This is a genomic window from Cellulomonas endometrii (assembly GCF_949769265.1).
Lineage (GTDB): Bacteria > Actinomycetota > Actinomycetes > Actinomycetales > Cellulomonadaceae > Cellulomonas > Cellulomonas endometrii.
On the sequence record NZ_CATKPC010000001.1, the window covers coordinates 173,015 to 230,281 of the forward strand.

A 57,267-nucleotide genomic window follows, 5' to 3' on the forward strand; every position below is an offset into this window, starting at 1 on the left:
GCGGTGCTGCAGGTCAGCCCCGCGGGCGGCCTGGGCACCGACTACACCGCGCGGGTGACCGACCCCGGGTACGTCGACATCTCCGGTGCTGCCAGCACGAGCAAGGCCGTGGGCAAGGTCGCCCAGGGTCAGCTCAACAACAACGTGCTGTTCCAGATCGACCGCGCGGCGACCGCGAACCTCCGGTTGGTCGACGAGGCCGGCGCACCACTGGCCGTCTCCGCCGCGACAGGCGCGCAGATCACGCTGGTCGCCTCCGAGTCCTCCGGCTCCACCAGCTCTCGGACCATCACGGCCACCGGGCCGGTCACCACGGTCTCGGGACTGTGGCCAACGAGCTACGGCGCCTATTTCGGCACGACCGCCCCGGCCGGCGGGTTCACCACGCAGAAGGCCGAGCCCGGCTCGACGATCACCATGGACGTCGTGTTCGCCGCCGCGCGACTGCGGCTGAGCGCCCTCCCTGCCGGGACGGCGACGGTGTACGCGGCACCGGTCGCGACGACCAGCTGCACCGCTGCCGGGGTGCGGACGGTCGACCCGAATGCGGTGTCCCTGCTGCCCGGCACCTGGAGCTTCTTCGCCTCCGGACCCACGTTCGTCTGCTCGCCGGGGCCGGCCTCGGTCGCGCTCGCCTCGGGGGACAACGGCGAGCGGGTCTGGGGCGAGACCACGCTGAAGGTCGACAACGCGCCGGCCGGGGTGCTCTGGGCGGTGAACCGGGCACGCCTCGGCGCGACGATCACCTCCTGCCCGGGTGTCGCCGGCGCTCCCGTCGCGATCAACATCGACGGTGCCCGGACGGCCCCGATCGTGATCCCGGCAGGCGACTGGTACGTGTACGTCACCGACGGCGCGGCGGCGGGTGCCTGCCGCGGCGTGCCGAGCGGCCAGTACTCCAAGGTGCTGACCTATGACGTCGACAACGTCCTGACCTGGACGAGCCTGAGCTCGCGGGTGACGATGGGCGGGAGCATCTCGTCCCTGAACACCCGGCCGGTCTACGCCTGGACCGGCGCGACGACGATGGCCTGCACCGCGACCGGCGGCGCGGCCGGGTCGACGCCACTCACCCGGTCCAACGGCGGCACATGGTCGGGCACGTTCGCCCCGGGCACCTGGCGGTTCTTCCAGAAGAACAACAGCGGCACCGGGTGCACGTACGGCGGCACGGTGATCGTCGACGGCAGTGGCGTCGCCTACACGCTCCAGTTCAACACCACCAACCCTCCGTCGGGGCAGTGATGGGCGCGCGGATCAAGCGGGCGCAGGCTCGTCGGGACGCCGGCATGACCCTGACGGAGATGCTGGTCGTCATGCTGATCTTCGGCATCGTCGTCGCGGCGACGGCGTCGGTCACCATCAGCATGAGCCGGACCACGGGGCAGAACATGGCACGGCAGGACCTGGTGGACGAGGCCCGGACCGCGGTGGAGCGGGTCAGCAAGACCACCCGTACCGCGGTGAAGCCGAGCCAGCTCCTCTCGAGCTGCTCCGTGGCGTGCGCGGAGGTGGACGCGTTCCTGCAGGGCACCGCCTCCTCCATGAAGTTCTACGCCAACCTCGACAATCCGGGGAACTCGGTCGGACCCAGCCAGGTCACCTACACGATCCCGTCCAGCGGCGCGGATGCCGGCGTGCTCATCGAGAAGGTGCAGCGGCCGGACTCGAACGTCCCGGGGACCAGCGGCTACGCGTACTGCAACGCGGAGGCGGCGGGCGCAACTGCTGCTTGCCGTGCACGTCTCAGCGTCCGCCGGGTGGCCGAGGGCGTCACCACGTCCTCGGACGTGTTCCGGTACTACGGCGCCGACGGCAGCCGGCTGGTCCCGGCAGCGTCGGGGCTGACGGCCTCGGACCTCGAGAAGGTGCTCGGGATCGAGGTCACCCTGACGGTGAGCAGCGACAGCACGACCGCGCCGCAGCCGGTTACGTACATCCAGCGCATCACGCTGCCGAACGCCCAGGCGGTCATGCAGCAGGGAGAGGACGCTCCATGAGCCGACGCAGAGGGCCGAGCGGGGTGCTGCGCCGCCTGCGCGGCGGTGACGAGGGCGCCGCCCTGGTCGTGGTCGTCGGTTCCATGCTCGTCCTGGCGATGCTGGCCATGACGGCGCTGGCGTACTCGCTCAGCGGTCAGCGGTTCGCACGGTACGACCAGGACTACTCCGCGGCGATGTCTGCCGCGCAGTCCGGGATCGACGACTTCATCAGCCGGATGGACCGGCAGGCGACGTACGGCGAGACGCTCGACTGCACCAACGACGCCTGGCGTGGTCCCACGACCGTCGCGAACACCTGCGGCTGGACGTCGGCCACGGAGCCCGGGTGGCTCCCCGTCGAGCCCGGCGCGACCGGCGAGCGCGACGCGTACTTCCACTACGCCGTCGACGCCACCAACAAGCGCACGCAGGGCACGGTCGTGCTCACCGTCACCGGCCGGGTCAACGGCGTCTCCCGGACCGTCCAGGCGACGATCGGCAAGGGCGGCTCCACCGACTACGTCTACTACACCGACTTCGAGTCGGCGGACCCCTCCAACGTGCAGGCGTACCCGCCCAGCGGGGCCACGACGCCGGCGTGCGGGTCTGGCGGCTACTCCAACGCGAAGTACTGGCACAACGGGCGCAACGGCGCGGGGTGCGAGGAGATCACGTTCATCTCCGGCGACCGTCTCGACGGCGCGGTGTTCACCAACGACACGATTTTCTCCTCCGGCGCGACGTTCCTGAAGGGCGTGGAGACGGCCACCCCCGGTTGCGCCAGTGCGGGGACGACCACGTCGTCGTGGAACACCTACTGCCTGCGCTCCGGCAGCACGGCGAACTTCAACGGGATCAAACCCCTGTACGCCCAGCCGAAGTACCTGGACGACAACTCTGCCGCCTTCGCGACGAACCCGGGCTGCCACTACTACGGCTCGACCCGGGTGATCTTCGACGCCAACGGTGACATGACCGTCTGGAACCCGCGGTCGGTGAACGGCGACCGGGCTCCGGTGTCCATCCCCGCGCCCGGGGGCACCCCACCGGCCTGCGGTTCGCTCGACGCGCTCAACTCGCTGGAAGGGGCCAAGGTGGCCGTGCCCGACGAGATGGTCGTCTACGCGGCGAACTCCGGGACGGCCAACCGGCAGTGCTACGGCGGCGAGATCGGCGGCACGGCGGGGATGAAGCTGCCGATCGGCAACTTCGCCGCGTCGCACGCCGCCACGCCGACGAGTGCAGGGCAGTCGTACTCCTACGACACGAACATGACGGAGACGACGAAGTACTGCGGCCAGGGCAACCTCTACGCCGAGGGGATCCTGGACGGTCGCGTCACGATCTCCGCTGAGCAGTCCGTGGTCGTGACCGGAGACCTGGTGCTGGCCGGCGGGCTCAACGGCGACGACATGCTGGGTCTCGTGGCCACCAACTCGGTGGAGGTGTTCCACCCGCGCGAGGTGACCGTCACCTCGCAGGAGGTGTGCACCGCGACGGATCGCAACGGCCGCTGCACCGCTCGGTACTACCGCTGGTCCAGCCCGTCCGGTGAGACCGAGCCGACCGCGTGGCCGAAGCGGTACAAGGAGCCGGCAGCGAGCGGGTACACCCCCGCCAGCGGGATCCAGATCGCGGGGTCGATCCAGACGCTGCAGCACTCGTTCCTGGTGCAGAAGTACGCGGTGGGCGGCAACGCCGGCACCCTCCTGGTCAACGGGTCCATCGCCCAGCGGTGGCGTGGCATCGTCGGCAAGGGGTCGGGGGCGAGCATGAACGGGTACACGAAGCTGTACCAGTACGACACCCGCCTGCAGTACAGCCGGCCCCCGTACTTCCCCACCTGGGCGAACTCCCAGTGGTCCCTGCGCTACAGCGGCGAGATCAACACGCCCGGCGCGGTGCGAGGCTGACCCGGTGCTGCCTCTCGTCCTCGTCCTGTCCACCGTCACGGGGATCGCGGTCGGCTCGTTCCTGAACGTCGTCGTGTGGCGCGTGCCGCGCGGGGAGTCCGTGGTGCGGCCGGCCAGCGCGTGCCCCCGGTGCGGGCACCCCATCCGGGGGCGCGACAACGTGCCGGTGCTCTCCTGGCTGCTGCTGCGGGGGCGCTGCCGGGACTGCGGCGAACCGATCGCGGTCCGGTACCCCCTGGTGGAGGCGGCGACCGGGATCCTGTTCGCCGCAGCGGCGTGGTGGTGCTGGACGCAGGACCAGCCCTGGTTCCTGCCCGCGCTGGCGTACCTCGCAGCCGTCTCGGTCGCACTGGCGCTCATCGACCTCGACGTGCACCGTCTGCCCGATGTCATCGTCCTCCCGTCGTACCCGGTGGCCGCGGTGCTGCTCGCCCTCGCGAGCTGGAATCCGGGCCAGGTAGCGGACTGGGGCGCCCTGGGTCGGGCCTTCCTCGCGGGTGCTGCGCTGCTGGTCTTCTACCTGGTGGTGCTCGTCGTCTACCCGAAGGGCATGGGCCTGGGGGACGTGAAGCTCGCCGGCGTGCTCGGCATGTACCTGGGCTGGGTCGGATGGGGTGCGGTGCTCGTCGGCTGGTTCGCGACCTTCCTGCTCGGGGGGCTGTTCGCCGTGTCGCTGCTCGTCTCCGGCCGTGCTCAGAAGGGGTCCGGCATCCCGTTCGGGCCGTGGATGCTCCTCGGTGCCTCTGTCGGCATCTGCCTGGGGGAGCCGCTGTGGGACGCCTATCTGGGTGTCTTCGCCTGAGCTACCCGTGCCCCACCTCAAGATCCGCCCCGCAGGACCGATAGACCACTCAGCGTGCCGACGGCACGGCAGGACGACCCACGAGGAGACAGCCAGGTGGCAAAGACCCGGGTGATCGGGCTCGACATCGGCACCACCGGTGTCCGGGCGGTCGAGCTCGAGTTCGACGGCGGCGGTGCCGTCAAGGGCGCGCCGGGACGTGTGCTCCGCGCGGGCTTCGTCCCCCTCCCGTGGGGCGCCGTGCACGACGGCGAGGTCGCTGAGCCGGCGACCGTGTCGTCGGCGATCAAGCGACTGTGGGCCGAGCGCAAGTTCAGCAGCAAGGAGGTGGTGGTCGGGGTCGGCAACCAGCGCGTGCTCGTACGCGAGCTCGACATGCCCGCCCTCCCGCCGAGCCAGCTGCGCGCCGCGCTGCCGTTCCAGGTCGAGGGCCTGCTGCCCGTCGCGGCGAGCGACGCGCTGCTGGACTTCTACCCGATCAGCCAGAGCACCGGTTCAGAGGGTCCGCAGCTCCACGGGCTGCTGGTCGCCGCCACCGCGGAGACCGTGCTCGCGAACACGCGCGCCGTCGAGCAGGCAGGGCTCCGGCCGACCATGGTGGACCTGAACGCCTTCGCTGTCGCGCGGGTGCAGGCACGGTCCGGTTTTGCCACGGGCGTCATCGCCTTCGTCGACATCGGCGCGCGGGTCACCAACGTGTCGATCGTCGTGGACGGTCACCCCCGGTTCGTGCGGATCCTGCCGTCCGGCGGGCACGACGTCACCGAGGCGCTCTCGAGCACCCTCGACATCCCGCCGCAGGAGGCGGAGCGGATGAAGCGAGAGGTCGGCATCGGGCTGGAGACGGCCGCGGACGACCTCGCAGCGAAACAGCTCGTCTCCGAGGTCACCACCGGCCTCGTGGACGCGCTCCGCAACACCCTCGTGTACTACGCGAGCAGCAACCCAGGAGGAGCCGTGCACCAGATCGTCCTGTCGGGCGGGGGCGCGTTCCTGCCCGGACTGGGCCAGTACCTGGCGAGCGCCGCTCGCGTGCAGGTCGTCATGGGAGACCCGCTGTCGTCGCTGCCGCTCGCCAAGGGCGTAGACCCGCGGTCGTTCGGTGCCGACCCCGCCACGTACGTCGTACCGCTCGGGCTCGCGATGGGGGTGGCGGCATGAGCGTCGTGAGCTCGACGAGGCGTGCGGACGCCGTGCCGGTCGTGACGTGGCCGCAGGTGAACCTGCTGCCGGCGGAGGTGACCCAGGGCCGACGCCTCAAGTCGATCAAGCGCCTTCTTCTGCTGGCGCTGCTGGTGGTGCTGCTCCTCGCCACGCTCGCGTACACGGGCGCTGTGTACGTCGCGGGCCAGGCGGCGGACGACCTCGCCGCAGCTCAGGCGGAGACCGCCCGCCTGCAGGAGGAGAAGGCGGCGTTCGCGGAGGTGCCCGCCATCCTGTCGTCGATCTCGCAGGCAGAGTCGGCGCGGCAGCAGGGGATGTCGTCGGAGATCCTCTGGGGCGGCTACCTCGAGTCGCTGCGGGCCACCGCCCCGTCCGGTGTGTCCTTCGACGCACTCACGGTGAACGTGGGGACGCCCAGCCAGCCGTACGTCGGCAGCACCGATCCGCTCGCCACCTCCGGCAGCATCGGGCAGATCTCCTTCACCGCGCGGTCCGCCACGCTGCCCGACACGGGCGCGTGGATCGACGGCATCAACACGGTCAAGGGGCTCGACAACGCGTCGTTCTCGGCGGCGTCGCTGACCGAGGACGAGGGTGCCGTCTTCTACCAGGTGGAGGCAACCGTGGACATCCTGCCGTCGGCCCTCTCGGGACGCTTCGAGCCGGAGGCCCAGCAGTGATGCGCCAGGCGAGTGCGAAGATGTGGGTGATCGGCACGGTCGTCCTGTCGGTCCTGCTGCTGGCAGCCGCGTGGCTGCTCGCGGTTGAACCCGTCATGGCCCGGGCGGCGGAAGACGCCGTCCAGGCGCAGCAGAGCCGCGACCAGAACGCGCTGCTCGAGCTCGAGATCGCCAAGCTCACAGAGCAGCAGACACACCTCCCGGAGTACCAGGCTCAGCTCGCCGCGCTGCGGCTGCAGATCCCCTCGGGGACCGACCCGGCGGGGATCAGCCGCGAGCTGCCCGCTCTCGCGACGGCCGCGGGTCTCACGATCGTCGCGGTCCAGCCGAGCGTGCCGGAGTCCTTCGTGCCTCCCGCCGCGCCGGCGGTCAACACGGACTCCGCCACGGCCGAGGCCGTGGAGGGGACCGACGACGCCTCGGCTGCCGGGACGACCGAGGTGGTCCCGGGCTTCTACCAGGTCCCCGTGACGATCACGTCGCTCGGCACCTACGAGGCCTCGGTGGCGTTCCTCCGCGGTGTGCAGGAGAGCGCGAGCCGGCTGTATCTGGTGTCGGCGATCAACGCCACCACGCAAGATGCCGAGGGAGCGAGCGCGGGGCGGCCGGCCACGGCCGCGGGTGACATCGAGCTCGCCATGACCGGGTACGTGTTCGTGCTGGCCGACTCCGCCGCCGACGCCGCGCGGCAGGCGGCGAACGCCGCCGAGACGGTGCCGGTGCCAGGCGCGCAGACCAATCCGTTCCTGCCTGGCCGCTGAGCCGCCGCAGCCCCACCCCGGCTCGACCAGCACCACCCCGCGCCCCGGCCCACGACGTGGACCGGGGCGCGGTCGTGCGCCCGCGACATGGGAGGATCCCGGACATGCTCCGTTGGTTGACGTCCGGTGAGTCGCACGGTCCCGCCCTGGTGGGCGTCCTGGAGGGCCTCCCCGCGGGAGTCGAGGTCGAGTCGGCCCACATCCGGGACGCGCTGGCGCGCCGGCGGCTGGGCTACGGCCGCGGCGCGCGGATGAAGTTCGAGCAGGACGAGGTGCGCATCCTCGGCGGCGTGCGCCTGGGCGAGTCCCAGGGCGGCCCGGTGGCGATCGAGATCGGCAACACCGAGTGGCCGAAGTGGGTCGACGTGATGTCGTCCGACCCGGTGGACGACCCCGAGAAGCTGAACCGCGCCCGCAACGCCCCGCTGACGCGCCCCCGCCCGGGGCACGCGGACCTGGTGGGCATGCGCAAGTACGCGTTCGACGACGCGCGCCCGGTGCTGGAGCGGGCCTCGGCGCGGGAGACCGCGGCCCGGGTCGCGCTGGGCACGGTCGCGGCGCGGTTCCTGGAGCAGGCGGCGGGTGTGCGGCTGGTGTCGCACGTCGTCGGCATCGGCCCGGTGAGCGCCCCCGACGACGCGGCGCTGCCGGCCCCCGACGACGTGGCGGCGCTGGACGCCGACCCGGTGCGCTGCTTCGACGCGGCGACGTCGGCGGCGATGGTCGCGGAGATCGACCAGTGCCACAAGGACGGCGACACGCTCGGCGGCGTGGTCGAGGTGCTCGTGTACGGGCTGCCGTCGGGCCTGGGCTCGTACGTGCACGCCGACCGGCGCCTCGACGCGCGGCTCGCGGGCGCGCTCATGGGCATCCAGGCGATCAAGGGCGTCGAGGTCGGCGACGGGTTCCGCACGGCGGCGCGCCGGGGCTCGCAGGCGCACGACGAGATGGAGCGCGACGCCGACGGCCTGATCCGGCGCCGCACCAACCGCGCGGGCGGCATCGAGGGCGGCATGACCAACGGCGAGGTCCTGCGGGTCCGCGCCGCGATGAAGCCGATCTCGACGGTGCCGCGCGCGCTGGCGACGGTCGACACCGCGACGGGCGAGCCGGCCCAGGCGCAGCACCAGCGCTCCGACGTGTGCGCGGTCCCGCCGGCGGCCGTGGTGGCCGAGGCGATGGTCGCGCTCGTGGTCGCGGACGCGCTGCTGGAGAAGACCGGCGGCGACTCGGTCGGCGAGGTGCGCCGCAACCTCGAGGCGTACGTCGCGTCGATCCCCGACCTGCTGCGATGACCTCCGCCAGCACCGGAGCCAGCACCGGCGCCCGTCCGCGCGTCGTCCTGGTCGGCCCGCCCGGCTCGGGCAAGTCGACGGTCGCCCAGGCGCTCGCGCGGCGGTGGCAGCTCGCACCGCGGGACACCGACGCCGACGTCGAGTCGGCGGCCGGCAAGCCGGTGGCGGACATCTTCGTGGACGACGGCGAGCCGCGGTTCCGCGAGCTCGAGCACGAGGCGGTGCGGGTCGCCCTGGCCGAGCACGACGGGGTGCTGGCGCTCGGCGGCGGAGCTGTGCTCCACCCGGCGACGCAGGACGCCCTGGCGGCGTACCGGGAGGCGGGCGGCGTGGTGGTGTTCCTCGACGTGACGCTGCGGCACGCCGCGCCGCGGGTGGGGTTCAACCAGTCCCGTCCGCTGCTGCTCGGCAACCCGCGGGCCCGGTGGCAGGCGCTGATGGACGAGCGGCGGCCGGTGTACCAGCGGGTCGCGACGCTCGTCGTGTCGACGGACGGCATCACCCCCGCCCAGGTGGCGGAGCGGATCGAGGAGGCGCTGGCGGACCAGCGCGGCGGGAGCGAGGGCGGACGATGAGCGGCACGCGCACGGTCGAGGTCAGCGGCGAGCGGCCGTACGAGGTGGTGATCGGCCGGCACCTGCTGGGCGAGCTGCCGCGCCTGCTCGGCGACGGCGTCCGCAAGGTCCTGGTCATCCACCCCGCGGCGCTGGCGACGACCGCCGACGCCGTGCGCGACGACCTGACCGCCCACGGCTACGAGGCGCTGCTCGCCGAGGTGCCGGACGCGGAGCCCGCCAAGTCGGCGCAGGTGGCCGCGTTCTGCTGGCAGGTGCTCGGGCAGGCGGACTTCACGCGCAGCGACGCGATCATCGGGCTCGGCGGCGGCGCGACGACGGACCTCGCGGGGTTCGTCGCGTCCACCTGGCTGCGCGGCGTCAAGGTCGTGCACGTGCCGACGACCCTCCTGGCGATGGTCGACGCGGCGGTGGGCGGCAAGACCGGGATCAACACGGTCGAGGGCAAGAACCTGGTGGGGACGTTCCACGCCCCGGCCGGGGTGCTGTGCGACCTGGCGTCGCTGGAGAGCATGCCGAAGCACGACTACGTGGCCGGGCTCGCCGAGGTGGTGAAGTGCGGGTTCATCGCGGACCCGCGCATCCTCGAGCTGGTCGAGCAGCACGGGCCGGAGATCACCGACCCGGTGCGGGCCGCGGGCTCCGAGGTGCTGGCCGAGCTGGTCGAGCGCGCCGTGGCCGTGAAGGCCCGGGTCGTGGGGGAGGACCTCCGGGAGGCAGGGCTGCGGGAGATCCTCAACTACGGGCACACCCTGGGGCACGCGATCGAGCACGTCGAGCGGTACTCGTGGCGGCACGGCGCGGCGGTGTCCGTCGGCATGGTCTACGCGGCGGAGCTCGCGCGCCTGGCCGGCCGGCTGGACGACGCGGTCGTGGCGCGGCACCGGTCGATCCTCACGGGCCTCGGCCTGCCGACCACGTACCGCGGCGACCGGTGGGACCAGCTGCACGCGGCGATGCGGCGGGACAAGAAGACCCGCGGGGACCTGCTGCGGTTCGTGGTGCTGGAGGACGTCGCGCGGCCGGCGCGGCTCGAGGGCCCGGACCCGACGCTGCTGGTCGCGGCGTACGCGGAGGTCTCGGAGGGCGCGAGCACCCCGCGCGGGCTCTCGCTCGGCTGAGCACCCACGAGGCGGAGCCCTTGTCCGTGCACCGCACAAGCCCAGAGCCTTGTACCGCGTCGTACAAGGTCCACGCCTTGTAAGCGCACGTACAAGGCTCTAGCCTTGTCCGCATGTGGGTGCTGACGATCGACCAAGAGGGCAGCCGGACCGTCGGCGACCGGGTGTCCGACCTGCTCGCGGGCCTCGCCGCTGACTCCCCGCTGACCCGCGCCGCGCGGGACGCGGTCGTCCTGCCGTTCGAGCGCACGGTCGGCGACGAGGTCCAGGGCGTGCTCGCCGACCCCGGCCTGGTCGTCGCCCTCACGCTGCACCTGGTCCGGGCCGGCGGCTGGAGCGTCGGCATCGGCGCGGGCCCCGTCGACCGGCCGCTCCCGGCGTCGTCGCGCGAGGCGTCCGGCGCCGCGTTCATCCACGCCCGCGAGGCCGTCGACGCGGCGAAGTCCCGCGCGCGCACCGTCCCGGTGGCCGTGCGCGGCGCGCGGGCGGACGTGGCGGCCGAGGCGGAGGCGGTGCTCACCCTGCTCGGCGCGGTCGTCGCCCGCCGGACCGCCGCCGGCTGGTCCGTGGCCGACCGGATGAGCGCGGAGCCCGGGGGAGCGGCCCCGCGCCAGGAGGACGTCGCCGCGGCGCTCGGCATCAGCCAGCAGGCCGTGAGCGAGCGGCTGCGCACCGCCCTGTGGTTCGAGGAGGTCGCCGCCCGGCCGGCCGCGGCGCGCCTGCTCCGGCTCGCCGCCGGGACCGATGACGATGGGCACCCGGGCCGGACCGAGGAGGACGCGTGACACCGCTGTGGGGCGCCGTCGTCGTCGTGGCCGCGCTGGCGGTCAGCGCGGGGCTCGGGTGGGTCGCCGCCGCCGGCGTACTGGTGCTGGCCGACCGGACGGGCGGTGGTCGCAGGCGGGCCCCGCGGGGGTCGCGTCGCCGCCCGCGCGCCGCGGACGACCAGCCCGCCCGCGCCGACGACGGGCCCGACGGCGACCGCGCCCGGGCGAAGCTGCGCGGCGGCACCTGGATCGGCGTCCTGGAGCGGCTCGCCGTCACCGGCACGCTGCTCGCCGGCGAGCCCGGCGGCGTCGCGGTCGTCGTGGCGATCAAGGGCCTCGGCCGCTACCCGGAGCTGCGCACCGGCGACGACCCGGCCGTGTCCGAGCGGTTCGTCATCGGGACGCTGGCGTCCCTGGTGTGGGCGGCGGGGCTCGGCGTGCTGGGCCGCTGGCTGCTGACGCGGTGAGGCACACGCCTGCGACGTCGTGCTCGTCACGGGGACGTGCGCGACGGGTCGTCAGATGACCGTCGCGCCACCCTCGGCGTGGACGCGGAGTTTTCTCACAGCCGTGCTGACGCCCGTCCACGTCGGCGGCTCCCGCCCGCGCGGAGCAGACGGCCGACTGCGGGTGGCGTGGCTGCAAGCGGCGTCGTTCGTGGAGCAGAGCTGGGGCGAGCGGCCGGCCCCGGAGCGCCGCCTGGCTCACCGCAAGATGCTCCAGGCGGCATGCCTCCTCGACTTCGTCGCGATGGCAGTACCCGGGCTGGTGCTCTATGTCGGGGGCATGGTCGTCGAGGTCGACGGGCTGCGGTGGCTTGGTGCGGTGCTGGTGTCCACGGGATCGTGCTTCGTGGCGTTCGACCTGGCGCTGATCGTGCGGCAGCACGGGACGAGTCTCGACTTCCACGAGTGGGACCGGGCGGGACGACCCGGCGAGTGGCGGTATCGGCAGTGGTCCCAGCCCCGCACAAGCGACCTCGCCGTCGCCGGGCTGCTGGCGGCTGCCAGCTTCATCTTCTTCATGCTGCTGTGCCTCGGGTAGGGCGCGCAGCGGTCGTGCGCGACTGCACGGTACGATGGTCGGCGGCCCAGCCCCGTCCCGCCTCGCGGACGCCCGTGGCGGCCGACCGACGCACCCCAGGACAGGAAGCAGCGACACGTGGCGACGACGAACGACCTGAAGAACGGCACCGTGCTGAAGATCGACGGCCAGCTCTGGACGGTCATCGAGTTCCAGCACGTGAAGCCCGGCAAGGGCGGTGCGTTCGTCCGGACCAAGCTCAAGAACGTGCTGTCGGGCAAGGTCGTCGACCGCACGTTCAACGCCGGCCTGAAGATCGAGACCGCGAACGTCGACAAGCGCGACATGCAGTACCTGTACAAGGACGGCGACGACTTCGTGTTCATGGACACGGACACCTACGACCAGATCACCGTCCCGGCGGCGACCGTGGGCGACGCCGCGAACTTCATGCTCGAGAGCACGAACGCGATGGTCGCGACCAACGAGGGCGTGCCGCTCTACGTCGAGCTGCCGCCGTCGGTCACGCTCATGGTCACGTACACCGAGCCGGGCCTGCAGGGCGACCGCTCCTCGGCCGGCACGAAGCCCGCGACGCTGGAGACCGGCTACCAGATCCAGGTCCCGCTGTTCCTGGAGTCGGACACCAAGGTCAAGGTCGACACCCGTGACGGCAGCTACCTGGGTCGCGTGAACGACTGACGTGGGTGCACGCACCAAGGCCCGCAAGCGGGCCCTCGACGTCCTCTTCGAGGCGGAGCAGCGCCGGCTCGACCCGCTGACCCTGCTCGCGGACCGGATCGCCCAGCCCGGCACCGAGGCGGCGCTGCCGCAGTACTCGGTCGAGCTGGTCGAGGGCGTGCAGGCGCAGCGGGCGCGGATCGACGAGGTCATCGCCACGCACTCGCACGGCTGGACGATCGAGCGCATGCCGGCCGTCGACCGGGAGCTCCTGCGGATCGGCGCCTGGGAGATCCTGTTCAACGACGACGTGCCCGACGCGGTCGCCGTGGACGAGGCCGTCGAGCTCGCGCGCAGCCTGTCGACGGACGAGAGCCCGGGCTTCGTGAACGGCCTCCTGGGCCGCCTGGTCGACCTCAAGCCGACCCTGCTGGCCTGACGCCCCTCGAGCACGACCGCCCCCGACCGCTCTCTTCCAGGCGGTCGGGGGCTTTTGCCTGCCCGGATCGCGCGCACGTAGGAGGGTGGCCGACGCGCGTCTCGCATCACACCCGCGCTTGCCCGCGCGGGAGCCAGCGCGGCTGTGATGCGTCTCGCGAGTTCCGATTCCCAATCCTGTCAGTGCGCTCCAGTAGCCTGCGGCCATGACCTCAACCCCCGTCGGTAGGACGGACGCGCGCCCCGTCGTCGGCACCGAGACGCCGACGCGTGAGATCTCGGTCGGTGACAACCTCGATCTGCTGGGGAGGCTTCCCACGGGCTCGATCGGCCTCGTCTACATGGATCCGCCGTTCAACACGGGCCGAATCTTCCAGGCCCGCGCGACGCGCGCGGCGGTCAGTGAGGCTGCGTTCGACGACACGTGGGTATGGGGGCCAGCGACGGAGCGGGCTGCGCGCGACCTCGGGCAGCACCTAGGGCGAGGCGTCGCTATGGTCCGGGCGCTGGTTGCGCAGTTGGGACCGACTCCGATCGCTTCCTACCTCGTCGCGATGGCGTCGCGAATCGGCGAGGCGCACCGGGTGCTGCACGAACGCGGAAGCCTCTACGTTCACGTGGACCCGACGGCGAGCCACTACTTGAAGGTCGTCCTCGACGCTGTTTTCGGTCCCGAGAACTTCCGGAACGAGATCGCATGGCGTCGCACCCACGCGCACTCCGGTGCCCGCCGGTTCGGTCCAGTGCATGACTCGATCCTGTTCTACTCGCGCGGGAAGTCGTATGTGTGGAATCAGCAGTACACGCCCTATGACGAGCGTTACGTGAGCGAGTACTTCCGAGGGCAGGACGAGCGCGGTCGTTACCAGGCAATCACCTGCACAGGGCCGGGCGACCGCCAGGGCACGCTTGCCCACTACCCGTGGAGGGGAAAGTTCCCCCCGTCAGGGCGGCACTGGGCGTGGACCGAAGCCGAGATGAAGCGGCTTGAGTCCGAGGGTCGGCTCATCTACTCCAAGAACGGCGTCCCTCGGCTGAAGCGCTATGTGGACGATGCTCCGGGCGTTCGCCTCCAGGACGTGTGGACTGATATCGCTCCCCTGTCTGCTCACGCGTCCGAGCGGGTGGGCTACGACACCCAGAAGCCGATTGCGCTGCTCGAGCGCATCATCCGATCCAGCAGCAATCCTGGCGACGTTGTGCTCGACCCGTTCGCAGGTACGGGCACGACCGCCGTGGCTGCCGAGCGCGCGGGACGTTCGTGGATCGTTATCGACAAGAGCCTGTACGCGGCCTCGCTCGCCCTCGCCCGCACGCGCAAGGATGTCCGCGGCGCGGCCATCAAGTTGACGGGGATGCCCAGTTCCGTGCATGCCGCGACGGCGCTGCGAGATGCGGACCCGCGTGGCTACGCGGGCTGGGCAACCGCGTTGCTCGCGACCGAGATCGACCGATCGACGGATCACGCCGAGGTCGCGGTGGGCGTGCGGCGATGGGGTGCAGGCGCTGCGGGCTACGTGCCCTTGTCTCGACCGACCACGACCTGGCTGACGCCGAGCGACCACGCCGCCAGGCCGGTGAGCTTTGTAGTTGACGGTCCTGGAAGTGTCGAGATCACCCGCGCGCTGGCCGTCTCGAAGCACGAGGTGAGCCGCGTCCCGGTAGAGGCGCTCGTCGGTAGCGGCGTGTCCAGCTCCGGGAGGGCGGACATCGACTTGAGAATGAGCGAGTGAGAACGCACAAGGTCCACGACCATGTCTCCGGCAAGCTCAGCGACCTCGACCGGGTGGTCGTACAGAGCGTCCCGGCAGGTGGGAACTGGCGCGACCTTCCCGAGGACTTTCCGTCGGCGCGGGTCCGCCAGATCCGGGAAAGCGCTGCCCGCGGCGAGGGCAGCCGCAGCACGTACTACGGCCGCTTGTCGTGGGACCGCCCGTCGTACACGATCTCGACCTACCTCACGCGGCCGGGGAACGGCACGTTCATTCACCCGGAGCTTGACCGGCTGATCACCGTGCGAGAGGCGGCGAGGCTCCAGGGCTTCCCGGACCGAGTCCGGTTCCAGGGCAGCATGCGGCAGCGTTGTATGCAGGTGGGCAACGCCGTGCCGCCGCCTCTCGCGTACCAGCTTGGTTCGACGATCAGCGCTACCACCGTCGTGGACCTGTTCGCCGGCGCTGGGGGCGTGGGCCTGGGGCTTGAGATGGCTGGGCACACGGTGCTCGTCAGCGCCGACAACAACCCGGACGCCGTGCGGACGATCGCAAGCGCGGCTGGGCCTGACCACGACGTGCAGCTTCGCGACCTCTCGCGCGAGGACGAGCTGGAGGCGCTCGTCGCAAGCACGGTGGAGCGCTTGGAGGGGAAGTCGCTCGGACTCCTCGCGGGTGGCCCGCCATGCCAAGGATTTTCGACCGCTGGGCCGTGCCGGGTTGATGATCCCCGAAACGAGCTGGTGCTCCGGTACCTGCGGGCGGTCGAGCTGCTCCGACCCCGCGAGGTTCTCTTCGAGAACGTCGTCGCGCTGAAGTGGCGTGGGCGCCCGTTCCTCGACGAACTCATCGAGCGCCTTGCGGTCCTGGGCTACCACGTTGAGGCTCGGATCCTCCACACCGAGGCGTATGGCGTCCCGCAGCTCAGACGACGTTTGGTGCTGCGGGCGAGTAGGGTGTCGTCCAGGATCGCCTGGCCGGCCCCGACTCGCGCAGTTCTCACGCCCAGCTTCCTCGGCGAGCAGCCGGGCCCGCTCCTCGACGAGCCGGGCCCGTTCACGGTCCGCGACGCGATTGCCGACCTTGCGGTCGACGAGTCGAGCGGCCTCGACGTACCGGTCGAGGCCCGACCTGCGACATCGCGCTATGCGCGATGGGCCCAAGGGCTCATTCCGCCCGAACATGTGTTCGGTAAGGTCACAGCGGAGCTGGACGAGAGGGTCACCGCGTGACGACGACAATCATCTACGACGCGACCCCAACGGATCTGCGCGATGCGGTACGCGGTATCCGGGAGCGTGTCGCAGGTCTGCCCGAACCGCGTCTGTACCAGTCCGCGGTCGTTCTCGCCGTGTTGCTGAAGGCGCGTGCCGCGGTTCGATGGGTGCGATGGGAGGACCCCGCTCCCCGCACAGGCCTGCCACTTGGCAAGGCAGAGTTCGTGGGTGCGATGAACGAGCTGTTCGGTGGGGAGCGCGGGCGGCTTGTCTGCACGGACGAGGCGCCCTTGCCGGGCGCGCATCGCCTCTTGCTCGACGTCTTCTACGACGCTAAGAGGGCTCCGCTCACCTTGGTCGATCCGGTGACCAAGAACTCAGTGAAACTCGATTTCGATTCGCCCGCCTGGATCTGGAACAGCAGCGGCGTGCCGCCCGCGACATCGACGCCGATGCTCGAATACAACCCGATCAACACGATGAATGCGCAGAACGGCATCTACTGCAGTCTCTCGCTGTCCAGCGCCGTGCGTCGCGGCGATGCCGGGACGGTGTACGCGACCGACCGGTCCCGGTGCGAACACCGCGTCCGGCTTGACGGGGGCGACTCGGTCTGCGAGTTGAGCAACAAGAGGTGCGGGTCCATGGGGAGCGGAGTCGACCGACAGGCGACGAAGCCCCGACTCATCGCTCCGGTGAGGGCAGAGGGTGGAAGGGACGTGGCTCTGCTGCCTGGGGCGATGGAGTCGCTCGTTGAGCGCGCGACCGGTGGCGGGGCCCACCCGCTGCCACGGGCCCAGGACCTGTCGCTCGTCGTCGCGTGGTGCCACGCCGCCGGACGATCGATCCGTCTCGACCACGGTCGGATCAACCGGCTGCTGGGATCAGGTATCTCCCTGCTCACGACCGAGGACTGATGAACGACGACGCCTTTGCGGGGCTGCCGCGAGCCTTTGCTGATTTCCTCGACGACCGCGGGCTGGTCTACGACCCGCTCACGCAGGTCGACCTGCTCGCCAGCGCGCTCGGTTCGCAGTTCGTCGTGTTCGCTGGTCCGAGCGGGACCGGGAAATCTACGGCCGCGCGGGTCCTGGCAGATTTTTTCGCCTCCCCCTCGAGTGTGATCGACGTACGCCCCGGGTGGGCATCCGTCGAGGACTTGGTCGGGCAGTACAGCGTCTTTGCCCGAGAGTTCCTCCCTGGCGCTGGTCACGCCGCGTTGGAGCGGCTGTCTCGACAGAACTCGGAGGCCGCGCCTGTGTTGATCCTCGAGGAGGCGAACCTCAGTCCTCTCGAGTCGTATCTCGGGCCGCTCGTCACGGCGGCGAGTGGCCTCGCTTTCGAGAGCTTCGCCGTCGACAGTTCGACTAGTCCCTCCGGGTTCGGACGGATCGAGATCGGGGGATGGCCGCGATTCTTCGCGACGGTGAACATCGACAGCACCGCGCCCGCCCCCGCGCCGAAGGTGAGCGGTCGCGCGTGCGTTGTGCTGCTGGAGCCGCCAGGGGTAGAGCTCCTGCTTCAGGCGGCACAGGACGCGGACGATCTGGCGGGTGCGCCACAGCACCGGGAGAGTGGAGGGATCCTGCTCGGGGACCCGCGTGCCGGCATCGACGCCGCGAGGGTCGCCGGTGGCCGGGACCTCCGGTGGGTCACTGAGGCACTCCGCCCGCTCGTGGAGTTGCTCGCGGAGCATGCGGGTAGCGGCATGAACGTAGTGAGCCCGCGCGATGTCCTTCGTGCGCGGTCCTACATGGAGTGGCACAGGGCCCTGTCGTCGGGGGCCGCGAGAGACGGTCACCTGCTGGGCTACTCCGAGGCGGAGTCGGCGGAAAACGCGCTGCTGCATTTCGTGCTCCCGGGCCTCACCGCCGAGCAGTTTGGACGAGCCGCCGCGCCCCTTGCTGCCAGCGCGACCGAGGATGGCCTCCTTCGTGGCCGGCTCGACAAGCTGTTGAACGGTGCGGACAACTTGTTCGGGGTCACGCCGGACTTCTGGGCGAGTTTGTCGTGAGACGCGACGCCAGCGGCGTCGAGGTGCGTTACGAGCGCGCGGGCCGCGTCGTCGCGCGGGTCCACGTTCCTGGCGCCCCGTTCGAGCTCGCCGTGCCGGACGCGGTGTCGGTGCAGAACGACCGCGCTCAAGCCGTCATCCGGCTGGTCGAGAGCACCGACGCGTTCCGCGAGTGCGTGGGTATCCTGTCGATCCCGTACCTGGGGCCGTCGGGGCCAGGCGTCGCGGTCCTCGATGTCCCACCTCCGTCGCCGTTCAGCCGGTCAGATATCGCCGTGATGTGGGCCGCACGCAACGAGCTCGACATTCCTCGTCGGGTCGCCCGCGGCGCGAACGCAGCCTGGTCGCGGATCCGGCTCACGCGATCGGACGGGATCGATCTCGTCGCTCTCGCACGGGCGATCGGCGAGGCCAATCGACTGCTCCAAGCGTGGCCTCGACGAGACACGACGCAGCTCACGTGGCTGCCGGTCGCGCGCGCGGGTGGGCGGCTTCGCGTGCGGGTGACTGAGCGGCACTCGCGCATATTCGAGCAGCACGGGGACCGAACGGTGCCGCGCTTGTCGGCGCGATCGGTGGGGGGCGTCGAGGATCACACCCTCCGCTCGTTGTCGGTCGTCTCTGGGCTGGTTGCCCGGCGGATTCGTCAAGCCCCGCTCCGCGTCGGAGACCAGGATGTCCGTAGGGAGGTCGCACGGTTGTTCGACCGAGTCGCTGAACGCGCGCGCCCGACCCGCACGGTCCTCGACGGCCCGGCAGCCTCGTGGCCGCAGTCCTTCCGCGGCGCGTACAGGGCGCTCCAGGCCGCGCTGTCCGAACTCGAAGTGTTGGGTGTGGGCGACCAGAGAGCTCCCTTGTCTGAAGTTTGGGAGCTGTACGAGGTCTGGGCGCTGCAGCGCGTCGTGGCGGGCCTATCGTCAACGTGGGGCGTGCCGACAGCACCGACGGGCGGCCTCCTGTCCTGGCGCTGGGTCGCGGCCGGCGTCGACGTGGAAGTTCGCTACCAGACGACTGTGCCGGCGTGGCCGCTTGAGGTCGATGTGTCCGGCACCGCGCTGACGGCGATCGTCGGAGAGCTGCGTCCCGACATCCTGCTCACCGTCGGCCGAGGTGCGAATGCCCGGTACGCGATACTCGATCCGAAGAAGCGGGCGGCGCCGATGAAGCAGGACGACGTGACTGCGCAGGCTTCAAAGTACCTCTGGGGCGTCCGGGCCGTGCGGTCCGGGGAGATCGCGCCGGAGGTACTCCTGCACTCGGTGACCCTGCTCGCGCCGCGTGGTGGTCCCAGCGCAGTGCACGCCTCAGGGCGGGTGCGGGTGGTGAGCGCCGCGCCCTCGGTAGGTTCTGACCAGCTTGACGAGCGGATGTCTGAGCTCGTGACCGCGCTGTCGCGGGTGGAGGACCGTGCGGCCGCCGAGCCCGACGCCATCTAATCGCAAGCTCTGACGGTGGCCCACCGAGGTGGCGCGGGGTAGCACCGCCGGCGGCGTGGACAGCGCGGGCCCCGGCCGGGCGCGGTGTGTAAGGTGCCCGGGACAGGCATTCCTTTAACACCGTCCAGTGAGGCGGGGAAGGAGCGGCCCGGATGACCTCCGGTACCCCCGTGCCCGGCGACGACAGCGTCGCGGGCACCACCGCGACCGTCGTGCTCGGCGAGCAGGACGTGGCCCGCGCGCTGACGCGCATCGCCCACGAGATCCTCGAGCGCAACAAGGGCGGCGACGACCTCGTCGTCCTCGGCATCCCGACCCGCGGCGTCCCGCTGGCGCACCGGCTGGCCGAGCGGCTGGCGGCCGTCGAGCCCGGCCTGGTCGCCGAGCAGATCGTCGGCAGCCTCGACGTCACGATGTACCGCGACGACCTGGCGCAGCACCCCACCCGCACGATCGGGGCGACGAGCGTCCCCGCCGGCGGCATCGACGGCAAGGTCGTGGTGCTGGTCGACGACGTGCTCTACTCCGGCCGCACGATCCGCGCGGCGCTGGACGCCCTGAACGACCTGGGCCGCCCGCGCGCGGTGCAGCTCGCGGCGCTGGTCGACCGCGGCCACCGGGAGCTGCCGATCCGGGCGGACTTCGTCGGGAAGAACCTGCCGACGTCGACGGTCGAGCGCGTCCGCGTGCTCATGGCCGAGACCGACGGCCGCACCGCCGTGCTGATCGAGGGGGGTGCGCGATGAGGCACCTGCTCTCGACGACGGACCTGGACCGCGCGGCGGCGATCCGCGTGCTGGACACGGCCGCCCAGATGGCCGCGACGCAGGGCCGGCAGATCAAGAAGCTCCCGACGCTGCGCGGCCGCACGGTGGTGAACCTGTTCTTCGAGGACTCCACCCGCACGCGCATCTCGTTCGAGACGGCCGCCAAGCGGCTGAGCGCGGACGTCATCAACTTCTCGGCCAAGGGGTCGAGCGTGTCCAAGGGCGAGTCGCTCAAGGACACCGCGCTGACCCTGCAGGCGATGGGCGCGGACGCGATCGTGATCCGGCACCAGGCGTCGGGCGCGCCGCACACCCTCGCGCACGCCGGCTGGACCGAGGCCGCGGTGGTCAACGCCGGCGACGGGATGCACCAGCACCCCACGCAGGCGCTCCTGGACGCGTTCACCATCCGCCGGCACCTCACGGGCGACGCGGCCAACCCGGACGGCGTCGGCAACGACCTCGCCGGGCTGCACGTCGCGGTGGTCGGGGACGTCCTGCACAGCCGCGTCGCCCGGTCGAACGTCGACCTGCTGCACACGCTCGGCGCCCGGGTGACCCTGGTCGCGCCGCCGACGCTGCTGCCCGTCGGCGTGGGCCCGTGGCCGGCGGAGGTGTCCTACCGGCTGGACGACGTGCTCGCCCAGGGCCCGGACGCGGTGATGATGCTCCGCGTGCAGCGCGAGCGGATGTCGACGGCGGGCGGCGGGTTCTTCCCGAGCCCGCTGGAGTACACGCGGCTGTACGGCCTCGACGCGCGCCGTCTCGCGACCCTGCCGGACCACGCGATCGTGCTGCACCCCGGCCCGATGAACCGCGGGCTGGAGATCTCGGCGGACGCGGCCGACTCCCCGCGCGCGGTCATCGTCGAGCAGGTCGCGAACGGCGTGGCGGTGCGGATGGCCGTGCTGTACCTGCTGCTCGCGGGCGACGGCGACACCGGCGCGGCGCCCGCCACCGGCGCGGTACCCACGATCCAGACCCGCACGGCCACCGAGGTGAGCGCACGATGACCACGCAGTACCTGCTCAAGGACGTGGCCCCGCTCGGTGGCGAGCGCACGGACGTGCTGATCGCCGGCGGCCTGGTCGCGGCGATCGGCGCGGAGGCGGGGGACGCGAGCGAGAACGCTCCCGACGACCTGCACGTGATCGACGCGACCGGCATGGTGCTGCTGCCCGGCCTGGTCGACCTGCACACCCACCTGCGCGAGCCCGGGCGGGAGGACGCCGAGACCATCGCGTCCGGCACGCGCGCCGCGGCGGTCGGCGGGTTCACCGCGGTGCACGCGATGGCGAACACCACCCCGACGCAGGACACGGCGGGCGTGGTGGAGCAGGTGTGGCGGCTCGGCCGCGAGGCCGGGTGGGTCGACGTGCACCCGGTCGGCGCGGTGAGCGTCGGGCTGGCGGGGGAGCACCTGGCCGAGCTGGGCGCCATGGCGGACTCGGCCGCCCGCGTCCGGGTGTTCTCCGACGACGGGAAGTGCGTGCACGACCCCGTGCTGATGCGCCGCGCGCTGGAGTACGTGAAGGCGTTCGACGGGGTCGTCGCGCAGCACGCCCAGGAGCCGCGGCTCACCGAGGGCGCCCAGATGCACGAGGGCGTGGTGTCCGCGGAGATCGGCCTGGCCGGCTGGCCGGCAGTGGCGGAGGAGGCGGTCATCGCCCGCGACGTCCTGCTGGCCGAGCACGTCGGGTCGCGGCTGCACGTCTGCCACCTGTCGACCGCCGGGTCGGTGGCGATCATCCGCTGGGCCAAGTCCCGCGGCATCGACGTGACCGCCGAGGTGACGCCGCACCACCTGGTCCTCACCGACGAGGAGGCGCGCGGCTACGACCCGGTGTTCAAGGTGAACCCGCCGCTGCGCACGCAGGCCGACGTGGACGCGGTCCGCGCGGGGCTCGCGGACGGGACGATCGACATCGTCGCGACCGACCACGCCCCGCACACCCGCGAGGACAAGGACTGCGAGTGGGCGGCCGCCGCGTTCGGGATGACCGGCCTGGAGACCGCGCTGTCCGTAGTGCAGCAGACGATGGTCGACACCGGCCGGATGACCTGGGCGGACGTCGCCCGGGTGCTGTCGGTGAACCCGGCGCGCATCGGCCGCGTCGAGGGTCACGGCCGCCCGGTCGCCGTGGGGGAGCCCGCCAACCTCGTGCTGGTCGACCCCGCCGCCCGGCGGGTGGTCGAGCCGGAGCAGCAGGCGACCGCCTCGGCGAACTCGCCGCTGCGCGGCCGGGAGCTCCCGGGCCGGGTCGTCGCGACGTTCCTGCGCGGGCGCGCCACGGTGCTCGACGGCGTGCCGCAGGACGACGCGACCGGCAGCCGGCACGGCGCGCCGTTCGCCGCGGGGCGGGTGACGCCCTGATGCCGCCCTGGCTCTCCGTGACGATCCTCGTCGTGCTCGGCGTCGCCCTGCTGCTCGGCATGGTGAAGGGCTGGCGGCGGCTGCAGCGCGGCACGAGCGCGGTCCCCGCCCCGCCGGCGGTCCCGGACGAGGCGGACCTCGGCGCCGCGCGCACCGCGGCGTTCGACGGCGTCTACGTCTCCAGCACCCGCGCCGGCGACTGGCTGGACCGGGTGGGAGCGCACGGCCTCGGCGTGCGGTCCGTCGCCCAGGTGCAGGTGCACGACGCGGGCGTGGTCGTGCGACGACGAGGCGCGCCGGACGTGTTCGTCCCGCGCGCGGCGCTGCGCGCGGTCGGCACGTCCGGCGGCATGGCCGGCAAGGTGGTCGGCGGGGAGGGCCTGGTCGTGCTGACCTGGGTGCCCGACCCGCAGCGCGACCCCCGCGGCCTCGACACGGGCCTGCGCCTGCGGCACCCGCACGAGCGGGACGAGCTGCGCGCGGCCGCCCAGGAACTGATCGGATCGACGCCCGCCGCGAGCGGGCCGGAGGAGACACGATGACGGACGCACTGCTGGTCCTCGAGGACGGGCGGACGTTCGCCGGCGAGTCCTACGGGGCCACCGGCCAGACCTGGGGCGAGATCGTCTTCAACACCGGCATGACCGGGTACCAGGAGACGCTGACCGACCCCAGCTACCACCGCCAGATCGTCGTGATGACGGCGCCGCACATCGGCAACACCGGCGTGAACGACGAGGACCCGGAGTCGGGCCGCATCTGGGTGTCCGGCTACGTGGTGCGCGACCCCGCGCGCCGCGCGTCGAGCTGGCGGTCCCGCCGGACGCTCGACGAGGAGCTGGCCGCGCAGGGCGTCGTCGGCATCTCCGGCGTCGACACCCGGGCGCTGACCCGGCACCTGCGTGAGCGCGGCGTGATGCGCGCGGCCATCGTGTCGGGCGACGCGCTGCTCGACGCCGCGGGCCGCCCGCGCGCCGCCGAGGACCTGGTCACCGAGGTGCGCGAGCGCCCGCAGATGGCCGGCGCCGACCTGGCGGGCGAGGTCTCGACCGACGCCGCGTACGTGGTCCCGGCGCTCGGCCCGGACGGGCAGCCGCTCACCGAGCCCGTGGCGCGCGTCGCCGCGGTGGACCTCGGCATCAAGTCGATGACCCCGCAGCGGATGGCCGAGCGGGGCATCGAGGTGCACGTGCTGCCCGCGCTGTCGTCCATCGACGACGTGCTCGCGACCGCCCCCGACGGCGTGTTCTTCTCGAACGGCCCCGGCGACCCGGGTGCCGCGACGCACGAGGTCGAGCTGCTCCGCGAGGTGCTGGACCGCAAGATCCCGTTCTTCGGCATCTGCTACGGCAACCAGATCCTCGGCCGGGCCCTCGGGTACGGGACCTACAAGCTCGGCTACGGGCACCGCGGCGTGAACCAGCCGGTGCTCGACCGCGCCACCGGCCGGGTGGAGATCACCGCGCACAACCACGGCTTCGCCGTCGACGCCCCGCTCGACGAGGTGTCGGTCGCCCCGCACGACGGCGGCCGCTACGGCCGGGTCACGGTCTCGCACGTCGACCTGAACGACGACGTGGTGGAGGGCCTCGCGGCGCTCGACCTGCCCGCGTTCTCCGTCCAGTACCACCCGGAGGCCGCGGCCGGCCCGCACGACGCCGCCTACCTGTTCGACCGGTTCCTCGACCTGATGCGCGACCCGGCCGCCGGCGCCGCCGCCGCCGGTCAGGCCACCGACCCCGCGACCCCGAAGGGAGCCGGCGCCTGATGCCTCGCCGCACCGACATCCACAGCGTCCTCGTCATCGGCTCCGGCCCGATCGTCATCGGCCAGGCCGCCGAGTTCGACTACTCCGGCACCCAGGCGTGCCGCGTGCTCAAGGAGGAGGGCCTGCGGGTCGTCCTCGTGAACTCCAACCCGGCCACGATCATGACCGACCCGGAGTTCGCCGACGCCACCTACGTCGAGCCGATCACCACCGAGGTCCTCACCACGATCATCGCCAAGGAGCGCCCGGACGCGATCCTGCCGACGCTGGGCGGCCAGACCGCGCTCAACGCCGCGATCGCGCTGGACGAGGCCGGCGTGCTCGAGCAGTACGGCGTCGAGCTGATCGGCGCGAACATCCCCGCCATCCAGAAGGGCGAGGACCGCGAGCAGTTCAAGCAGGTGGTCGAGGTCTGCGGCGGCGAGTCCGCGCGGTCCGCGATCGTGCACACCATCGACGACGCGCTGGCCGCCGTGCAGGACCTCGGCTACCCCGTGGTCGTGCGCCCGTCGTTCACGATGGGCGGGCTGGGCTCCGGGATCGCCTACGACGAGGCCGACCTGCGCCGGATCGTCGGCCAGGGCCTGCACTACTCGCCGACCACCGAGGTGCTCCTGGAGGAGTCGATCCTCGGCTGGAAGGAGTACGAGCTCGAGCTGATGCGCGACAAGAACGACAACGTCGTGGTCGTCTGCTCCATCGAGAACGTCGACCCGGTCGGCGTGCACACCGGCGACTCCGTCACCGTGGCCCCGGCGCTGACCCTGACGGACCGCGAGTTCCAGCGGCTGCGCGACATCGGCATCGCGGTCATCCGCGAGGTCGGCGTCGACACCGGCGGCTGCAACATCCAGTTCGCGATCCACCCGGACACCGGCCGGATCATCGTCATCGAGATGAACCCGCGCGTGTCCCGCTCCTCCGCGCTGGCGTCCAAGGCCACCGGGTTCCCGATCGCGAAGATCGCCGCCCGCCTGGCCGTCGGCTACACGCTGGACGAGATCCCGAACGACATCACGGGCTCCACCCCGGCCTCCTTCGAGCCCACGCTCGACTACGTCGTGGTCAAGGTGCCGCGGTTCGCGTTCGAGAAGTTCCCGGCGGCCGACCCGACGCTCACCACGACCATGAAGTCGGTCGGCGAGGCGATGGCCCTCGGGCGCAACTTCACCGAGGCGCTCGGCAAGGCCATGCGGTCCCTGGACCGGAAGGGGTCGACGTTCCACTGGGACGACGAGCCGCTGACCGGCGACGCGCTCGACGCGCTCGTCGGGACCGTCTCGCGGCCGACCGAGCACCGCCTGGTCGACGTCCAGCAGGTGCTCCGCGCCGGCGTCACGGTCGACGAGGTGTACGCCCGCACGGGGATCGACCCCTGGTTCCTCGACCAGGTGCAGCTGATCAACGAGGTGGCCGCCGAGACCGCCGCCGCGCCGGAGCTGAGCCGCGCCGTGCTCGCCCGCGCCAAGCGGCACGGGCTGTCGGACACGCAGATCGCAGCCCTGCGCGGGGACAGCGAGGACGTCGTGCGCGGCGTGCGGCACGCCCTGGGCGTCCGGCCGGTCTACAAGACGGTCGACACCTGCGCCGCCGAGTTCGCCGCCCGCACGCCGTACCACTACTCGTCCTACGACGAGGAGACGGAGATCGCCCCGCGCGAGCGTCCCGCGGTGCTGATCCTCGGCTCGGGCCCGAACCGCATCGGCCAGGGCATCGAGTTCGACTACTCCTGCGTGCACGCGACGCTGGCGCTCAAGGGCGAGTTCGAGACCGTCATGGTCAACTGCAACCCCGAGACGGTGTCCACCGACTACGACACGGCGGACCGCCTGTACTTCGAGCCGCTGACGTTCGAGGACGTCCTCGAGGTCTACGAGGCCGAGAAGGCCGCCGGACCGGTCGCGGGCATCATCGTGCAGCTCGGCGGCCAGACCCCGCTGTCGCTCGCGCAGCGGCTGGAGGACGCGGGCCTGCCGATCCTGGGCACGCCCCCGAAGGCCATCGACGCCGCCGAGGACCGCGGGGCGTTCGGCGCCGTGCTGGCCGCCGCGGGGCTGCCCGCGCCGGCGTTCGGCACCGCGACGACCCTGCCCGTGGCGCGCGAGACGGCCGCCCGCATCGGCTACCCGGTGCTGGTCCGCCCGTCCTACGTGCTCGGCGGCCGCGGCATGGAGATCGTGTACTCGGACGAGCAGCTGACCGAGTACGTCGAGCGGGCGCTGGCCGACGCCACCGCGCGGGGCGGCTCGCTGCCCCCGCTGCTGATCGACCGGTTCCTGGACGACGCCATCGAGATCGACGTCGACGCGCTGTACGACGGCACCGAGCTGTTCCTCGGCGGCGTCATGGAGCACATCGAGGAGGCCGGCATCCACTCCGGCGACTCCGCGTGCGTGCTCCCGCCGGTGACGCTGTCGGAGGCCGAGCTGCAGCGCATCCGCACCTCCACCGAGGCGATCGCGTCGGGCGTCGGCGTGCGCGGGCTGCTCAACATCCAGTTCGCGCTGGTCTCCGATGTGCTCTACGTCCTGGAGGCGAACCCGCGGGCGTCGCGCACGGTGCCGTTCGTGTCGAAGGCCACCGGGGTGCCGCTGGCCAAGGCGGCCGCGCTCATCATGACGGGCCGGTCGATCGCGGACCTGCGCCGTGAGGGCGTCCTGCCCGCCGACGACGCGAGCGTCCTGGACCTGGACGCGCCGATCGCGGTGAAGGAGGCCGTGCTGCCGTTCAAGCGGTTCCGCACCGGCGACGGCACGGTGGTCGACACCGTGCTCGGCCCGGAGATGCGGTCCACCGGCGAGGTCATGGGCTTCGACACCGACTTCCCGACGGCGTTCGCGAAGTCCCAGTCGGCGGCCTTCGGCGGTCTGCCGACCTCCGGCAAGGCGTTCATCTCGGTGGCCGACCGGGACAAGCGCTCGATCGTGTTCCCGGTCAAGCGCCTGGTCGAGCTCGGGTTCGAGATCCTCGCGACCGAGGGCACCGCGACGGTGCTGAAGCGCAACGGCATCGCGTCGACCGTCGTCCGGAAGTTCTCGCGGGGCCGCGGCCCGGCGGGGGAGCCGACGATCGTCGACCTCATCACCGCCGGCGAGGTCGAGATGGTCGTCAACACGCCGTCCGGCCAGGGCGCCCGCGCCGACGGGTACGAGATCCGCGCGGCCACGACCGCGGCGGACAAGGCCATCGTGACCACGGTGCAGCAGCTCGGTGCCGCGGTGCAGGCCATCGAGGCCGTCACCGCGGGCCCGTTCCGGGTCGCGAGCCTGCAGGAGCACGACGCGGCCACCGCGGCACGCCGGGCCGCGGTCGCGGAGGCCCGTGCGGAGGCGGCCGGCGCGGCGGCGGTGACGGCGTGAGGCCGTTCGGCGCCCGCCTCGCGGCGGCGACGGCCGAGCACGGCCCGCTGTGCGTCGGCATCGACCCGCACGTCTCCCTGCTCGACGCGTGGGGGCTGCCCGACTCCGCCGAGGGTCTGCGCCGGTTCGCGCTGACCGTCATGGAGGCCGTCGGCGGGCGGGTCGCCGCGGTGAAGCCGCAGTCGGCGTTCTTCGAGCGGCACGGGTCCGCGGGCGTCGCCGTGCTGGAGGAGGTCGTGGCCGCCGGCCGGGACACCGGCACGCTGGTCGTCGTGGACGCCAAGCGCGGGGACATCGGCTCGACCATGGGCGCCTACGCGGACGCGTACCTGCGCGACGGGTCGCCCCTGGCCGGGGACGCACTCACGGTGTCGCCGTACCTGGGGTTCGGCTCGCTGGCGCCGGCGGTCGAGGCGGCCCTGGCCACCGGCCGCGGGCTGTTCGTGCTCGCGCTGACCTCCAACCCCGAGGGGCCCGCGGTGCAGCACGCCCGCGACGCCGACGGGGTGGCGGTCGCGGACCGGGTCGCCCGGGAGGCGGCGGAGGCCAACGCGGCGGAGCTCGCGCGGGCCGGGGGCGACCTCGGGTCCGTCGGGCTGGTCGTCGGGGCCACCATCGGCGACGCGGCGGCCCGCCTCGGGGTCGACCTCGCGGCCGTCCGGGGCCCGCTCCTGGCGCCGGGCGTCGGCGCGCAGGGGGCAGGCCCGGCGGAGCTCGCCGCGGTGTTCGGCGCGGCCCGCTCGGCGGTGCTCGCGTCGAGCTCCCGCGGGGTGCTGGCGGCGGGCCCGGACCCCCGGGCGCTCCGGGACGCCGCTCGCGCGGCGGCGGACGCGGCGGGCGCGGCCCTGCGCTGACCCGCCCGCCCGGTTCCCGCGTCGATCGCGCCCCGTGGCCGGGACTGCGCCTCCAGCAGGGGGCGCGGTCCCGGCCGAGGGGCGCAGTCGGTGCGCCCGGCGTCCGGGCCGACCGGGGCGCCGGGCGAAGGCCGCCCGGTGCGACACGCTGCGGGGACGTGCCGGACCGGCCATCCCGTGCCATCCTCGGGAGATGGGGTCCGCGGGGCCCGGTGCGACGTCGCACCGGGGGCTGAGGATCACGTACGTTTCATGCCCCTGCCTCCTGACAGTGACGAGAAGGTGACTCACGTGGCACTTCCGACTCTCACCCCCGAGCAGCGCGCCGCGGCCCTCGAGAAGGCCGCCGCCGCCCGCCAGGCACGTGCGGAGGTCAAGAACCGGCTCAAGTACTCCCAGGGCACGCTGTCCGAGGTGATCGCGCAGGGCCAGAAGGACGAGACCATCGGCAAGCTGAAGGTCCTGGCGCTGCTGGAGTCCCTGCCCGGAGTGGGTAAGGTCAAGGCGCGCCAGATCATCACCGAGATCGGGATCTCCGAGACCCGTCGCGTGCGCGGCCTCGGCCCGCACCAGGTGAAGGCGCTCGTCGACCGGTTCGGGTGAACCGGCCGCCGGTCCCGTTCCCGGCCCCGCGAGGGGTCGCACAACTCCAGGAGCACCGCACAGCATGACGACGACGCGCGCCCGGCTGACCGTCCTCGCCGGACCGACCGCCGTCGGCAAGGGCACCGTGTCCGCCGACCTGCGCGCCCGGTACCCGCAGGTCTGGCTGTCGGTCTCGGCCACGACCCGGGCGCCGCGGCCCGGGGAGGTCGACGGGGTGCACTACCACTTCGTGTCCGCCGAGGAGTTCGACGCGATGGTGGCGGGCGGTGAGCTCCTCGAGTGGGCGGTCGTGCACGGCCGCAACCGGTACGGCACCCCCCGGCGGCCGGTCGAGGAGCGCCTGGCCGCCGGGGAGCCCGCGCTGCTGGAGATCGACCTGCAGGGCGCGCGCCAGGTGCGGACCACCATGCCGGACGCGCAGTTCGTGTTCCTCGCGCCGCCGTCGATGGAGGAGCTGGTGCGCCGCCTCGTCGGGCGCGGGACGGAGGACGAGGAGGAGCGGGCACGCCGCCTCGCGACCGCGGAGGTCGAGATGGCCGCGGAGCCGGAGTTCGACCACGTGATCGTCAACGACGACGTGCGGCGCGCCACGGACGAGCTGGTCGCCCTGATGGGCTTGCCCGCCGCGGTAGACTGACCGGCAGTCCCCACCCTCACGACCTCGGGAGCCCTCGTGTCCGGAACCGTCGCCGAGCCCATCGGCATCACCGACCCGCCCATCGACCGTCTGCTGGAGCGCGCCGACTCCAAGTACGCGCTCGTCATCTACTCGGCCAAGCGCGCCCGGCAGATCAACGCCTACTACTCGCAGCTCAACGAGGGCCTGCTCGAGTACGTCGGCCCGCTGGTCGAGACCCGCCCGCAGGAGAAGCCGCTGTCCATCGCGATGCGCGAGATCGACGCGGGCCTGCTGACGGTCACCGCGAACGAGGCCTGAGCCTCCCACCCCCGTGCGCATCGTCCTGGGCGTCGCCGGCGGCATCGCCGCGTACAAGGCCGCCCACGTCCTGCGCCTGCTGACCGAGGCGGGGCACGACGTGCGCGTCGTGCCCACCCGGGCGGCCCTGGAGTTCGTCGGCCGTGCCACCTGGGAGGCCCTGTCGGGGCACCCGGTGACGCCCGAGGTGTTCGACGACGTCCCCGAGGTCGCGCACGTCCGCCTCGGGCGGCAGGCCGACCTCGTGGTCGTCGCCCCCGCCACGGCGGACCTCCTCGCGCGGGCCGCCTCCGGCCGGGCGGACGACCTGCTCGCCGCCACGCTGCTCACGGCGACGTGCCCGGTGCTGATGGCCCCGGCCATGCACACCGAGATGTGGCAGCACCCCGCGACGCGCGCGAACGTCGCGACGCTGCGCGAGCGCGGCGTGCACGTGCTCGACCCCGACTCCGGGCGCCTGACCGGCGCGGACTCCGGCCCCGGCCGGCTGCCCGAGCCGGAGGCGATCGCCGCGGCCGCCCTCGCGCTGGTGGACCCGGAGGGCAAGCCGCGCCGGCAGGACCTGGCCGGCCGCACCGTCGTGGTCTCCGCCGGCGGCACGCGTGAGCCGCTGGACCCGGTCCGGTTCCTCGGGAACCGGTCGTCCGGGCGTCAGGGCGTCGCGCTCGCGCGCACGGCCCTCGCCCGCGGGGCGCGCGTCACGCTCGTCGCCGCGAACCTCACCGTCCGGCCGCCCGCCGGGGTGCACGTCGTGCCCGTCGAGACCACGGCGCAGCTCCGCGACGCCGTCCGCTCCGCCGGGGCCGACGCGGACGTGGTGGTCATGGCCGCCGCCGTCGCCGACTTCCGGCCGGCCGTCGACCAGGCGCACAAGATCAAGAAGCAGCCGGACGGCGCCGTCGCGCCGCTGGAGCTGGTGCAGAACCCCGACGTGCTCGCCGAGCTGGTCGCCGACCCGGTGCGCCCCGGGCAGGTCGTGGTCGGGTTCGCGGCCGAGACGGGCGACGCGGACGCGGGCGTCCTGGAGCACGGCCGCGCGAAGGCCCGCCGCAAGGGCGCCGCGCTGCTCGCCGTGAACGCCGTGGGCGCCGGGCGGGGCTTCGGGACCGAGCACAACGCCGTGACCGTGCTGGACGCGCGCGGCGAGGTCGTCGCGACGGCCGAGGGCAGCAAGGACGCCGTCGCCGACGGGCTGTGGGACGCGGTCGTGGACCGCCTGCAGGGCTAGCCGTCCCGGGCCAGTAGCCTGAGCGCATGATGATCGCCGACCTGCGCCTCTTCACGTCCGAGTCCGTCACCGAGGGGCACCCGGACAAGGTCTGCGACCAGATCTCCGACGCGATCCTCGACGCGATCCTCGAGCAGGACCCGACGGCCCGCGTCGCGGTCGAGACCATGGTCACCACCGGCCTCGTGCACGTCGCCGGAGAGGTGACCACCAGCGCCTACGTCGAGATCCCGCAGATCGTCCGCCAGGTCGTGCGCGGCATCGGCTACACCTCGTCCGACATCGGCTTCGATGGCGACTCCTGCGGCGTCTCCGTGTCGATCGGGCAGCAGTCCCCGGACATCGCGCAGGGCGTCGACAAGGCGCTGGAGTCCCGCCAGGACGCGGAGGACCACGACCCGCTGGACCTGCAGGGCGCCGGCGACCAGGGCCTGATGTTCGGCTACGCGTCGGACGACACGGACAGCCTGCTGCCGCTGCCGATCTGGCTGTCGCACCGCCTGGCGGAGCGCCTCGCGCTGGTCCGCAAGGAGGGCGTGGTCCCGGACCTGCGCCCCGACGGCAAGACGCAGGTGACGGTGGGCTACGAGGGCGACCGCGCGGTGCGGCTGGACACGGTCGTCCTGTCGACGCAGCACGGCCCCGGGGTGCACCTGGAGACCGAGCTCGCCCCGGCCATCGCCGAGCACGTCGTCGCGCCGGTCCTCGCCGACGCCGGGCTCGACCTGGACGTCAGCGACTACCGCCTGCTCGTGAACCCGACGGGGCAGTTCGTCGTCGGCGGGCCCCAGGGCGACGCGGGCCTCACCGGGCGGAAGATCATCGTCGACACCTACGGCGGCATGGCGCGCCACGGCGGCGGCGCGTTCTCCGGCAAGGACCCGTCCAAGGTCGACCGCTCCGCCGCGTACGCGATGCGCTGGGTCGCGAAGAACGTCGTCGCCGCTGGCCTGGCCCGCCGCTGCGAGGTGCAGGTCGCCTACGCCATCGGCAAGGCGCACCCCGTCGGCCTGTACGTCGAGACCTTCGGCACCGAGACCGTGCCCGTCGACCGGCTGACCGCCGCGATCCGCGAGGTGTTCGACCTGCGGCCCGCCGCGATCATCCGCGACCTGGACCTGCTGCGGCCGATCTACCAGCGCACCGCGGCGTACGGGCACTTCGGCCGGCCGCTGCCCGAGTTCACGTGGGAGCGCACCGACCGCGTCGACGCCCTGCGCGCCGCGCTGTCCTGACCGGGTCGGTGACGGGGTGGCGCCCGTGACGTCCGGGAGCACGGGGAGTGCTGACAGCACGGCGAGCACGGCGAGCCCGGGCACCCCCGAGCAGCCGACGCTGCTGGGGCTCGACGTCCCGGCGCGTCCCCGGCGGCGCGCCCGTGCCCGGGACGTCGACGTCGAGCCCGCCGCCGACCTCCCGGTGGCGCGGGTCGCCGTCGAGCTGTCGCCCCCGCACCTGGACCGGCCGTTCGAGTACCTGGTCCCGGCGACGCTCGCGGACGACGCGCGCCCCGGGACGCGCGTGAAGGTGCGGTTCGGCGCGCAGGACGTCGACGGCTACGTCCTGGAGCGCGTCGCGGAGGCGGACCACGACGGCGCGCTCGTCCCGCTGCGCCGCGTCGTCTCGGCGGAGCCGGTGCTGACGCCCGCCGTCGCGCGGCTGGCGCGCGCCGTCGCCGACCGGTACGCGGGGACCCTCGCCGACGTGCTGCGCCTGGCCGTCCCGCCGCGGCACGCGCGGACGGAGGGCGAGGTCCCGGCGGCCGACGCCTTCGCCGCCGTCGGTGCCAGCCCGGCCGGGGACGACGCCGCGGCGGGCGCCGGCGGCGTCGCGGCCGCCGCCGGCCCGGCCCCCGGCGTCGCGGGCGCCGCCGGCCCGGCCGGCGCCCCCGGCACGCTGTCGGGCGCCGCGTGGGCGCCGTACCGCGGTGGCGCCGCCTTCCTCGCGCACCTCGCCGCCGGCGGGTCGCCCCGCGCCGCGTGGTCCGCGCTGCCGGGCGGGCCGGGGGAGCGGTGGCCGGACGCCGTCGCGCAGGCGGTCGCGGCGACGCTCGTCTCGGGTCGGGGCGCGCTGGTCGTCGTCCCCGACGCGCGCGACGTCGACCGGGTGTGCGCGGCGCTGGACGTCGCCGGGGTGCCCGCGTGGGGCCCGGACGTCACCGACGCCTCGCACGTGCGCCTCATGGCCGACGACGGCCCGTCGAAGCGGTACCGCGCCTACCTCGCCGCGCTGCGCGGGCACGCCCGCGTCGTCGTGGGGACCCGGGCGGCGGCGTTCGCCCCCGTGGGGGACCTCGGGCTGGCGGTGTGCTGGGACGACGGCGACGACCTGCACGCCGAGCCCCGCGCGCCGTACCCGCACGTCCGCGAGGTGCTGGGGCTGCGGGCCGAGACGGAGGGCTGCGGGCTGCTCCTCGCCGCGCACAGCCGATCCGTGGAGGTGCAGGCCCTGGTCGCGTCCGGCTGGGTGCGGCCCGTGGCCGCCGACCGGGACGTGGTGCGCGCGCGGACGCCGCGGGTGCGCGCGCTGACCAGCGTCGAGCTGGCGCGCGAGGGCGCCGCGGCCGCCGCCCGGCTGCCCGGCGAGGCGTGGCGCACGATCCGCGACCGGCTCGCCGACGGCCCGGTGCTCGTGCAGGTGCCGCGCGCGGGGTACCTGCCGGCCGTGGCCTGCGCCCGGTGCCGCGAGGTCGCGCGCTGCACCCACTGCCACGGGCCCCTGCAGCTGCACTCCGGCGACGCGACCGCCCAGTGCGGCTGGTGCGGACGCCTCGCGACGCAGTGGCGCTGCGACGCCTGCGGCAACGGCACGTTCCGGTCGGTGGCCGTCGGATCGGACCGGACGGCCGAGGAGCTGGGCCGCGCGTTCCCCGGCGCCACGGTGCGGACGTCGGGCGCCCGCTCGTCCGGCGGCGTGCTCGCCGAGGTCCCGGACCGGCCCGCGCTGGTGGTGTCCACGATCGGCGCCGAGCCGGTCGCCGCGGGCGGCTACGCGGCCGCGGTGCTGCTCGACGCGGCCGTGACGACCGGCTCCACGTCGCTGCGCGCCACGGAGGACGCGCTGCGCCGGTGGCTGGCCGCCGCGGCGCTGGTGCGGTCCTCCCGGGACGGCGGCGTCGTGCTGCTGGTGGGCGACGCCGCGGAACGGCCGACCCAGGCCCTGGTGCGGTGGGACCCCGTCGGCCTCGCGGAGCGCGAGCTCGCCGAGCGCACCGAGGTCCGGCTGCCCCCGGCCGTCCGGGTCGCGGAGCTCACCGGCACGCGCGAGGTGGTGGCCGCCGTGCTCGCGCGCGTCGAGCTCCCGCCCGGGTCGGACGTGCTGGGGCCCGTGCCGGTGCCCGAGCCGCTGGCGCACGGGTCCGGCACGCACGGGTCGGTGGCGCTGCAGGACTCGCTCGACCCGCCCGTCCGCGCGCTCGTGCGGGTGCCCGTCGCCGACGGCAGGGCGCTCGCCCGGTCGCTGGCGGCGTCCCTGGCCGTGCGCAGCGCCCGCCGCGAGGGCGGCTCGCTGCGGGTGCGCCTCGACCCCGAGGAGATGCTGTGACCGACCGGCCCGGCTCCGCCGTGGACGCCGTCGTGTTCGACCTGGGCAACGTGCTGGTGCACTGGGACCCGGTGCTGCCGTTCGCGGGCCGGCTCCCCGACGACGCGGTGCGGCGGTTCTTCGCGGACGTCGACTTCCCGGCGCTCAACCACCGCCAGGACGCGGGCCGGCCGTGGAGCGAGGCGCGCGCCGAGGTCGCCGCCCGGCACCCGGAGCACGCCGCGACCCTGGACCTGTACGTGGAGCGGTTCGCCGACTCGCTGCCCGGGCCGGTGGCGGGCAGCGCCGCGGTGGTCGACGACCTGCGCGCCGCCGGCGTGCGGGTGCTCGGCCTGACGAACTGGTCGGCGGAGACGTTCCACCACGCGGTGCCCGCCGCTCCGGCGATCGGCCGCCTGGAGGCCGTCGTGGTGTCGGGGCGGGAGGGCGTCGCCAAGCCCGACCCGCGGATCTTCCGGCTGATCGCGCAGCGGCACCGGCTCGACCCCGCGCGGACGCTCTTCACCGACGACAGCCCCGCCAACGTCGAGGCCGCCGCGGCCGAGGGGTTCCTGGCGGTGCTGTTCACCGGCGCCGCGGAGCTGCGCGCCGACCTGGTGGCGCGCGGCGCGCTGCCGGCGACCGCCTAGGATCGGTGCCCATGCGCCTGCTCTTCGCCGGGACGCCCGCGGTGGCGCTGCCGTCGCTCGACGCCCTGCTCGCCTCCCGCCACGAGGTCGTCGCCGTCCTCACCCGACCCGACGCCCGCGCCGGCCGCGGCCGCACGCTCACGCCGAGCCCGGTGAAGGAGCGCGCCCTGGAGGCGGGGCTGGAGGTGCTGACGCCGGTGACGCTGCGGGACGAGGGGCTCCAGGCCCGGCTCGCGGAGATCGCGCCCGACGCCGCGCCGGTCGTCGCCTACGGGAACCTCGTGCCGCCCGCGGTGCTGGACCTGCCGCGGCACGGCTGGGTCAACCTGCACTTCTCGCTGCTGCCCGCGTGGCGGGGCGCCGCGCCGGTGCAGCACGCGATCATCGCCGGCGACGAGGTGACCGGGGCGAGCACCTTCCGCCTGGAGGCCGGGCTCGACACCGGGCCGGTGTTCGGCACGCTGACCGAGACGATCCGCCCGACGGACACCTCCGGCGACCTGCTCGGCCGGCTCGCCGACGCGGGCGCCGGCCTGCTGGTGCAGACCCTCGACGCGCTGGAGGACGGCATCCTCGCGCCGGTCGCGCAGCCGGCCGACGGCGTCAGCCTGGCCCCGCGCCTCAGCACCGAGGACGCGCGCGTGCGCTGGCGGCACCCCGCGATGGCCGTCGACCGGCGGGTCCGCGGCTGCACGCCCGCGCCCGGTGCGTGGACCACCGTGCCCGACGGGGCCCGGCTCGGGCTCGGCCCCGTGCGGCTCGCCCCCGAGGTCACCGACCTCGCGGCGGGCGAGGTGCGCGTGGGACGCGGCGAGGTGCTGGTCGGCACCGGCACCCACGCGGTGCGCCTGGGCGAGGTGCGGCCGGCCGGGAAGCGGGCGATGCCCGCCACCGACTGGGCACGCGGGGCGCGGCTCGAGGCCGGCGTCGTGCTGGGCGCCGGGGAGGTGCCGGCGTGACCGGGGGCCGGCGGGACGGGCCGCGCGCGGCGGGCTCGGGCCGGGGGGGCGGCTCGGGGCAGGGCGGGGCCGGCGGGTCGGGGCAGGGCGGGTCGGCGCAGGGCGGGTCCGGCCAGCGTGGTCCCGGCCAGGGCGGCCGGCGCGGGCCCCGCGCCCGCACCGCCGCCGCACCCGCCCAGCGCCGTCGCTCCGGGGACCCGGCGCGCACCGCGGCGTACGACGTGCTGCGCACGGTCGACGAGTCGGACGCCTACGCGAACCTCGTCCTGCCGCCGCTGCTCCGCGAGCGCGGCATCCGGGGGCGGGACGCCGGGTTCGCCACCGAGCTGGCGTACGGCACGTTGCGCCTGCGCGGCCGGTACGACGCGATCGTCGAGCAGTGCGCGGGCCGACCGCTGGCCCAGATCGACGCGCCCGTCCTCGACGCCCTGCGGCTGGGGGCGCACCAGCTGCTGGGCATGCGGGTCCCGCCGCACGCGGCGGTCTCCGAGTCGGTGGCGCTCGTCCGCGAGCAGGTCGGTGCGGGCCCGGCGCAGTTCACCAACGCCGTGCTGCGGGCCGTGTCGAAGGAGCCGCTGGACGTCTGGCTGACCCGCATCGGCGACGCCGCCGACCCCGCCGGGACGGACGACGTCGCCCGGCTGTCGGTCGTCGAGAGCCACCCCGCCTGGGTCACCCGCGCGATGCGGGAGGCCCTGGTCGGGCACGGCCGGTCCGCCGCCGAGCTGCCCGCCGCGCTCGCCGCCGACAACGAGGCGCCGCGCGTCTCGCTGGTCGCCCGGCCCGGGCTGGCCGACCGCGACGAGCTGCTCTACGCCGCCGGCCCGGACGCCGAGCCGGGGCGGTGGGCGCCGACCGCGGTGACCCTCGCCGGTGGCGGCGACCCCGCCGGTCTCGCGGCGGTCCGCGCCGGACGGGCGGGCGTGCAGGACGAGGGCAGCCAGATCGTGGCGCTCGCGCTCGCCGCCGCGCCGCTGGACGGCCCCGACGCCCGGTGGCTGGACCTGTGCGCCGGACCCGGTGGCAAGGCCGCCCTGCTCGCCGCGCTGGCGGGGGAGCGCGGTGCCCGGCTGGTGGCCAACGAGGTGCAGCCGCACCGCGCCCGGCTCGTGCGGCAGGCCCTCGCCGCCGCGCCGGACGGGTCGGTCGAGGACGTGCGGGTCGGGGACGGCCGCGAGGTCGGGGACGACGAGCCCGGCGGGTACGACCGGGTGCTGCTCGACGCCCCGTGCACCGGGCTGGGCGCCCTGCGGCGGCGGCCGGAGTCGCGGTGGCGGCGGACCCCCTCCGACCTCGCGGCCCTCGGCGCCCTGCAGCGGGACCTGCTGGCGTCCGCGATCCGGGCCGTGCGGCCGGGCGGCGTCGTCGCCTACGTGACGTGCTCGCCGGTGCTCGCCGAGACCCGGCTGGCGGTGCTGGACGCCCGGCGTGCGGCCCAGAAGGCCGGCCTGTCGGTCGAGGTCGTCGACGCCCCGGCGGTCCTGCACGGCATCGCGCCGGGACTCGACCTGCCGGACCGCGAGGACGCGCAGCTCTGGCCGCACGTGCACGGCACCGACGCGATGCACCTCACGCTGCTGCGCCGGACGTCCTGACCCGTCGCACCCGCCGCACCCGTCGCACCCGTCCACCCGGCGGGCCGCGCGCACGCCGATACGCTGGACGCGTGCCCGCACTGATCAGCCCCAGCATCCTGTCCGCCGACTTCGCGAACCTCGAGCGCGACCTGCACCGGATCAGCCGGGCGGACTACGCGCACGTGGACGTGATGGACAACCACTTCGTCCCGAACCTGACGCTCGGGCTGCCGGTCGTCCGGCGGATCATCGAGGTCGCGCCGGTGCCGGTCGACGTGCACCTGATGATCGAGGACGCCGACCGCTGGGCCGTCGAGTACGCGCACGCCGGCGCCGCGTCCGTCACGTTCCACGCCGAGGCGGCGCAGGCGGCGGTGCGCCTGGCCCGGGAGATCCGGTCCGCGGGCGCCCGCGCGTCGGTCGCGCTGCGCCCCGCCACGCCCGTCGAGCCGCTGCTCGACCTGCTGCCCGAGTTCGACATGGTGCTGGTCATGACGGTCGAGCCCGGGTTCGGCGGCCAGGCGTTCATCGACGGCACGCTGCCCAAGATCCGGCGGCTGCGGGCCGCGATCGACGAGCAGGGCGCGGACACGTGGATCCAGGTCGACGGCGGGGTGTCGCGGGCGACGATCGCGACGGTCGCGGACGCCGGGGCCAACGTGTTCGTCGCCGGTTCGGCCGTCTACGGGGCGGCGGACGTCGGCGCCGAGATCGACGCGCTGCGCGGCCTCGCGGACGAGGCGATCGCCGGGCGCTGAGCCGCGGGCGCGCGACCCCGGCGCGTCCCCCCGGGGCGCTGGTCCCCGGCGGGAATGCGCCGTGTGGCATCATCGTTGCCCAGAACACACACGTGCTCCGGGGTCGGTGCAATTCCGAGCCGGCGGTGACAGTCCGCGACCCGCAAGCGCCTCTGGCGCGAGCGGTTGACCTGGTGGAACTCCAGGACCGACGGTGAAAGTCCGGATGGGAGGAGACGTGGCGGTGCGCCCGGTGGAAGCCGGGGGCACCGTGGTCGTCGTGCACCCGCGCGCCGCCCGCCACCCCGGAGCCCGACGGGCCGGAGGGGTGCAGGGATGGACACGCGAGCAGCGGTCGAGCGGGACGCGATGCGGCGCGCCCTCGACCTCGCGCGCCGCGGCCCGGGCCACGGCCCCAACCCCCGCGTCGGCTGCGTCCTGCTCGGAGCGGACGGCCGCGTGCTCGGGGAGGGCTGGCACCGCGGCGCCGGCACCCCCCACGCCGAGGTCGCCGCCCTGGCCGACGCCCGGGAGCGCGGTGCGGACGTGCGGGGGGCGACGGCGGTCGTCACCCTCGAGCCGTGCGACCACACCGGCCGCACCGGGCCGTGCTCGGTCGCGCTGCTGGCGGCCGGGATCGCGCGCGCCGTGGTCGCCGTCCCCGACCCGAACCCCGTGGCCGGCGGCGGTGCCGCCCGGCTGCGCGCGGCCGGCGTCGACGTCGCCACGGGCGTCGAGGAGGACGCCGGCCGGGCGCTCCTGCGGCCGTGGCTGCTCGCCGTCGGGCGCGGCCGGCCGTTCGTCACGCTGAAGACCGCCGCGACCCTCGACGGCCGGGTCGCCGCCGCCGACGGGACCAGCCGCTGGATCACCTCCCCGGAGTCCCGCGCGCACGCCCACGCCCTGCGGGCCGAGATGGACGCGCTGGTGGTCGGCACCGGAACGGCCCTCGCGGACGACCCGGCGCTGACCGCCCGCACGCCGGACGGCGAGCTCGCCGCGCACCAGCCGCTGCGCGTCGTCGTCGGCACCCGGGATCTTCCGGCGGGCGGGCGGCTGGCAGGTCCCGGCGGCGAGGTCCTGCACCTGCGCATCCGCGACCCGCGCGCCGTGCTCGCCGCGCTGCACGAGCGCGAGGTGCGCCGGGTGCTCGTCGAGGGCGGGCCGACGCTCGCCGCGGCGTTCCTGAGCGCCGGGCTGGTCGACGAGGTGCACGCGTACGTGGCGCCCGTCCTGCTCGGCGCGGGCCGGCCGGCGGTCGCCGACCTCGGGGCCCGGACCATCACCGACGCGCTGCGCCTGCGGACGCGGGACGTGCAGCGACTGGGCCCCGACGTGCTCGTCGTGGCCGACATCGAGGAGGCAGGCTGATGTTCACCGGCATCGTGGAAGAGGTCGGCACCGTGGTGGCGATCGACGTCGCGCCCGGGGCCGACGGAGGCACGGGCGACGCCCGGCTGACCCTGCGCGGTCCGCTCGTGGTGTCCGACGCGGGGCACGGCGACTCGATCGCGGTGGCGGGCGTCTGCCTGACCGTGGCCGAGCTGGCGGGCGACGGGACGTTCGTCGCCGACGTCATGCCCGAGACCCTGCGCCGCACGGCCCTGGGCGACCTCGGGCCCGGGTCGCGCGTGAACCTGGAGCGGGCGGTGCGGGCCGACGCGCGCCTGGGCGGGCACGTGGTCCAGGGGCACGTCGACGGGGTCGGCACCGTGCGGCGCCGCACGCCCGGCCCCCGGTGGGACGAGGTCGAGGTCGCGCTGGACCCGTCGCTCGCGCGCTACGTCGCGGAGAAGGGGTCGGTCGCGGTGTCCGGGGTGTCGCTCACCGTCACCGCCGTCGGGCCGGACTGGTTCGGGGTGTCGCTCATCCCGACCACGCTCGCCGGGACGACGCTCGGCGACGCGGCCGTCGGCACCCGGGTCAACCTGGAGGTCGACGTGCTCGCGAAGTACGTGGAACGGCTGCTCGCGACGTCGGGGGCCGGGCGATGAGCGCCGGGACCGTGCCCGAGGCGCTGGACCTCGGCACCGTCGAGCAGGCGCTCGCCGAGCTCCGCGCCGGGCGGCCCGTGCTGGTCGCCGACTCCCCGGACCGGGAGAACGAGGCCGACGTCATCCTCGCCGCCGAGCACGCCACCGCCGAGTGGGTGGCGTGGACGATCCGGCACTCGTCGGGGTACCTGTGCGCGCCGATGACCGCGGCCCGCGCGGACGCGCTGGACCTCCCGCTGATGGTCCCGCAGAGCCAGGACCCGCGGCGCACCGCGTACACGGTGACCGTGGACGCGGCGCACGGCGTGACCACCGGCATCTCGGCCGCCGACCGCACGCAGACCCTCCGGGTGCTCGCGGACCCGGCGTCCGGCACCGAGGACCTCATCCGCCCCGGGCACGTGCTGCCCCTGCGTGCCGTGCCCGGGGGAGTGCTGCACCGGGCCGGGCACACCGAGGCGGCGGTCGACCTGTGCCGGCTGGCCGGTGTCGAGCCGGTCGCGGCCATCGCCGAGCTGGTGAACGACGACGGCACGATGATGCGGCTGCCGCGGACGGTCGAGCTCGCCCGCGAGCACGGCCTGGTGGTGCTCACGATCGCCGACCTCATCGCCTGGCGGACCACCCACGACGACCTGCCGACGGAGCCCGCGACCGGAGCCGAGGTCGCGGCGACCGCGCCGGAGCGCCGGGTGCACCGCGCGCACAGCGCCGTGCTGCCCACCCGGCACGGCGACTTCCGCGTGCACGCCTACCGCGACCTGCGCACCGGCGCCGACCACGTCGCCCTCGTCGCGGCCGGGGGCCTCGCCGAGCAGCCCGTCGTCCGGGTGCACTCCGAGTGCCTCACCGGTGACGCCTTCGGCTCGGCCCGGTGCGACTGCGGCCCGCAGCTGGACGCGGCGCTCGCGCTCGCCGCCCGGGACGGCGGGGCCGTGGTGTACCTGCGCGGCCACGAGGGCCGGGGCATCGGGCTGCTCGCGAAGATCGGCGCCTACGACCTGCAGGACCAGGGCCGGGACACCGTCGAGGCGAACATCGACCTGGGCTGGCCCGCGGACCGGCGCGAGTACGGCGCGGCCGCGGCGATCCTGGCGGACCTCGGGGCCCGCCGCATCACCCTGCTGACCAACAACCCCGCCAAGGTCGCCGGCCTCACCGCGCACGGCATCGACGTCGCGGACGTCCGCGGCCTGGAGGTCGGGCGGACCCCGCACAACGAGGCCTACCTGCGCACCAAGGCCCGCGCCATGGGGCACCTGCTGCCCGGCCTCGACCACCCGCACGACCAGCAGCACGGCCACGAGCACGAGCACGACCACCACCGAGACCACGAGCACGACCACCAGGAGGACGCACGATGAGCGGCAGCGGCGCACCCAGCATCACCACGGACGGCTCGGGCCTGCGGGTCGCGGTCGTGGCGGCGAGCTGGCACACCACCGTGATGGACGGGCTGCTCGCCGGCTCCCGGCGCGCGCTGGCGGCGGCCGGGGTCACCGACGTCCGCGAGGTGCGGGTGCCCGGCACCTTCGAGCTGCCGGTCGCGGCCGCCCGGCTCGCGCGCGGCGGGGACGTGGACGCGGTCGTGGCGCTCGGCGTCGTGATCCGCGGCGGCACCCCGCACTTCGACTACGTGTGCCAGGCCGCCACCGTCGGCCTCACCGACGTGGCGGTCTCCACCGGCGTGCCCGTCGGGTTCGGCGTGCTGACGTGCGACGACGAGGCGCAGGCGCTCGACCGCGCCGGCCTGGAGGGCTCGCACGAGGACAAGGGGGCGGAGGCCGCGGAGGCCGCCGTGGCGACCGTCGTCGCGCTGCGCGGCCTGTGAGCGTCCTCACCTGGCTGTTCGACGCCCAGCTGGTCGTCGCCGGCCACCCGGTCCTGTGGCGCGAGGTCGTCGGCAACCTGTTCGGGCTCGCGTCGGCGCTCGGCGGCCTGCGGCGGCGGATCTGGGCGTGGCCGGTCGGCATCGTCGGCAACGTCCTGCTCTTCACCGTGTTCCTGGGCGGGGTGTTCCACACGCCGCAGGCGCGCGACCTGTACGGCCAGGCCGGGCGGCAGGTGTTCTTCGTGGCGGTCGCCGTCTACGGCTGGGTGCGCTGGTCGCAGTCCCGGCGGACGGCCCGCGAGCACGGGGACGCCGACGCGCCGGCCGTGGTGCCGCGGTGGGCCGGCCGGTCCGGGTGGATCCAGCTCGGCGTGGTCGGCGTCGTGGGCACGGTCGCGTGCGCCCTGGTGTTCCGGGCGCTCGGGTCCTGGGGGCCGTGGGCGGACGCGTGGATCTTCGTCGGGTCCCTGCTGGCGACCTACGGCATGGCGCGGGGGTGGATCGAGTTCTGGCTGATCTGGATCGCGGTCGACGCCGTCGGCGTGCCCCTGCTGCTGAGCGCCGGCTACTACCCGTCCGCGTTCCTGTACCTCGTGTACGCCGGGGTCGTCGTGTCCGGCTTCGTCGTCTGGTGGCGTGCCCGCCGGGAGGCCGAGCCGCAGCAGGTCACCGCGGCCGCGGGCGTCTCGGGCTGAGGCGGGCGCGTGGACGCCGGACGAGGACGGGCGCCCCGACCGTCTACCCTGGCGGGCGTGAAGACGTTCGACTCGCTGTTCGCTGAGCTCACCGACAAGGCCGCCACCCGCCCCGCGGGGTCCGGGACCGTCAAGGAGCTGGACGCCGGCGTCCATGCGATCGGCAAGAAGATCGTCGAGGAGGCCGCCGAGGTCTGGATGGCCGCGGAGCACGAGGGTGACGAGCGCACCGCGGAGGAGATCTCCCAGCTGCTCTACCACCTGCAGGTGCTGATGGTCGCCCAGGGGCTGACCCTCGAGGACGTGTACGCCCACCTGTGACCGCGGCGGCCGACCCCCGGCCGCCCGCCGCCCCACGCCCTGCCTTCTCGAACCAGAGGACCCCCGTGCTGAGGATCGCCGTCCCGAACAAGGGCTCGCTCGCCGAGCCCGCCGCCGAGATGCTGCGCGAGGCGGGCTACCGCCAGCGCCGCGACTCCCGTGAGCTCGTCCTGCCCGACGCCGACAACGGCGTCGAGTTCTTCTTCCTGCGCCCCCGCGACATCGCCGTGTACGTCGGCACCGGCACCGTCGACGTCGGCATCACCGGCCGCGACCTGCTGCTGGACTCCGCGTCGCCCGCCACCGAGCACCTGCAGCTCGGCTTCGCGCGGTCCACGTTCCGGTTCGCCACCCAGGCCGGCCAGATGAACGACGTCCGCGAGGTCGCCGGGCGGCGCGTCGCCACGTCCTACCCCGTGCTCGTCGCGGAGTACCTGCGCGGCCACGGCGTCGAGGCATCCGAGATCGTCCGCCTGGACGGCGCGGTCGAGACCGCCATCCGGCTGGGCGTCGCCGACGTCATCGCCGACGTGGTCGAGACCGGCACGACCCTGCGGGCCGCGGGGCTCGACGTGTTCGGGGAGCCCATCCTGAAGTCGGAGGCGGTGCTGGTGCGCCGCGCCGACGTGGCCGAGCCGGCCGGGCTCGACGTCCTGACCCGCCGGCTCCAGGGCGTCCTCACCGCCCGCGAGTACGTGCTCATGGACTACGACGTGCCGCTGGAGCTCGTGGACCGCGCCGTCGCCATCACGCCCGGCCTGGAGTCGCCGACCGTCTCGCCGCTGCACAACAGCGAGTGGGCGGCCGTGCGCGTCATGGTCCGGCGCTCCGAGACCAACCGCGTCATGGACGACCTGTACGACGTGGGCGCGCGCGCCATCCTCGTGACCTCGATCCACGCCTGCCGGCTCTGAGGACGCCGTCGTGACCCGGCCGGACGGACCCGGGGCGGCGCCGTCCGGGGACGGTGCCGCGCACCGGGCGGCGCTCGACGCGGTGTTCCGCCCGCGGGCCGCGCGCCTGGTCACCGCGGTGCTCGCCGTCGTGGTCGCGCTGGCGACGGTGCTGCTGCTGGTGCTGCTGCCCGGCACGGGGCTCGAGGGCCTCACCCTGGCGGACCGCCTCGGCATCGCGCTGGTCGGGGCGGCGATCGTGGTGTTCTGCTGGCGGCAGGCCACCGTGTCCGCGACCCCGACCCCCGAGGGCCTGCGCGTCCGGAACCTGGCGACCACCCGCACGGTGCCGTGGGCGCAGATCGTGTGGGTGCGGTTCGGCGAGGGCCGGCCGTGGGTCCAGCTCGACCTCGACGACGGCGACACCCTCGCGGTGATGGGCGTGCAGCGGTCCGACGGCGAGCGGGCCCGGCTGGAGGCCCGCCGCCTCGCGACGCTGGTCGCCGCGCGCCAGCGCACCGCCCGCGACGACTGAGCCGACCCGCGGGCGCCGGGCCTCGGGTCCCTGAGGTCAGGCGTCGCGGGCCAGGTGCGCCGCGTGGACGCCCGCCGCCGCGGCGGCCAGGAACGCCGCCGGGTCCTGGCCCAGCCCGCGGCCCATCGTGGAGAGCCGCACCGGGGAACCGCCCAGCGCGGTGAGCAGGTCCTCCCCGGCGGGGACGTCGACCAGGCGGTGCCGGCCCGCGGGGGCGCCGAGCGCCTGCACCTGCTGACCCACGCGCCGCCCGACGGCGTCGAGGTGCGCGGCGAGGTGCTCCTGCGGGTCCGGGACCCCCGCGCCGGCCGGCTCGTCGAGCGCGGCAGCCGGGTCGAGCCCGGGCGCCGGGTCGAACACCGGGACGACCACGTCGGCGGGTGCCAGGGCGACGCGGCCGTACGCGGTGGTCGAGTGGTGCGAGATCCCGAGGTGCCGCTCGCGGGCGTCGGCGCCGGAGACCCGCAGCGACGCGACGGGCCGGCCGCCGAGCACCGCGGTGGCGTTGACCGCCTCGCCCGCCGCGACGCCGGAGAAGCCCCACCGGGTCCCGGTGCCCAGGTTGCCCGGACCCTGCGCGACCACCACGACGTCCGCGCCGACGACGTGCCGGGCGGCGAGCAGCGCGGTGTGCACGGTGACGGCCTCGAGGTCGCCGCCGAACGCCTGACCCGCGGTGAGGCAGGCCTCGATCCACCCGGCCTCGCGGAGGCCCGCGACCGCGCGGGAGAACCACGCCGGCAGGGCGCCGCCGTCGGTCATCACGTACGCGACGCGCAGCGGGGCGGCCCCGGCGCCCGTGGCGGACAGGCGGGCGTCGGCGTACCGGATCCCCGCGACCACGGCCGGCAGCGCGGAGTGCAGGTCGGCGACGACGACGGGCGTGCCCGCCAGGTCGTCGGCGTCGCGCAGCAGCTCGTGGTGGGGGGACTCCTGGTCGTCGACGCCCAGCACCATCGGCTGCAGCGGGGTGTACCGCGCCTTGACGAGGTGGCCCGGGCCGGGCTCCGGGTCGGCGGGCAGCCGGCCGGGGGAGCCGGGCGCGACCACGAGCGCGTAGCCGCCGGTGCCGAGCCCGCGGGCCAGCGCGGAGACGTTCAGCAGCACGGGGTCGCCGACCTCGGGCGTCCCGACGAGCTCGGGGTACGCCAGCGCCCGGACGCTGACGGGGTCCGGACCGGTCACGCCGTCCGCGACGGTGACGACCAGCTCCACGGCTCCCGGCCACGTCCGGCCGACCTGTTCCACCACACCCGAGCGCCACGTGATCACCCGGCAACGCTACCGGCCACTACGGTTGACCCGATGCCCGAACAGATCCACCCCGCCGAGCGGCTGCTCAACCTCGTCATCGCCCTGGTGCACACGCCCGGCCGGATGACGAAGGAGCAGATCCGCCGCACCGTCGCGGGCTACGGCGACGCCCCGTCCGACGAGTCCTTCGAGCGGATGTTCGAGCGCGACAAGGACACCCTCCGCGACCTCGGCATCCCGGTGGCGACGGTGACCGCCGCGGGCCACGGGGACGACATCGGCTACCGGATCGACCAGGAGGCCTACGCGCTGCCGCCCCTGGAGCTCACGCCCGCCGAGCTCGGCGCGCTGTCCCTGGCCGCGGAGTTCTGGCAGGACCGGTCCGTCCGGGCGGACACCACGCGCGCGCTGACCAAGCTGCGCGCGGTCGGGGCCGGCGCGGGCGCGACCGACCTGGCGGCGGGCCTGGCCCCGCGGGTCCGGGCGGGCGGCGACGCGTTCCGGCCGCTGCTGGACGCCGTGCAGGCCCGGCAGCGGGTGCGGTTCACGTACCGCGCGGCGAACACCGGCGAGGTGCGCGAGCGCCTGGTCGAGCCGTGGCGGCTGGTCGCGCGGCGCGGCGGCTGGTTCCTGGTGGGCCAGGACGTCGACCGCGGTGCGACCCGGTCGTTCCGGCTCAGCCGGATCGAGGGCCGCGTGAAGGGGGTCGGCGGGGAGGACGCCTTCCCGGCGCCGTCGCCCGACGCGATGGCCGCCGCGCTCCGGTCGTGGGACGCGGGGCAGGAGCGGACTGCGCTGCTGGCGCTGCGCCCCGAGCGGGCCGAGGCGCTGCGCGCACGCGGGGAGCCCGTGCAGCTGCCGGAGGACGCCGACCCCGCCCTGCGGGACCTCGTCGCGCACCGCGACCTGGTGCGCGTGCCGTACCGGGCCACGTGGGAGCTGGCGGAGGAGGTCGCGGGCTACGGCGACGCGGTGCTGGTCGCCGAGCCGGCGGAGATGCGCGACGCGGTGCTGCGGCTGCTGCGGGTCGCCGCGTCGCTGGACGACCCGGAGCACCGGGCGGCGGGGGAGGAGCACCATGGCTGAGCGGGCGAGCGAGCGGCTGCTGCGGCTGCTCGGCATGATCGGCTACCTCGACCGGAACGACGGCGTCTCCGTCGAGCAGCTGGCCGAGCACTTCGGCGTCACCCCGTCCCAGGTGATGGCGGACGTGGACACGCTGTGGATGAGCGGCACCCCCGGGTACTACCCGCACGACCTCATCGACTTCGACGCCGACTCCTACGACCGCGGCGAGATCCGGCTCACCGAGTCCCGCGGGATGACGCGGCCGCTGCGGCTCGGCACCCGCGAGGCGGTGACGCTGCTCGCCGCGCTGAGCGCCATGGTCGCCGACCTCGGGCCGACCTTGGACGACGAGCGCGCGGCGGTCCTGCGCTCGACGCTGGCGAAGCTGACGGCCGCCACGGGCGACGCGGCGAACGCCGTGGACGTCCGCCTCGCGGTCGACGGGCGGCCCGACGTGGTCGCCGCGATCCGCACGGCGCTCGCGCAGCACCGGCGGCTCCGCATCCGGTACGTGAACGCGTCGGACGTGACCAGCGACCGCGACGTCGACCCCCTGCGGCTCATGACCAGCGACGAGCGGTCCTACCTGCAGGCCTGGTGCCTGCGCGCCGGCGACGAGCGGCTGTTCCGCCTGGACCGGGTGCTCACGGCTCAGGTGCTCGACGTCCCGGCCGACCCGCACCCGGGCGCGGGTCGCGGCGCGACCGCGGAGTTCCGGCCGGACCCGGCGGGCGACGTGGTGACGCTGCACCTGCGCAGCACGGGCCGCTGGGTGGCGGAGACGGTGCCGGTCGAGGAGGTGCGCAACCTGGCCGACGGCTCGTTCGAGGTCGACGTGCGGGTCGGCCGGCCGGCGTTCCTGCGCAGCCTGCTGCTCCAGGCGGCGGACGACCTGCTCGCCGTGCGCCCGCCCGAGGTCGCGCGGGACGTCGCGGGCCGCGCCCGGGCGGCCCTCGCCGCGTACGGCCCGCTCGCCGGCGACCCGCTGTCCGGCGGCGCGACGGGATAGGTTGGCCCGATGGTCTGGGTCGTCGTGTGGGTGGTGCTCGTGCTCGGCGCGCTCGTCGGTGCGTACCTGCTCGGGCGGGACCTGTGGCGGCGGTTCCGCGCCCTGGTCGCGGAGCTGCAGCGGGCGTCGGCGGTGCTGGGCGAGCTCGCGGAGCGCGCCTCCGCCCTGGCCGAGCAGGCCCAGGAGGCCGAGCGCGCCGCCCGTGCCGCCCGCGAGGCGGTGCTGCTGCCGGAGCCGGACGCCGCGCGCCGCCGGTGGGCGGAGCTGCGCGCCGAGGCGGCCGGGCGGCGGGAGCGCCGCCGGGAGCGCGACCGGCTGACCCGCGAGACCTGGCGCGCGTACAGCCGCTGAGACCGCCCCGGCGGCACGGCGCGTGACCTGGGTCACCCGTCCAGCCGAGGGGGCTAGACTCGCCGGACCACCGCAACTGCGACAGGGAGTACTGCTATGGGGCGGCTCTTCGAGCACCCGCTGACGATCGTCGTCCTGCTCGTCATCGTGCTGCTGCTGTTCGGGGCGAAGAGGCTCCCGGACCTGGCGAGCGGCATCGGGCAGTCGCTGAAGATCTTCAAGCGCGAGGTGCGGGACCTGTCGGACGACGACGACCCGCGCAAGGACGCCACGACGCCGCCCGTCGCGACCACCCCGGTCGCGCCGGCCGCCACGGTGACGCCCGTGGCACCGGCCGCCGTGGTGACGCCGCCGCCGGCCGCGCCGGTGGCACCGCAGGTCCCGGTCACGCCGGTGGCACCCGCGGCCCCGCAGGCCGCGGCCCCCACGGAGCGCGACACCTCCGACCCGCGGGCCTGACCGGCCCGTGGCACGTCGTCGTCCGTCGGTCGACCCCGACGGCAGGATGCCGCTGCGCGAGCACCTGATCGAGCTGCGCAAGCGGGTGGTCCTCGCGGTGCTCGGCATGCTCGTGGGCGCGGTGCTGGGCTGGATCGTCTACGACGAGGTGTTCCACGCGCTGCAGGACCCGCTGCTGGACGCCGCGGCGGAGCGGGGCGTCGTGGCCTCGGTGAACTTCGCCGGGCTCGCCTCGGCCATGGACATGAAGTTCAAGGTCGCGCTGTTCATCGGCGCGATCGTGTCGAGCCCGTGGTGGCTCTACCAGCTGTGGGCGTTCGTCACGCCGGGGCTGACCTCGAAGGAGCGCCGCTCCGCGCTCGGGTTCCTGGCGATCGCGGTGCCGATGTTCCTCGCGGGCGCGGCGTTCGCCTGGTACACCCTGCCGCGCGCGGTCGTGGTCCTCACGGAGTTCGTGCCCGAGGACGCGACGAACCTCATCGACGCGCAGACCTACCTCAGCTTCGTCATGCGGTTCGTGCTGGCGTTCGGCATCGCGTTCCTGGTGCCCGTCCTGATGGTCGCCCTCAACCTCGTCGGGCTGGTCGAGGGCCGGTCGTGGCTCAAGGGCTGGCGCTGGGCGATCCTGCTGTCCTGCGTGTTCTCCGCGATCATGACGCCGACGCCGGACATCCTCACCATGCTCGTCCTGGCGACCCCCACCGCGGCGCTGTACATGGCGGCCGTCGGGATCTCGCTGCTGCACGACCGCCGCACGGCGCGCCGCCTGTCCGCCTCGGCGGACGGGACGCTCGCCCGGTGAGCCACCTCGGGGTGGTCGTCAACCCCGTGGCCGGCAAGGGACGCGGGAGCGGGGTGGGCGCGGCGGCCCTGGAGGCGCTGCGCCGGCGCGGGCACCGCGTGGAGGACCTCACCGCGCAGGACCTGCTGACGGCGACGGCGCACGCGCGCCGCGCGGCGGTGGCGGGCCTGGACGCCCTCGTGGTGGTCGGCGGCGACGGCCTCGTGCACCTCGGGGCGAACGTGGTCGCCGACACCGACCTGCCGCTCGGCATCGTCGCCGGGGGCACCGGCAACGACGTGGCGCGCGCGCTCGCCCTGCCGCGCGGGGACGTGGCGCGCGCGGTCGCGGCGATCGAGCGCGGGCTGGGCGACGGCCCCCGGGCGATCGACGCGGTGAGCGTGGGATCCCCCCGGCACAGCGCCCGCGAGTGGTACCTGGGCGCGCTGTCCTGCGGGATCGACGCGGCGATCAACGCCCGAGCGAACGCCCTCACCTGGCCCCGCGGCGCGGCCCGCTACGTCCGGGCGCTGGTGCCCGAGCTGCGGGCGTTCGAGCCGTACGGCTACCGGCTGACCACCGACGAGGGCGTCTGGGAGTCGGCCGGCACGGTGGTCGTCGTCGCGAACGGGCCGTGGATCGGCGGCGGGGTCCACATCGCCCCGGACGCGCGGCTGGACGACGGGCTGCTCGACGTGGTGGTCGCGGGCCCGTTCACCAAGGCCGGGGTCGTGCGGATCTTCCCGGGCATGTACCGCGGGCGGCACGTGCGGCACCCGCAGGTGCAGGTGCTGCGCAGCCGCCGGGTGGTGGTCGAGCCCGCGCCGCACCTGGGCGGCACCCCGCCGGAGGCCCACGCGGACGGCGAGCGGATCGGCCCGCTGCCGCTGGTCGCCGAGGTGCATCCCGGCGCTGTCCGGGTGCTCGCCTGAACTCCGCCCTAGGGTGGGCCCGTGGCACGACGCGACCCCCACCGCACCCGTCCTGAGCCCGAGGAGCTGTCCCCGGCCGAGCGCTACGCCGCCGCGCGCCGCAGGGCGCAGGCGGAGCGCAGCGAGCTCGGGCGGTTCCGGCAGCTGCTGGACTTCCCGCTCGACGACTTCCAGGTGGAGGCGTGCGAGGCGGTCGAGCACGGCAGCGGCGTGCTCGTCGCCGCGCCGACCGGTGCCGGCAAGACGGTCGTCGGCGAGTTCGCCGTGCACCTCGCGCTGGCGACCGGGCGCAAGGCGTTCTACACGACGCCCATCAAGGCGCTGTCGAACCAGAAGTACAACGACCTGGTCCGCCGGTACGGCGCGGAGCGCGTCGGGCTGCTGACGGGCGACACGACGCAGAACGGCGAGGCGCCCGTGGTCGTCATGACCACCGAGGTGCTGCGCAACATGCTGTACGCCGGGTCCACCACGCTCGACGGGCTCGGGTACGTGGTGATGGACGAGGTGCACTACCTGGCCGACCGGTTCCGCGGCCCGGTGTGGGAGGAGGTGATCATCCACCTGCCCGACGACGTGCAGCTGGTGTCGCTGTCCGCCACGGTGTCGAACGCCGAGGAGTTCGGGGACTGGCTGCGGACCGTGCGCGGGGACACCGCCGTGGTGGTCAGCGAGCACCGGCCCGTCCCGCTGGGCCAGCACGTGCTCGTGCGGGACGACCTGCTCGACCTGTACGCCGGCCACGTCGACCCGACGGCGCCCGGGGTGAACCCGCCGATCAACCCGGAGCTCGCCGCGCTGCTGCGCCGTGCGGACCGCTCGGGCGACGGACCGCACCGCGGCCGGCGCGGGGACCGGGGCTTCCGCGGGCCGGGCGGCCGGCGGCGCGACGGGGCGGCCGGGCGGTCCGGCGGCCGGGGCCCGGGGGCCCCCCCGCCCGGTGCCGCGGCCCGTCATGATCGACGTGCTGGACGAGGCCGGGCTGCTGCCCGCGATCGTGTTCATCTTCTCCCGCGCCGGCTGCGACGCCGCGGTCGCGCAGTGCCTGGCGGGCGGGCTGCGGCTGACGTCGCCGGCGGAGCAGGAGGAGATCCGGCTGATCGCCGAGACGCGGTGCGCGTCCATCCCCTCGGAGGACCTCGACGTCGTCGGCTACTGGGGGTTCGTGGACGCGCTGGTCCACGGCGTCGCCCCGCACCACGCCGGGATGCTGCCGGCGTTCAAGGAGACGGTGGAGGAGGCGTTCGCCCGCGGCCTGGTGAAGGTCGTGTTCGCCACGGAGACGCTGGCGCTGGGGATCAACATGCCCGCGCGGTCGGTGGTGCTGGAGAAGCTGGTCAAGTGGGACGGCTCGCACCACGTCGACGTCACGCCGGGGGAGTACACCCAGCTGACGGGCCGGGCGGGACGCCGGGGCATCGACACCGAGGGGCACGCCGTGGTCGTCGGCCGCGGCGACCTCGACCCGATGGCCCTGGCGGGCCTCGCCTCCAAGCGGCTGTACCCGCTGCGCTCGGCGTTCCGGCCCACCTACAACATGGCGGTCAACCTGGTCTCGCAGGTCGGGCGCGTCCGGGCCCGTGAGGTGCTGGAGACGTCGTTCGCGCAGTTCCAGGCGGACCGGGGCGTGGTCGGGCTCGCCCGGCAGGCGCAGAGCCACGCGGAGGCGCTGGAGGGCTACGCCGAGGCGATGACGTGCCACCTGGGGAACTTCCGGGAGTACTGGTCGCTGCGCAAGGAGCTCGGCGACCGGGAGCGCGGCGTGCACCGGGCCGGCGCGGCGGCGCGGCGGCAGGCGGCGGCGGAGAGCCTGCAGGGCCTCGCGGTGGGCGACGTCGTGGCGGTGCCCAGCGGGCGGCGCTCCACGCACGCGGTCGTGGTCGACCCGGGCGGCGCCGGCGGGTTCGAGGGTGCGCGGCCGCTCGTGCTGACCACCGAGCGGGAGGTCCGGCGGCTGTCCGTGCAGGAGGTCGGCGACGGGGTGAAGAAGGTCGGCCACCTGCAGGTGCCGAAGGGGTTCTCGCCGCGGGCGGCGTCGTCCCGGCGGGACCTGGCGGCGACCCTGCGGGGCGAGATCAGCGCGGGGCGGATCACCGGGGTGGCGCCGGCGCGGCGCCGCGGCCGGGCGGTCCCCGAGAACGAGGACGACGCGATCGCCGCGCTGCGCCGTGAGCTGCGCGCGCACCCGTGCCACCAGTGCCCCGACCGCGAGGAGCACGCCCGGTGGGCGGAGCGGTGGCAGCGCCTCGACGGCGAGCACCGGTCGCTCGTGCGGCGCATCGAGGGCCGCACGGGGTCGATCGCCACGGTGTTCGACCGGATCTGCGACGTCCTGGTCACCCTCGGCTACCTCGGGACCGACGACGACGGGACCACGCGGGTCACCGACGACGGGCAGTGGCTCCGCCGGCTGTACGCGGAGAACGACCTGCTGCTGGCCGAGTGCCTGCGGCGCGGGGCGTGGGACGACCTGGACGTCCCCGGGCTCGCGGCCGCGGTGTCGGCGGTCGTGTACTCGGCCCGCCGCGACGACCGCGACCGGAGCCCGGCGATCCCCGGCGGGCCCGGCAGCCGGCTCGGCATCGCCCTGGACGCCACCACGCGGATCTGGTCCGAGCTCGACGACCTGGAGGGCGAGCACCGCCTGGAGTCGACGCAGCCGATCGACCTGGGGCTCGTGCAGGCCGTGCACCGCTGGGCGGCCGGCCGCGGGCTGGACGCCGTGCTGCGCGACGCGGACCTCGCGGCGGGCGACTTCGTGCGCTGGTGCAAGCAGGTGGTCGACGTGCTCGACCAGGTCGCGAAGGCAGCGCCGGACCAGCACGTGCGGGACACCGCGCGCAAGGCCGTGCAGGCCGTCCGCCGGGGCGTCGTCGCCTACGCCGGGACGTGACGGCGACGGCTGCGGTCCCGGCGGGGTGCCGTCCGGCGGCCGCGCGCCGCTGACCTGCCGGGTTGCCGTCCTCGTCGCCTGCCTGGTCACCGCGAGCCGCCGGGGGCCCGGGTGGCTAGGGTGCGGGTCGTGAGCACCCTGTACCGGTCCGGCACCGTCGTCGTCCCGGCGGACGGTGCCGGCGGCCCGGTCCCGACCGCGCTGCTCGTCGCCGACGGCACGATCGCGTGGCTCGGCGGCGAGGACGAGGCCGACGGGCTCGCCGACGCGGCGGACGAGGTGGTCCACCTCGGCGGCGCGCTGGTGACGCCGGGGTTCGTGGACGCCCACGCCCACGTGCTCGACGCGGGGCTGCGGCTCGACGGACTCGACCTGCACGGCACCGCCTCGCTCGACGACGCCCTCGCGGCGGTGCGGGCGGCGGTGCAGGGCCCGGCAGGCCGCCGTGCGGCTGCGGACGGCGCACCCCTGACCGGCTACGGGTGGGACGAGCACGCCTGGCCCGAGGGCCGGCCGCCCACGCGCGCGGAGCTCGACGCGGCGGCGGGCGGCGCGCCGGTGTACCTGGGCCGCGCGGACCTGCACTCGGGCGTGGCCTCGACGTCGTTCGCCGACGTGCTCGGCCTGGCCACCCGGCCGGGCTGGCGCGAGGACGGCCTGGTCACGGGGGAGGCGCACCAGGCGGCGCGGGACGCCGTGCTCGACGTGGGTGCGCGGCGCGAGGGCCTCGTGCGGCTGGCGCTCGACGCGGCGGCGCGGGCGGGCGTCGTGGCGGTGCACGAGCAGAGCGCCCCGCACATCGACACGCGGGCGGGGCTCCTGGCCCTGCTGGCGCTGACCGCCGACCCGGCGTCCCGGCTGCCGCTCGTCGTGGGCTACCGGGCCGAGCTGTGCGAGACCACCGACGACGCGCGGGAGGTCGCCGCGGCGCTGCCCGGGATCGCCGGGGTGGGCGGCGACCTGGGGCTGGACGGGTCGCTCGGCAGCCGGACGGCGGCGCTGCGGGCCCCGTACGCCGACGCGCCCGCGGGGGCGCCGGACCCGGCGGGCCGGCTCGCCCTCACCGCGGAGCAGGTGAGCAACCACGTCGCCGCCGTGACCCGCGCCGGTCTGCAGGCCGCGTTCCACGTCATCGGGGACCGCGCCATGGACGAGGCGCTGCTGGGGTTCAGCGCGGCCGCCGACGTCGAGGGCGTCGAGGCCGTGCGGCGGGCGCGGCACCGGCTCGAGCACGCGACGATGCTCGACGCGCCCGCGCTCGCCACCGTGGTGCTCCTGGGGCTCACGGCGTCGGTGCAGCCGGCGTTCGACGCCGCGTGGGGCGGGGACGACGGGACGTACGCGGCGCGGCTCGGCCGGGGCCGGGCGGCCTCGACGCACCCGCTCGCGGACCTGCGCGCCGCGGGCGTGCCGCTGGCCTTCGGCTCCGACGCGCCCGTCACGCCGTTCGACCCGTGGGGCGCCGTGCGCGCGGCCGTCCGGCACCGGACGCGCGACCAGCGGATCCCGGTCGCCGCCGCGCTCGACGCCCACACGCGCGGCGGATGGGCCGCGGCGCGTGCGGACGGGTCGGGGGCCGGCGTCCTGCGCGTCGGGGCGCCCGCGCACCTTGCCGTCTGGCGCGCCGACGGCACGGTCCCGCCCGTGCCCGGGGGAGCGACGCTCCCGCGGCTGGACGACGAGCCGGCGCCGGTGTGCGTGCGGACCGTCCGCGACGGCGTCGTGCTGCACGACGCCCTCGGCTGACGCCCCGGCCCCGATCGGGTGACCGTCGGCCGCGGGTGCGGCGGACGGGTGAAGCAAGCCGCCGGGCGGGGCACCGGCGTCACCCGGTCGGCCCCGCGGGAGCCGCCGTCGACACGCCGCGCGACACGCCGGGACGTCTCGGCCATCGGGACAATTCGGGCACGCGCGCGGAGGCCGCGTGACCTGCGCGGACGCCGCGGGCCCCGCCCGGCACGCCCCTTGACACCCCCGCTCGCTCCGGTAGGTTCTCGGCAGTGGTCCGGACGGAGGCCTCGCGCACAGCGGGCGTCCACGGGGCGTCGAGCCCGCGGAGATCCGGTCCACGTCGGGCTCCGACCAGGCCCGCGTGTTCACTAGAGAACGGGCTCCGCCTCGCGGCGGTGTCGTGCGGTACGAAGGACACGCGGGCCGGTCGGTCGGCCTCTCACCCCAGCAGGACCGGTCCCGGCAGGTCGCCCCCGGTGCGGGAGACCTCAGGTCCGTGCCGTACCCTGGCGCGGTGCCGGCACGTGACCCCTCCCGCTGGTGGAGCGCGGTCCTGGCCCTCCTCGGCGGGCTGCTGACCTGGACCGCCTTCCCCGACCTCGGGTGGTCGTACGCCGCCGCACCCGGGATGGCCCTGCTCCTGCTGGCGATGCGCCGGGACAGCGCGCGGTGGAACGCCCTCATGGGGTTCGTCTGGGGGCTCGCGTTCTTCGTGCCGCTGCTCACGTGGGCGGACGACGCGGTCGGCGCCGTGCCGTGGCTCGCGCTCTCCGTGGCGGAGGCCGGCTTCGTGGCCCTGTTCGGCGCCGCGTGGTCCTGGGCCCGCCGCGGCGAGGCGGTGTGGCGCCGTGCGTCCCTGCAGCTCGTGGTCTTCACGGTGCTGTGGGTCGCGGTCGAGGAGCTGCGCTCCGTCTGGCCGTTCGGCGGGTTTCCGTGGGGTCGTCTCGCGTTCTCCCAGGACGACTCGCCGCTGCTCGCCCTGGCCCGGCTCGGCGGCGCCCCGCTCGTGTCCGGCGCCGTCGCCGCCGCCGGTGCGGCCCTCGCGCTCGCCTGGCTCGCGGCCCGCCGGTTCGCCCTGCTCGCGACCCTCGGCCGGCTCGCGGTCGTGGTCGGCGTGGTCGTCGCCGGGCTGCTGGTCCCGATGGACACGCGCGCCGAGAACGGCCACCTGATGGTCGGCGCGGTGCAGGGCAACGTCTCCGAGCCCGGGCTGCACGCCTTCGACCAGCGCCGGGAGGTGCTGGACAACCACCTCGCGGGGACGCTGGCGCTGCTCGACCAGGTGGAGGCCGGTGACCTCGACGTCGTGCTGTGGCCCGAGAACGGCACGGACATCGACCCGCAGGTCGACGCGTCCGCCGCGGCCGACATCGACGACGCCGCGCAGGCCGTCGGTGCGCCGATCCTGCTGGGGACCATCGAGTACCCGGAGTCCGGCGGCCGGTACAACACGTCGCTGCTCTGGGAGCCCGGGGTCGGCCCGGTCGCGCGGTACTCCAAGCAGCGCCCGGCGCCGTTCGCGGAGTACATCCCCCTGCGGCACCTCGTGCGGCCGTTCTCGTCCGCCGTGGACCTCGTCCAGCACGACATGATCGCCGGCA

Annotated in this window: 54 protein-coding genes, 1 pseudogene and 1 riboswitch (2 of these 56 only partly in view); of the genes and pseudogenes, 54 read left to right on the forward strand and 1 reads right to left on the reverse strand. The window is 74.7% G+C overall.

What is annotated here, in order from left to right; genetic code table 11:
- From QNH85_RS00750 to QNH85_RS00970, 45 genes are all read left to right on the forward strand, one after another.
- A protein-coding gene (locus tag QNH85_RS00750; RefSeq protein WP_282943899.1) for a type IV pilus modification PilV family protein crosses the window boundary here: on the forward strand, window positions 1-1,245 show its 3' portion. Its footprint begins 630 nt before the window's first position; 1,245 of the gene's 1,875 nt are visible here — the last part of the coding sequence; the start codon falls outside the window, past its left edge; the stop codon is at window positions 1,243-1,245.
- Complete coding sequence (locus QNH85_RS00755; RefSeq protein WP_282943901.1) at window positions 1,245-2,000, forward strand: PulJ/GspJ family protein; 756 nt, start codon at window positions 1,245-1,247, stop codon at window positions 1,998-2,000. Before QNH85_RS00750 ends, QNH85_RS00755 begins: the two co-directional genes overlap by 1 nt.
- Window positions 1,997-3,895, forward strand: a complete 1,899-nt coding sequence (locus tag QNH85_RS00760; RefSeq protein ID WP_282943903.1) for a pilus assembly PilX family protein — start codon at window positions 1,997-1,999, stop codon at window positions 3,893-3,895. Before QNH85_RS00755 ends, QNH85_RS00760 begins: the two co-directional genes overlap by 4 nt.
- 7 nt (window positions 3,896-3,902) lie before the next feature.
- Window positions 3,903-4,697, forward strand: a complete 795-nt coding sequence (locus QNH85_RS00765) for a prepilin peptidase (protein ID WP_428830342.1) — start codon at window positions 3,903-3,905, stop codon at window positions 4,695-4,697.
- Window positions 4,698-4,793: 96 nt separating this feature from the next.
- Entirely contained in the window at window positions 4,794-5,858 is a 1,065-nt protein-coding gene (pilM, locus tag QNH85_RS00770) for a type IV pilus assembly protein PilM (protein ID WP_282943907.1), read from the forward strand.
- Window positions 5,855-6,541, forward strand: coding sequence for a fimbrial assembly protein (locus QNH85_RS00775; protein ID WP_282943909.1), 687 nt, complete (start codon window positions 5,855-5,857; stop codon window positions 6,539-6,541). Before pilM ends, QNH85_RS00775 begins: the two co-directional genes overlap by 4 nt.
- Entirely contained in the window at window positions 6,541-7,302 is a 762-nt protein-coding gene (locus QNH85_RS00780) for a hypothetical protein (protein ID WP_282943911.1), read from the forward strand. Before QNH85_RS00775 ends, QNH85_RS00780 begins: the two co-directional genes overlap by 1 nt.
- A 104-nt stretch (window positions 7,303-7,406) precedes the next feature.
- Window positions 7,407-8,597: a chorismate synthase gene (gene aroC, locus QNH85_RS00785; protein ID WP_282943912.1), complete on the forward strand. Its 1,191-nt coding sequence runs from the start codon at window positions 7,407-7,409 to the stop codon at window positions 8,595-8,597.
- Window positions 8,594-9,172 (forward strand): shikimate kinase, encoded by a 579-nt coding sequence (locus QNH85_RS00790; protein WP_282943914.1) that lies wholly within the window; start codon window positions 8,594-8,596, stop codon window positions 9,170-9,172. The genes aroC and QNH85_RS00790 overlap by 4 nt, the downstream gene beginning before the upstream one ends.
- Window positions 9,169-10,293, forward strand: coding sequence for a 3-dehydroquinate synthase (aroB, locus tag QNH85_RS00795; RefSeq protein ID WP_282943916.1), 1,125 nt, complete (start codon window positions 9,169-9,171; stop codon window positions 10,291-10,293). The genes QNH85_RS00790 and aroB overlap by 4 nt, the downstream gene beginning before the upstream one ends.
- A 113-nt stretch (window positions 10,294-10,406) precedes the next feature.
- Window positions 10,407-11,078 (forward strand): hypothetical protein, encoded by a 672-nt coding sequence (locus QNH85_RS00800; RefSeq protein WP_282943918.1) that lies wholly within the window; start codon window positions 10,407-10,409, stop codon window positions 11,076-11,078.
- Window positions 11,075-11,527 carry a hypothetical protein gene (locus QNH85_RS00805; protein WP_282943920.1) on the forward strand — a complete coding sequence of 151 codons (453 nt, stop codon included), beginning with the start codon at window positions 11,075-11,077 and terminating at the stop codon, window positions 11,525-11,527. Before QNH85_RS00800 ends, QNH85_RS00805 begins: the two co-directional genes overlap by 4 nt.
- Before the next feature lie 103 nt (window positions 11,528-11,630).
- Window positions 11,631-12,104, forward strand: a complete 474-nt coding sequence (locus QNH85_RS00810) for a hypothetical protein (protein WP_282943922.1) — start codon at window positions 11,631-11,633, stop codon at window positions 12,102-12,104.
- Between the two features lie 117 nt (window positions 12,105-12,221).
- Window positions 12,222-12,785 (forward strand): elongation factor P, encoded by a 564-nt coding sequence (gene efp, locus QNH85_RS00815; RefSeq protein ID WP_213281699.1) that lies wholly within the window; start codon window positions 12,222-12,224, stop codon window positions 12,783-12,785.
- 1 nt (window position 12,786) lies between these two features.
- Entirely contained in the window at window positions 12,787-13,203 is a 417-nt protein-coding gene (nusB, locus tag QNH85_RS00820; protein ID WP_213281700.1) for a transcription antitermination factor NusB, read from the forward strand.
- 205 nt (window positions 13,204-13,408) lie between these two features.
- Window positions 13,409-14,935, forward strand: a complete 1,527-nt coding sequence (locus QNH85_RS00825; protein ID WP_282943925.1) for a site-specific DNA-methyltransferase — start codon at window positions 13,409-13,411, stop codon at window positions 14,933-14,935.
- A complete protein-coding gene (locus tag QNH85_RS00830) occupies window positions 14,932-16,146 on the forward strand; it encodes a DNA cytosine methyltransferase (RefSeq protein WP_282943927.1) in 1,215 nt (404 codons plus the stop codon). The genes QNH85_RS00825 and QNH85_RS00830 overlap by 4 nt, the downstream gene beginning before the upstream one ends.
- A complete protein-coding gene (locus QNH85_RS00835; RefSeq protein ID WP_282943929.1) occupies window positions 16,143-17,048 on the forward strand; it encodes a hypothetical protein in 906 nt (301 codons plus the stop codon). Before QNH85_RS00830 ends, QNH85_RS00835 begins: the two co-directional genes overlap by 4 nt.
- A complete protein-coding gene (locus tag QNH85_RS00840; RefSeq protein ID WP_282943931.1) occupies window positions 17,048-18,145 on the forward strand; it encodes an ATP-binding protein in 1,098 nt (365 codons plus the stop codon). The genes QNH85_RS00835 and QNH85_RS00840 overlap by 1 nt, the downstream gene beginning before the upstream one ends.
- The gene (locus tag QNH85_RS00845) at window positions 18,142-19,581 is read left to right on the forward strand and encodes a hypothetical protein (RefSeq protein ID WP_282943933.1); all 1,440 of its coding nucleotides are present in this window, start codon (window positions 18,142-18,144) and stop codon (window positions 19,579-19,581) included. Before QNH85_RS00840 ends, QNH85_RS00845 begins: the two co-directional genes overlap by 4 nt.
- Before the next feature lie 152 nt (window positions 19,582-19,733).
- Entirely contained in the window at window positions 19,734-20,327 is a 594-nt protein-coding gene (pyrR, locus tag QNH85_RS00850) for a bifunctional pyr operon transcriptional regulator/uracil phosphoribosyltransferase PyrR (RefSeq protein WP_213281701.1), read from the forward strand.
- A complete protein-coding gene (locus QNH85_RS00855; protein ID WP_282943935.1) occupies window positions 20,324-21,361 on the forward strand; it encodes an aspartate carbamoyltransferase catalytic subunit in 1,038 nt (345 codons plus the stop codon). The genes pyrR and QNH85_RS00855 overlap by 4 nt, the downstream gene beginning before the upstream one ends.
- Entirely contained in the window at window positions 21,358-22,722 is a 1,365-nt protein-coding gene (locus QNH85_RS00860) for a dihydroorotase (protein ID WP_282943937.1), read from the forward strand. Before QNH85_RS00855 ends, QNH85_RS00860 begins: the two co-directional genes overlap by 4 nt.
- Window positions 22,722-23,264 carry a PH-like domain-containing protein gene (locus QNH85_RS00865; protein ID WP_282943939.1) on the forward strand — a complete coding sequence of 181 codons (543 nt, stop codon included), beginning with the start codon at window positions 22,722-22,724 and terminating at the stop codon, window positions 23,262-23,264. Before QNH85_RS00860 ends, QNH85_RS00865 begins: the two co-directional genes overlap by 1 nt.
- Entirely contained in the window at window positions 23,261-24,490 is a 1,230-nt protein-coding gene (carA, locus tag QNH85_RS00870) for a glutamine-hydrolyzing carbamoyl-phosphate synthase small subunit (protein ID WP_282943940.1), read from the forward strand. Before QNH85_RS00865 ends, carA begins: the two co-directional genes overlap by 4 nt.
- Window positions 24,490-27,849, forward strand: a complete 3,360-nt coding sequence (gene carB / locus QNH85_RS00875) for a carbamoyl-phosphate synthase large subunit (protein WP_282943943.1) — start codon at window positions 24,490-24,492, stop codon at window positions 27,847-27,849. The genes carA and carB overlap by 1 nt, the downstream gene beginning before the upstream one ends.
- Complete coding sequence (gene pyrF, locus QNH85_RS00880; protein ID WP_213281707.1) at window positions 27,846-28,703, forward strand: orotidine-5'-phosphate decarboxylase; 858 nt, start codon at window positions 27,846-27,848, stop codon at window positions 28,701-28,703. The genes carB and pyrF overlap by 4 nt, the downstream gene beginning before the upstream one ends.
- A gap of 291 nt (window positions 28,704-28,994) precedes the next feature.
- A complete protein-coding gene (mihF, locus tag QNH85_RS00885; RefSeq protein ID WP_146832040.1) occupies window positions 28,995-29,306 on the forward strand; it encodes an integration host factor, actinobacterial type in 312 nt (103 codons plus the stop codon).
- 64 nt (window positions 29,307-29,370) lie between these two features.
- Window positions 29,371-29,946: a guanylate kinase gene (gene gmk, locus QNH85_RS00890; RefSeq protein ID WP_213281708.1), complete on the forward strand. Its 576-nt coding sequence runs from the start codon at window positions 29,371-29,373 to the stop codon at window positions 29,944-29,946.
- Between the two features lie 36 nt (window positions 29,947-29,982).
- Window positions 29,983-30,246 carry a DNA-directed RNA polymerase subunit omega gene (gene rpoZ / locus QNH85_RS00895; RefSeq protein WP_203667121.1) on the forward strand — a complete coding sequence of 88 codons (264 nt, stop codon included), beginning with the start codon at window positions 29,983-29,985 and terminating at the stop codon, window positions 30,244-30,246.
- 13 nt (window positions 30,247-30,259) lie between these two features.
- Window positions 30,260-31,474, forward strand: coding sequence for a bifunctional phosphopantothenoylcysteine decarboxylase/phosphopantothenate--cysteine ligase CoaBC (gene coaBC, locus QNH85_RS00900; RefSeq protein WP_282943947.1), 1,215 nt, complete (start codon window positions 30,260-30,262; stop codon window positions 31,472-31,474).
- Between the two features lie 26 nt (window positions 31,475-31,500).
- Complete coding sequence (gene metK / locus QNH85_RS00905; RefSeq protein WP_428830335.1) at window positions 31,501-32,709, forward strand: methionine adenosyltransferase; 1,209 nt, start codon at window positions 31,501-31,503, stop codon at window positions 32,707-32,709.
- A 25-nt stretch (window positions 32,710-32,734) separates the two neighbouring features.
- Entirely contained in the window at window positions 32,735-35,017 is a 2,283-nt protein-coding gene (locus QNH85_RS00910) for a primosomal protein N' (protein ID WP_282943948.1), read from the forward strand.
- Entirely contained in the window at window positions 35,014-35,646 is a 633-nt protein-coding gene (locus QNH85_RS00915) for an HAD family hydrolase (protein WP_282943949.1), read from the forward strand. Before QNH85_RS00910 ends, QNH85_RS00915 begins: the two co-directional genes overlap by 4 nt.
- 11 nt (window positions 35,647-35,657) lie before the next feature.
- A complete protein-coding gene (gene fmt / locus QNH85_RS00920; protein WP_282943951.1) occupies window positions 35,658-36,605 on the forward strand; it encodes a methionyl-tRNA formyltransferase in 948 nt (315 codons plus the stop codon).
- Complete coding sequence (locus tag QNH85_RS00925; RefSeq protein ID WP_282943953.1) at window positions 36,602-38,200, forward strand: RsmB/NOP family class I SAM-dependent RNA methyltransferase; 1,599 nt, start codon at window positions 36,602-36,604, stop codon at window positions 38,198-38,200. The genes fmt and QNH85_RS00925 overlap by 4 nt, the downstream gene beginning before the upstream one ends.
- Before the next feature lie 71 nt (window positions 38,201-38,271).
- A complete protein-coding gene (gene rpe / locus QNH85_RS00930) occupies window positions 38,272-38,940 on the forward strand; it encodes a ribulose-phosphate 3-epimerase (protein WP_282943954.1) in 669 nt (222 codons plus the stop codon).
- Between the two features lie 88 nt (window positions 38,941-39,028).
- Window positions 39,029-39,161: riboswitch (FMN riboswitch) on the forward strand.
- Between the two features lie 94 nt (window positions 39,162-39,255).
- Window positions 39,256-40,290, forward strand: coding sequence for a bifunctional diaminohydroxyphosphoribosylaminopyrimidine deaminase/5-amino-6-(5-phosphoribosylamino)uracil reductase RibD (gene ribD / locus QNH85_RS00935; RefSeq protein WP_282943956.1), 1,035 nt, complete (start codon window positions 39,256-39,258; stop codon window positions 40,288-40,290).
- Window positions 40,290-40,913 (forward strand): riboflavin synthase, encoded by a 624-nt coding sequence (locus QNH85_RS00940; protein ID WP_282943958.1) that lies wholly within the window; start codon window positions 40,290-40,292, stop codon window positions 40,911-40,913. The genes ribD and QNH85_RS00940 overlap by 1 nt, the downstream gene beginning before the upstream one ends.
- Complete coding sequence (gene ribB, locus QNH85_RS00945; protein WP_282943960.1) at window positions 40,910-42,277, forward strand: 3,4-dihydroxy-2-butanone-4-phosphate synthase; 1,368 nt, start codon at window positions 40,910-40,912, stop codon at window positions 42,275-42,277. Before QNH85_RS00940 ends, ribB begins: the two co-directional genes overlap by 4 nt.
- A complete protein-coding gene (ribH, locus tag QNH85_RS00950; protein ID WP_282943961.1) occupies window positions 42,274-42,744 on the forward strand; it encodes a 6,7-dimethyl-8-ribityllumazine synthase in 471 nt (156 codons plus the stop codon). Before ribB ends, ribH begins: the two co-directional genes overlap by 4 nt.
- Window positions 42,741-43,439 carry a nicotinamide riboside transporter PnuC gene (gene pnuC, locus QNH85_RS00955; RefSeq protein WP_213281719.1) on the forward strand — a complete coding sequence of 233 codons (699 nt, stop codon included), beginning with the start codon at window positions 42,741-42,743 and terminating at the stop codon, window positions 43,437-43,439. The genes ribH and pnuC overlap by 4 nt, the downstream gene beginning before the upstream one ends.
- 57 nt (window positions 43,440-43,496) lie before the next feature.
- On the forward strand, window positions 43,497-43,760 hold the full coding sequence (locus tag QNH85_RS00960; protein WP_213281720.1) for a phosphoribosyl-ATP diphosphatase: 264 nt from the start codon (window positions 43,497-43,499) through the stop codon (window positions 43,758-43,760).
- 65 nt (window positions 43,761-43,825) lie between these two features.
- Complete coding sequence (gene hisG / locus QNH85_RS00965; RefSeq protein WP_213281721.1) at window positions 43,826-44,674, forward strand: ATP phosphoribosyltransferase; 849 nt, start codon at window positions 43,826-43,828, stop codon at window positions 44,672-44,674.
- 10 nt (window positions 44,675-44,684) lie between these two features.
- On the forward strand, window positions 44,685-45,188 hold the full coding sequence (locus QNH85_RS00970) for a PH domain-containing protein (protein ID WP_282943965.1): 504 nt from the start codon (window positions 44,685-44,687) through the stop codon (window positions 45,186-45,188).
- 36 nt (window positions 45,189-45,224) lie between these two features.
- Here the strand turns inward: QNH85_RS00970 and QNH85_RS00975 are convergent, their stop codons facing one another.
- The gene (locus tag QNH85_RS00975; RefSeq protein WP_282943966.1) at window positions 45,225-46,460 is read right to left on the reverse strand and encodes a DUF3866 family protein; all 1,236 of its coding nucleotides are present in this window, start codon (window positions 46,458-46,460) and stop codon (window positions 45,225-45,227) included.
- Window positions 46,461-46,493: 33 nt separating this feature from the next.
- On the opposite strand from QNH85_RS00975, the gene QNH85_RS00980 reads away from it, so the two are divergent.
- The 9 genes and pseudogenes from QNH85_RS00980 to lnt all read left to right on the forward strand — a co-directional run.
- Window positions 46,494-47,528, forward strand: a complete 1,035-nt coding sequence (locus QNH85_RS00980) for a helix-turn-helix transcriptional regulator (RefSeq protein ID WP_282943967.1) — start codon at window positions 46,494-46,496, stop codon at window positions 47,526-47,528.
- The gene (locus QNH85_RS00985) at window positions 47,521-48,519 is read left to right on the forward strand and encodes a helix-turn-helix transcriptional regulator (protein ID WP_282943969.1); all 999 of its coding nucleotides are present in this window, start codon (window positions 47,521-47,523) and stop codon (window positions 48,517-48,519) included. The genes QNH85_RS00980 and QNH85_RS00985 overlap by 8 nt, the downstream gene beginning before the upstream one ends.
- Before the next feature lie 9 nt (window positions 48,520-48,528).
- The gene (locus QNH85_RS00990; protein WP_282943971.1) at window positions 48,529-48,870 is read left to right on the forward strand and encodes a hypothetical protein; all 342 of its coding nucleotides are present in this window, start codon (window positions 48,529-48,531) and stop codon (window positions 48,868-48,870) included.
- 96 nt (window positions 48,871-48,966) lie between these two features.
- The gene (tatA, locus tag QNH85_RS00995) at window positions 48,967-49,329 is read left to right on the forward strand and encodes a twin-arginine translocase TatA/TatE family subunit (protein ID WP_282943973.1); all 363 of its coding nucleotides are present in this window, start codon (window positions 48,967-48,969) and stop codon (window positions 49,327-49,329) included.
- A gap of 7 nt (window positions 49,330-49,336) precedes the next feature.
- Window positions 49,337-50,131 (forward strand): twin-arginine translocase subunit TatC, encoded by a 795-nt coding sequence (tatC, locus tag QNH85_RS01000; RefSeq protein WP_346016280.1) that lies wholly within the window; start codon window positions 49,337-49,339, stop codon window positions 50,129-50,131.
- Window positions 50,128-51,042 (forward strand): diacylglycerol/lipid kinase family protein, encoded by a 915-nt coding sequence (locus tag QNH85_RS01005; RefSeq protein WP_282943975.1) that lies wholly within the window; start codon window positions 50,128-50,130, stop codon window positions 51,040-51,042. The genes tatC and QNH85_RS01005 overlap by 4 nt, the downstream gene beginning before the upstream one ends.
- A gap of 21 nt (window positions 51,043-51,063) precedes the next feature.
- A pseudogene (locus tag QNH85_RS01010) lies at window positions 51,064-53,935 on the forward strand (DEAD/DEAH box helicase).
- A gap of 129 nt (window positions 53,936-54,064) precedes the next feature.
- Window positions 54,065-55,681, forward strand: coding sequence for an amidohydrolase (locus QNH85_RS01015; protein WP_282943976.1), 1,617 nt, complete (start codon window positions 54,065-54,067; stop codon window positions 55,679-55,681).
- Window positions 55,682-56,180: 499 nt separating this feature from the next.
- Window positions 56,181-57,267: the 5' portion of an apolipoprotein N-acyltransferase gene (gene lnt, locus QNH85_RS01020; protein WP_282943978.1), read on the forward strand. 479 nt of this gene lie beyond the right edge of the window; 1,087 of the gene's 1,566 nt are visible here — the first part of the coding sequence; it begins with the start codon at window positions 56,181-56,183; the stop codon falls past the right edge of the window.

What these genes read in the sequence shown, in the direction of transcription:
- QNH85_RS00760 (WP_282943903.1), top strand. Translation starts at nt 1,997, where the DNA reads ATGAGCCGACGCAGAGGGCCGAGCGGGGTGCTGCGCCGCCTGCGCGGC.
- pyrR (WP_213281701.1), top strand. Translation starts at nt 19,734, where the DNA reads ATGACCTCCGGTACCCCCGTGCCCGGCGACGACAGCGTCGCGGGCACC.
- carB (WP_282943943.1), top strand. Translation starts at nt 24,490, where the DNA reads ATGCCTCGCCGCACCGACATCCACAGCGTCCTCGTCATCGGCTCCGGC.
- fmt (WP_282943951.1), top strand. Translation starts at nt 35,658, where the DNA reads ATGCGCCTGCTCTTCGCCGGGACGCCCGCGGTGGCGCTGCCGTCGCTC.
- QNH85_RS00985 (WP_282943969.1), top strand. Translation starts at nt 47,521, where the DNA reads ATGGCTGAGCGGGCGAGCGAGCGGCTGCTGCGGCTGCTCGGCATGATC.
- QNH85_RS00865 (WP_282943939.1), top strand. Translation starts at nt 22,722, where the DNA reads ATGCCGCCCTGGCTCTCCGTGACGATCCTCGTCGTGCTCGGCGTCGCC.
- ribB (WP_282943960.1), top strand. Translation starts at nt 40,910, where the DNA reads ATGAGCGCCGGGACCGTGCCCGAGGCGCTGGACCTCGGCACCGTCGAG.
- QNH85_RS00990 (WP_282943971.1), top strand. Translation starts at nt 48,529, where the DNA reads ATGGTCTGGGTCGTCGTGTGGGTGGTGCTCGTGCTCGGCGCGCTCGTC.
- QNH85_RS00800 (WP_282943918.1), top strand. Translation starts at nt 10,407, where the DNA reads ATGTGGGTGCTGACGATCGACCAAGAGGGCAGCCGGACCGTCGGCGAC.
- metK (WP_428830335.1), top strand. Translation starts at nt 31,501, where the DNA reads ATGATGATCGCCGACCTGCGCCTCTTCACGTCCGAGTCCGTCACCGAG.
- QNH85_RS00855 (WP_282943935.1), top strand. Translation starts at nt 20,324, where the DNA reads ATGAGGCACCTGCTCTCGACGACGGACCTGGACCGCGCGGCGGCGATC.
- QNH85_RS00825 (WP_282943925.1), top strand. Translation starts at nt 13,409, where the DNA reads ATGACCTCAACCCCCGTCGGTAGGACGGACGCGCGCCCCGTCGTCGGC.
- QNH85_RS00790 (WP_282943914.1), top strand. Translation starts at nt 8,594, where the DNA reads ATGACCTCCGCCAGCACCGGAGCCAGCACCGGCGCCCGTCCGCGCGTC.
- QNH85_RS00840 (WP_282943931.1), top strand. Translation starts at nt 17,048, where the DNA reads ATGAACGACGACGCCTTTGCGGGGCTGCCGCGAGCCTTTGCTGATTTC.
- carA (WP_282943940.1), top strand. Translation starts at nt 23,261, where the DNA reads ATGACGGACGCACTGCTGGTCCTCGAGGACGGGCGGACGTTCGCCGGC.
- tatA (WP_282943973.1), top strand. Translation starts at nt 48,967, where the DNA reads ATGGGGCGGCTCTTCGAGCACCCGCTGACGATCGTCGTCCTGCTCGTC.
- gmk (WP_213281708.1), top strand. Translation starts at nt 29,371, where the DNA reads ATGACGACGACGCGCGCCCGGCTGACCGTCCTCGCCGGACCGACCGCC.
- QNH85_RS00755 (WP_282943901.1), top strand. Translation starts at nt 1,245, where the DNA reads ATGGGCGCGCGGATCAAGCGGGCGCAGGCTCGTCGGGACGCCGGCATG.
- ribD (WP_282943956.1), top strand. Translation starts at nt 39,256, where the DNA reads ATGGACACGCGAGCAGCGGTCGAGCGGGACGCGATGCGGCGCGCCCTC.
- QNH85_RS00775 (WP_282943909.1), top strand. Translation starts at nt 5,855, where the DNA reads ATGAGCGTCGTGAGCTCGACGAGGCGTGCGGACGCCGTGCCGGTCGTG.
- aroB (WP_282943916.1), top strand. Translation starts at nt 9,169, where the DNA reads ATGAGCGGCACGCGCACGGTCGAGGTCAGCGGCGAGCGGCCGTACGAG.
- aroC (WP_282943912.1), top strand. Translation starts at nt 7,407, where the DNA reads ATGCTCCGTTGGTTGACGTCCGGTGAGTCGCACGGTCCCGCCCTGGTG.
- QNH85_RS00940 (WP_282943958.1), top strand. Translation starts at nt 40,290, where the DNA reads ATGTTCACCGGCATCGTGGAAGAGGTCGGCACCGTGGTGGCGATCGAC.
- ribH (WP_282943961.1), top strand. Translation starts at nt 42,274, where the DNA reads ATGAGCGGCAGCGGCGCACCCAGCATCACCACGGACGGCTCGGGCCTG.
- QNH85_RS00860 (WP_282943937.1), top strand. Translation starts at nt 21,358, where the DNA reads ATGACCACGCAGTACCTGCTCAAGGACGTGGCCCCGCTCGGTGGCGAG.
- QNH85_RS00980 (WP_282943967.1), top strand. Translation starts at nt 46,494, where the DNA reads ATGCCCGAACAGATCCACCCCGCCGAGCGGCTGCTCAACCTCGTCATC.
- QNH85_RS00780 (WP_282943911.1), top strand. Translation starts at nt 6,541, where the DNA reads ATGCGCCAGGCGAGTGCGAAGATGTGGGTGATCGGCACGGTCGTCCTG.